Raw genomic sequence first — 57,671 nt, forward strand, 5'->3', positions numbered from 1 at the left:
GCCTTAGCGATTTTGTTCTTATATAAAAAATTATAGATAACCTAGAATAATTATTATTAAAAATATATTTTATGTTAAATTAAATTTTCTTGATATGGTAAAATGAATTTAATTAAAGATAAAAAGTTGTTTTTTATTAGATAACACATTAGGATTAGATTTAAATATAGTAATTAAAGTATTAGAATTAGGTAATGAGGTATAAAACATGGTGTCAAGAGAAGAGATAATTAGAAATTTAAATTTACAAATAAAAATTAATAGTCATATTATTGGTGTTGCAACAGGTGCTGGTGTTACGGCTAAATATGCACAAAGGGGTGGAGCTGATCTATTGCTTACTCTTAATTCAGGAAGATTTAGACAGATGGGAAGAAGCTCACTTGCAGGAATACTACCATTTGCCAATAGCAATGATATGGTAATGGAATTTGCATTAAGGGAAGTTGTTCCACTTATAAAAGATATTCCTGTTATTTTTGGATTAAATGCAACAGATCCAACAATAGATTTAGAAGAATATATAGAGAATATACAAAATAAAGGATTTTCGGGAATTAATAATTATCCGACTGTAGGAATAATTGATGGAATATTTGGAAAGGCATTGGAAGAAGAGGGATGCAGTTACAGTTTAGAAGTTGAAGCTATTAAAATTGCTCATAAAAAGAACTTATTTACTATAGCATTTGTTTTTAGTAAAGAACAAGCAAGTGATATGTTAGATGCAGGAGCAGATATTATATGTGTGCATTTAGGATTAACAGAGGGTGGAATGCTTGGAGCTAAAAAGATATTATCTTTAGAGGCAGCTAAGGAAAAGGCAAAATCAATTTTTGATTTATGTGATAAAATTAGACCAAATGTAATTAAAATGATATATGGGGGACCTATTAAAACACCAGTAGACGTTCAATATATGTATAATAATTGCAACACTATGGGATATATTGGTGGATCAGCTTTTGAAAGAATACCATCTGAAAAATATATAACTAATATAACTAGAGAATTTAAATATTCAGGTAATTTAGAAAAAGATGATTTTTTAAATAAAATGTTAGATGGAATAACAAAGCATTATGACTATGTAGAATTTGTAAAAGAATATGTATCTAAAAACTACATGAATAATATATCTTTTTTAGAATTAGCTATGGTTGCAAATATTTCTAGAACACATTTAAGTAGTCTTTTTAAAAAAGAAGTTGGATGTAGCTTCCCACAATATTTAGTTAAATTTAGAATGAATAAAGCAGCAGAAATAATAAAAAAAGAAAATATACGATTATCAGAGGTTGCAGAATTAGTTGGATATGATGATTATGCACATTTTAGTAAAATGTTTAAAAAATATATAGGAAAATCACCAAAAATATACAGGGAAAGTACATAAACACAATTTTAAAATACATAAGTACATTTACTGCAAATTAAAAAAACGTTATCATTAACTTGTAAGTTGTGATAACGTTTTTTTAAAACTAAAAATTATGAGTGGACAAGGTAAAAATTAATTTATATTATGGGGAGTTGAGGATTATGAAAACTATAGCAATTGCAGGAACTTTTGATTCAAAGGGTGTTGAATATTTATATGTAAAAAAATTAATTGAGGGTATAGGATTAAAACCATTTACTATTCATACAGGTGTATTTGAACCAAAATTTAAACCAGATGTTTCAAATCAAGAGGTGGCTAGAGCAGTTGGTGAAGATATTTACGAAATTGCAGCTAAAAAGGATAGAGCATTGGCAACAGAAATTCTTTCAAAAGGAATGGAGAAATTGGTTCCTAAATTATATGAACAAGGTAAGTTTGATGGAATTATTTCATTTGGTGGTACTGGTGGAACATCACTTATTACACCAGCTATGAGAGCTCTACCAATTGGAGTACCAAAAGTTATGGTATCAACAGTAGCTTCAGGAAATACTGAACAATATGTTGGTTCAAGTGATATAGTCATGGTACCATCAATAGTTGATGTGGCTGGTCTTAATTCAATATCAACAAAAATCTTTGCAAATGCTGTGTTTGCAATAGCTGGAATGGTGAATTTTGAAAATAAAGAGATTATAGAAAAGAAACCACTAGTAGCCGCAACAATGTTTGGTGTAACAACGCCATGTGTAAATTATGCAAGAAAATATCTTGAAGAAAGAGGATATGAAGTATTAGTATTCCATGCAACAGGAGTTGGTGGGAAATCTATGGAGCATCTAATAAAAGGTGGTTTTATCAAGGGCGTTTTGGATTTAACAACTACAGAATGGTGTGATGAACTAGTTGGAGGCGTGTTAGGTGCAGGTCACAACAGATTAGAAGCAGCTGGAAAGAATAATATACCTCAAGTTGTATCAGTAGGAGCATTAGACATGGTAAACTTTGGACCAATAGACACTGTTCCAAAGAAGTTTGAAGGTAGAAATTTCTATAAACATAACCCAACTGTTACATTAATGAGAACTACTGTTGAAGAAAATAAAATCATTGGTGAAAAGATAGCTGAAAAGTTAAATATGGCTACAGGAAATACAGCACTATTCTTACCTTTAAAAGGCGTATCAATGTTAGATGAAAAGGGACAACAATTCTATGGAGAAGAAGAAGATAAAATGCTTTTTGATACATTAAAGAATTGTATAAATAAAGATGTTGTAGAGATAGAAGAACTAAATCTTGCAATAAATGACAAAGAGTTTGGAGAAGCAGCAGCTAAAAAGCTTATAGATTTAATGAGTAAATAATATAGTTTAAAGTCTTATTACTAGAAAATAATGATATTTATAGATAACTATTAACATTATTAAAAATAGAATTTAAAAACAGTAAAATTAGGAGGAATTAATTATGAAAAGAGCAGAAATTATTAAGAAATTTAAAGAGGAAATAGCTAAAGGAAATTCTTTATTAGGAGTTGGCGCCGGTACAGGTATTACAGCTAAAAGTAGTGAAGCTGGTGGAGCAGATATGCTTATAATATATAATTCAGGAAAATATAGAATGGCAGGTCGTGGATCTTTAGCAGGATTATTATCATATGGTGATGCAAATCAAATTGTTGTAGAAATGGGAGCAGAAGTATTACCAGTTGTTAAACATACTCCAGTACTTGCAGGAGTTTGTGGTACAGATCCATTTAGAGTAATGGAAGTTTATTTAAAGCAACTTAAAGAACAAGGATTTTCAGGCGTTCAAAACTTCCCAACTGTTGGTTTAATAGATGGAGTGTTTAGACAAAATCTTGAAGAAACAGGAATGGGATATGACTTAGAAGTTGAAATGATTAGAAAAGCACATGAATTAGACATGCTTACTACTCCATATGTATTTGATCCAGAACAAGCAAAAGCAATGGCTGAAGCTGGTGCAGATATTCTAGTAGCTCATATGGGATTAACTACAAAAGGAACAATTGGAGCTAAGACTGCTTTAACACTTGATGACTGTGTTGAAAAAATAGAAGCTATTATAAAAGCTGGTAGAGCTGTTAATCCAGATATTATGGTTATTTGCCATGGAGGTCCAATTGCAGAACCTGATGATGCAGCATATGTAATTGAAAAAACAGAAGGAATAGATGGTTTCTTTGGTGCATCAAGTATTGAAAGATTTGCTGCTGAAAGAGGTATAAAAGCACAAGCAGAAGCATTTAAATCAATTAAAAAATAAATTTAAATTGAAAGTCATTCTTTACTTATAAAAGCTACTACAATATTATTATGAAAAATTAATATTGTGGTGGCTTTTATTTTTATATTATTATAGCATAGGTGTATAAACTAAATGTCTAAATTTATGCTATATTAGGATTTTAGTGGACAAATTGTAAAAACAGTGTTGACAATTTATATTATGTATCTTATAATAATCAAGCAGTCAAGTTGTAGAGACTTTATGTTTGAGAATGTTTTAAATAATAAAGTTTAAAATTTGGTTATAAGATACATATGTTAAATTATGCGTTTTTAGCTCAGCTGGATAGAGCAACGCCCTTCTAAGGCGTGGGCCAGGGGTTCGAATCCCTTAAAACGCACCATTTTGGTTCACTAGCTCAGTCGGTAGAGCACATGACTTTTAATCATGGTGTCCCGGGTTCGATTCCCGGGTGAGCCACCAAACTTAGTCTAAAGTAGAAATGTAGATTTTTACTTTGGATTTTTTTATTTTATAAGAAGATTATGAAATTAATACCTAAAAAATTATGTTAAAATGTAATAAAATAGATTATTTATATTATTAATAGAAATAATCCTTAGCATAAAAACAATATAGAGAGGCGAGATATAATGAAAAAATCAAAGATTTTGTTAACAGGTATTTTAGGTGTGGTACTTAGTTTTTCATTTGTTCCTAAAGAAGCTAATGCTGCTTGGATTAAGGATACAAATGGCTGGTGGTATTCGCAATTAAATTATGTGATAGGCTGGAAGCAAATAAATAATGCATGGTATTATTTTGATAATAATGGATACATGAAAACAGGATGGATTTATGATAATGGAACTTGGTATTATGCAGACTTAAATGGAGCAATACAAAGTGGTGTTATTGAGGTAAATGGAAAAACATATTACTTAGATAAAAGCGGAGCAATGGCCAAAGGAAATATTGTAATTAATAAAAGAACATATACTTTTGCAATGTCAGGGGAATCTATAGGGGATAAAATTCCACAAGCAACAAAGGCATTTTTATCAAATGGAGTTGAAACAGAACCTACTAAAATTAATAATGTTTATGTAGCTAGTGGAAAAGTAGTAGAGATAAATATTGATGGTAATCCTACAACTGGTTATACTTGGAATTATGAATTTAATACAGATGGTATTATAAAGGAAGAATGGAAAGATTATAAACAAGATAATGTTGATTCAGAAATTCAAGGAGCGGGTGGAACGTACACTTGGAAGTTTTCAGCTGTAAAAGAAGGGACTACGAAAGTTACTTTTAAATATTATCGTCCTTGGGAAAATGAGATATTAGAAACAAAAACTTATATTTTTACAGTAGATAAAGATCTTAATATTACAGTAGAGGAATGCAATATATAATTGATGATAAAATAAAAAATATATAGATACAGTAATTTATAATGATGTTAAATTAGAGTCTATTTTTAAAATGAAGTAATAAATGCCTAGAGAAAAATCTTTAGGCATTTTTGACTTTGTTTTAGTTACTATTGTTCTTCAGTAGAACATGTTTGCATCATAAGGATGTCCATTCCACTATTTAGAATATATCCTCCATCAACTCTAAGTATTACACCTGTAATAAATCCTGAATCAGGGCTACATAGGAATGAAACTGCTGAAGCAATATCCTTGGGCTCACCAATCTTTTTCAAAGGTGTTTCATTAACAAATTTTGTTTCTAAAGCATTTAATGCTTCTTCAGTCATAGAAGTCCTTATAATTCCAGGTTGTATTGCATTCACTGTTATTCCATATGAGCCAAGTTCTTTAGCTAATGAATAAGTAAATCCAACGAGTGCTGTTTTAGCAGTAGAATAATTAATATTTCCTGCAAAACCAAATACACCTGCAATAGATGACATATTTACGATTCTTCCATAATTATTATTTTTCATAAATTTAGCACATGCTCTTGAACAATAAAAAGCTCCGTATAAATGAGTTTTTATAAGACTATCCCAATCACTATCTGACATATTAGTGCAAAATGTAGGAGGTGTTGAAAGTCCGGCATTGTTTATGAGAATGTCAATTTTACCATGTTTAGTATATATTTCTTTAAATACACTTTCTACATTTTCTTTATTAGAAACATCCATTTTATAAGTTTCTGCATATCCGTTTAAATCTTCAATTAGTTTTTTAGTTTCATTGATATTGGCATCTCTTCTTCCAGTAATCATAACTTTAATACCACGTTTAGCAAATTCTATACATATATCACGTCCTATACCTGAACCACCGCCAGTTATAACTGCAATTTGATTTTTTATATTTTCACACATTATTGCACGTCCTTCCTTAATTATCTAACTAAATTATTGCAAATTTTATAATTAATATCTATGGGTAAAAGGGATGAAAAGTATTATGCTAAATACGACTTTTTACCTATTTTCTATGGTATAAATATAATTTGGTATATAATAATAAGGAACTTTTAAATATACATGGCATTATAACCAAATGAAGGGAATGGTGGTTTTATGATTAAGTCTCAGCTTAATAAAAAAGACTATGAAAAAATATTTGAATTTGCAACTCAAGTTCAAAATATACAAATTAATTTTAGAAGTACAATATTAATGAATCTTTCAAATATTTTTGGATATAATTATCTAACATTTTTTTTAGCAGACAAAAATGGAAGTCTTATAAATCCAATAGCTACTAACATAAATCCAATATTAACTAAAAAATATATAAACTATTACTACAGTACAGATATCTTTTATCTAGTAAAAGAATCTAATGAAATATTTCAAAAAAATGTTATATCAATAACAGATATAATGCCATATAAGCAATTTGAGAATACTGAATATTATAGGGATTTTTTGTGTTTAGATAATTTGTATTATGAAATTGCAATTCCATTAAGGATAGGAGAGAGTTTGCTAGGGGGAATAGGAGCTTTTAGACCTAAGGAATTAGGAAATTTTACATCTAAGGATATTTTGATTTTAGAAAAACTTAGTGGTATTATTTCTAATGCTCTTAATAATTATATTAAACTAAATAAAATATCGTATGAACAAGAATTTTTAAAAGACATAACATCAAAGGCACCTATAGGACTAGCTGTTTTAAATAATAGATATTCTATAATATATTCCAATAATATTGCTGAAGATTTTTGTTTAGATATATTAAATGATAGAACATGCTTAAATCCAATTCAGTATGTAATAGATAAATTATTTATGGAGGGTGAATTTAAAAAAGATAACTCTTCATCTTTTATGTATAGTACTATTAAGAACTATAATTTTAAGGTGGTTTCATCTATAGTGCCAGATGCTTTTAATGGATTGGAATCACTTATGTATATTTATATAACTAAAGAAATATTAAATGAAGATAAAACTTTTGATAAAATTATTTCAGATTATAATTTAACTAATAGAGAAGTGGAAGTTATAAATCTTGTTTCAAAAGGTTTGAGCAACAAAGAAATTTCACAAAAATTATTTATAAGCTGTCATACTGTAAAAACACATATGGAAAATATATTTAAAAAGACACAAGTTGATAATAGAACAAGCCTCATATATAAAATTAATAACATTACATTTTTAAATAAGTAATATAGTAATTAAATAAATAATAAAGATAAAACACAATAGATTTTTTGAAAGGAATCCGTATTTTTTTCACAATGAAACTTGATAGGTGTATTTATTTAAATTTGGAGGATAGCAGTATGAAAAAAACAATTTATAATATTTTATCTAATACTATATTTCACGGAAGAAATACAACTAAAATAAAAACAAGAGAAATTACATCAAGGCAGTTTCCTTATAAAATTGAAGTTATTGCTGAAAATTTACATGTACCTTGGGCTATAGCAATAAGTGATGAAGGTACTCTATATTTTACAGAGCGGTCTGGTGCAATTAGAATTATTAAAGATGGTAAACTTTCTTCGCAGCCATTAATAACATTAGATTCACCATTTATAAGTCAAGGTGAAGGGGGGCTAATGGGAATTGCTTTAGATCCCAATTATTCACAAAATCATTATATGTATGTTATGTATTCATACAATGAAGGTAATCAAATATATAATCGTGTTGTTAGATTGTTAGAAAATAATAATAGAGCATTCATCAACAAGATTCTATTAGATAAAATCCCCGGTGGAAGAATTCATAATGGAGGAAGGATAAAGATAGGTCTGGATCAAAAATTATATATTACGACAGGAGATGCAGGAAATTCTGCATTGGCACAAGATTCTAAAAGTACAGCTGGAAAAATATTAAGAATAGAATTAGATGGCACTATTCCTAAAGATAATCCAATTCTTAATTCTTCTGTCTATAGTTTAGGACATCGAAATCCACAAGGTTTAGCATGGAATTCAGAGAATGTTTTATATGAATCAGAACATGGACAATTAGCACATGATGAGATCAATATAATAGAAAAAGGTGCAAATTATGGGTGGCCTCTCGTTCAAGGAAATGAAGAGTCTAAGGAAGTTGTGACACAAAAACCATTAATACAAAGTGGAGAAAACACATGGGCACCTTCTGGAATTGCATTTGTAAATCAAGGACCATGGCAAGGAAAATTACTTGTTGCTAATTTACGTGGACAACAACTATTGGCAATCTCACTTAATGGCAAAGGAACAGTAGTAAAGAATGTAGAATCTTGGTTAAGTAATGAGTATGGACGTTTACGTGAAGTTGTTCAGGGAAAAGATGGATCAATTTATTTAACAACAAGCAATAGAGATGGAAGAGGAAATCCTGATATAACTGATGATAGAATTATTAAACTTGTTTTAAAATAAAAGAACATAAATTTATATTACTTTCCTTTTGTGTTTTAAGAAAATTAATATAGGTAAGAAGTAAAAATAGCGATTCACATATTGGTCATGTATTTAATGATGAACCAAAATAACTTGGAGGACTTAGATATTATATAAATTCTGCTTCTTTAAAATTTATTCCAAAGAATAAAGTGGAAGAAGAAGGTTATAGAGAATGGTTAAATAAAGTATAGGTTCTAATGAAATGAAAAATGCCCAGAAAGATTTTTGGGCATTTTTTATATTCTTTATAGATAATATTGAAGTATTAAATGAGTTAAATAAATCAATAAAACATCAAAATCAATAAGAATAAGATAGTAATTATTAATCTAAATCTATTATATTGACAGATTATTACAATAGATATATACTGAAATTATCAATAAATAATGAAATTTATTATCAATAAAATAAAAACTTTATTATGCTAAAAATCCAATTTACCAATAAAGCTAGACGGATATGTAATAATAGGAATTTAGATAGAAGTAGGTGATAATTATACAAGCTATTATAGAAAAGTATAATTTTTTTGATTCTGATATGAAGATATATAGAAAAACAGACTTAAAAACTATATGTAATATTAAATGTAGAGATGGATTTGGAGTTATGACATGTTATCATGTTTTTCCAGGAATAGATTTAATTTTTAATGATTTCCATTCCTATCACTGTGAAGAAGCTCATAACTTAAAGAGTGAACTAATAGAAATTAATTATTGTCATAAAGGGAGGTATGAAAGTATATTTGATGGCAATAAATATGAATATTTAAAGGAAGGAGATTTAGCATACAATATTGTTGGATCTAACTATGAATCAGGTGGATTTCCAATGGGGCATTATGAAGGTTGCTCAATATTAATAGACTATTCTATAGCAAAAAAATTTTTTTTATGCAATTATAATGATTTAAATATTGATTTAGGCAAGATGAAAAGATTAATGTTTAATAATAATTGGTATTTTATTGAAAAATCGAAACCTGAAATTGTAAATATTTTTAAAGATTTATATAATACACCATCAATTAATAAATTATATTTTTATAAATTAAAAGTTTTAGAAGTATTTTTATTTTTAAGTAAATATAGAGATGTAAAAGATCAAGAAAAATCTTATTATTATACAAAAGAACAAGTTAATTTAATTAAGGATGTTAGAAATTCAATTTTTGAATATTATAATAGAAAAATAACAGTAAAGGAATTATCAAAGATTTATAATATAAGCACAACTTTTTTGCAAAATGGATTTAAAGATATTTTAGGTAAAACAGTAGCAGAATATATTAGGGAATTTCGAATATATAAAGCTGCAAAAATGATAAAAGAGACAAATCAAAGTATTATGGAAATTGCATTATGTGTTGGCTATGATAACCCAAGTAAGTTTGCATCTGCATTTAAAAAAGTCATGGGAAGTACACCGCTTAAGTATAGAAACAATTTTTAATTCAAATGGATTATTTTAATTTTTTTGGAGTAGAGAAAGAATAGATGGATTAGTAAAATATGAATTAGTCACATTAAAGAAAATAACAACTCAAATATACCAGCATACTGACTTGTTATTTATTTTAATGTGCCTTAGCTAGAGGAATCTCTGGTTAATTCATATTTTATTTTTTTATCTAGATTTTAAAAAATTATTGATATTTTAAAGTATAAATACTACTTTAAAATTTAAGTCTTAATATTAAATTTAAATTATAGAACAATATCAGTATTTGTTTAAAATTTAGAAAATTATTAAAAGGAGAGGTGAATATGAAAGAAAAAGATGATGAAAAAATTAGTATACTTTCATTTGCAGGTAATTATAAATATTTAACAATATTAGGATGTATCCTGTCAGGAATTAGTGCAATATTAGCACTTGTGCCATATTTATATATATGGAAGGTAGTATATGAGATATTTATGGCATTGCCTAATATTAATAATGCGTCAAATATTGCATATTATGGTTGGATGGCAGTAGCTTTTTCAGTTGGAGCAATTTTAATATATTTTATAGCTCTTATGTGTACTCATTTATCAGCTTTTCGTGTGGCAAGAAATATGAGAAGTCAGGCACTTCATCATATAGTAAAATTACCACTTGGATATTTTACAGAGAATGGAAGCGGTAAGCTTCGTAGAATAATTGATGAAAGTTCAGGGCAAACAGAAACATTTTTAGCACATCAATTACCAGATTTAGTAGGTGCAATTGTAACTCCAATTGCTATGTTAGTACTTTTATTAGCGTTTGATTGGAGATTAGGTATAATTAGCTTAATTCCTATTATTATATCATTTGTATTTTTAAGTAGAATGATGGGAGATAAAAGGAAATCAGCTGTAGAAGAATATCAAAATGCATTAGAGGATATGAACAATGAAGCTGTAGAATATATAAGAGGAATTCCTGTAGTTAAGACATTTGGACAAAGTATATTTTCATTTAAGAATTTTCATGATGCAATTATGAGATATACAAAATGGACAGTAAATTATACTGTATCACTTAGAATTCCTATGTGTAATTTTACTGTGGCTATTAATGGTATTTTTGTACTTTTAATTCCAGCTGGTATCTTATTAATTGCAAGTGCAGTAGATTATAAAGCATTTTTATTAAATTTTATATTTTATATTATATTTACTCCAATTATTACAATTATGGTCAATCGTATAATGTTCATGGGAGAAGGAACTATCATGGCTAAAGATTCAGTAAAACGTGTTTGGAATATATTAAATGAAGAAACATTAAATGAAACAAAAAATCCAAGAAAACCAAAGAATTCAACTATTGAATTTAATAATGTTTCTTTTACTTATAAAGATGCAACTAAACCAGCAATTAAGAATTTATCATTTAAGATAAAGGAAGGATCAACAGTAGCATTTGTTGGACCATCAGGAGGAGGTAAAACAACAGTTGCAAGTTTGATTCCAAGATTTTGGGATGTGGATACAGGAAGCATAACAATTGGTGGTGCAGATGTAAGAAATATTAAGACAAAGGATTTAATGAATATGGTATCTTTTGTGTTTCAAGAAACAAATTTATTTAAAGAAAGCCTTTTTGAAAATATTAGATTATCAAGACCTAATGCTACAAGAGAAGAAGTATTAAAGGCTGCAAAAGCGGCACAATGTGAAGAAATATTTGAAAAATTTCCAGATGGAATGGATACAATTGTTGGAACTAAAGGAGTATATTTATCAGGAGGAGAAGCTCAACGTATTGCTTTAGCAAGAGCAATTTTAAAAGATGCTCCAATTGTACTTCTTGATGAAGCAACAGCCTTTGCAGATCCAGAGAATGAATATCAAATACAACTTGCTTTTGAAAATTTAACAAAGGGTAAAACTGTACTTATGATTGCACATAGGTTATCAACAATACAAAATTCAGATTGCATTATGGTATTAAAAGATGGAGAAGCTATAGAGAAAGGTACTCATAGTGAGTTGATTAAAAATGGTGAAACTTATGCTTCAATGTGGAAAGATTATCAAAGTTCTATTACTTGGAGAGTAGAAAACTCTTATGTTGAAAATAAGAGAGAGGAGGGAGCTTTGAATGGTTAATTATTTGAGATATAAATTTGCATTAAGTGAACAAGGGGCAAAGGATTTAATTAAAGCAAGTATTGCTTGTACTTTAACAAATATAAGTTTAATGTTTCCAATTGGAATTATATATATTCTTTTAAAGGAAATGATAGATCCTATATTAAATGGAGGAAATCCATCGTTTAATTTAGGAAAATATATAGTTCTTTCAATAGTAGTATTAATTCTTATATTTGTATTCCAATATTTTCAATATAATAAAACATTTTTTGCTTCATATACAGAAAGTGCTAATAAGAGAATATCTTTGGCGGAACAATTAAGAAAATTACCTTTATCTTTTTTTGGTAAAAAAGATTTATCAGATTTAACAACAACTATAATGGGAGATTGTGCAGGTCTTGAAACAGCTTTTTCTCACTATATTCCTGAATTAATAGGTGCTGTATTATCTGTCATTATTGCGTCGATTGGTTTGTTTGTTATGGACTGGAAATTATCAATAGCACTTTTATGGGTTATACCAGTAGCATTTATAATTGTAGTTATTGGTAAGGCACAACAAGATAAAGTAAATAATATAAATAAACAAATAAAGCTTGATTATAATGATAATATTCAAGAATGTATTGAAACAATTCGTGAACTTAAAGCTAATAATAAAAGTAATAGTTATCTAAAAGAATTAGATAAAAAACTAAAAAAATCTGAGAGTATTCAAATTAAAGCAGAACTTAATACGGCAATGTTTGTTGTTTCAGCACAGATGTTATTAAAGATTGGAATTGCAACAGTTGTACTAGTTGGAGGAATGAGTTTATTAAAAGGAGAGACGGATTTACTTACTTTTATTATGTTTTTAATTGCTGCTTCTAGAATATTTGATCCTCTTTCTTCATCACTTATTAATCTTGCAGCTATATTTAGTACATTACTTCAAATAAAGCGTATGCAAGAAATTGAAGGTCAAAAGATTCAAACAGGAATAGATAATGCCACATACAATGGATATGATATGTGCTTTGAGAATGTTGGATTTTCCTACAATGATAATGAACAAGTCTTAAATAATGTATCATTTATAGCAAAGCAAGGAGAAATTACTGCATTAGTAGGTCCAAGCGGTGGAGGTAAAAGTACTGCAGCTAAGTTAGCAGCAAGATTTTGGGATATTGATAAAGGCACAATTACTTTAGGTGGTACTGATATTTCACAGGTTGATCCTGAACATTTGCTTAAAAATTATTCTATAGTATTTCAAGATGTAGTTTTATTTAATAATACTGTTATGGAAAATATTCGTATAGGTAAAAGAAATGCTACAGATGAAGAGGTTATTAAAGCAGCTAAGGCTGCAAGATGTGAGGAATTCATATCTAAAATGCCACAAGGATATAAGACTATTATTGGTGAAAATGGTTGTACATTATCTGGAGGAGAAAGGCAAAGGTTGTCTATTGCAAGAGCATTATTAAAGGATGCTCCAGTTGTACTCCTTGATGAGGCAACAGCGTCACTTGATGTAGAAAATGAGACAAAAATCCAAGAAGCAATTAGTGAACTTGTTAAGAATAAAACAGTTCTTGTAATTGCTCATAGAATGAGGACAGTAGCAGGAGCTGATAAAATCGTTGTCTTAAGTGATGGACATGTAGCAGAAATGGGATCACCAAAAGAATTATTAAATAATGATGGAATTTATACTAACATGGTAAGACTACAAAAGAAAAGTAGTGAATGGAAGTTAATTAAGTAATTCTAATGCCAGTTCGCCCTTATACTAGAATATTAACACTTTTCTAAAATACAGTGATAAATTAAAAAGCCAATGCTTAATAATACTAAGCATTGGCTTGAAATTTCTTAAATTTATATCCAAAATACCGATACTCTGATTTTGACACCTATCTCTCGAGAGCTGGATGTTCAGATAAAAATATTAAGGCAGTTACTTAGATAGGTATTTTTTTAAAATTAAAAAAAGTCTTGTCTATTTTAAATTCATCAAGTTTTTTACCTTTTGAGCTTATTGCACATACTTTTATACAATCTGAATCTATATCTACGACTAAAAAATGATATATAGCAATAGGGGGTACTATAACTCCTTGTTTACTTTTATATTTATCACGAAGTTTTTCACCACCACCACCTGCAATTACTTGAATGATCTCTCTTTCGTAAGCAAATTTTCCGTTATTAAATGAATTATTAATTATTCTTCTAGAATAATTATGTTCATGTCCGGAGAAAACTATATCTATATCATATTTATCAATTATTTTCCAAAAATAATCTCTATATTCAGGATATAAATCAAGACAGTGACCAAGATGAGCTCCTGTAGGAAATGCCGGTGAATGTACAAAAACAAGCTTATTTTTTTTATATTCAGAGACTTTTTTTTCAAACCAGTTAAGTTGAACTTTATCAATTTTATGGGTTGATCCATAGTGAAAAGCATTAAGTACTATAATTCTAGTATCATCAAAATCTATATAATAAACTGTCTTATTATATTCATCAAGAAATTCACTAGGTTTTAAATCACTATAAATAGTACTAAAGATTTTTTCAAATCTATCATCTATAGGCTCTATATTAACTTCATGGTTACCTACTACAGGTATCAATGGTTTATCTGGATGATATTTTTCTATTAAGTTTCTTAATCTATTTAATTGAAAGGTTAGTACTTCCTCTTTACAACTTCCAGCTACAGTATCTCCACACATTACAATAAATTCAGGCTCAGGATCTAATTTGCATGTCTCGTTCATTATTTCTTTTAATACTTTTTCATTTATACCATTTTTTTTGCCTTTTGAGTCACTAAAAATTATAAATCTCATTTTTTCTCCTCTTATAATAGTAATTGATTAATTTAATGATAATTTACTTAGAGTAATTTAACCATTTAGTATAAATATTAGGTCTATTAGTTTTTACAAAATCTAAAAATTGTTTTTTATAACCAAGTTTTTGTAAGCTTCTAATAATTAAATATGGGTATATAGTTTTCTTTTTCATAGCTCTAGCAGTATCAATGAGTCTTATTTCATTTGATGATGTCAGAAAAATATGAAATAGTGCTGCATCCAATCGGGAATATCCTACCAAGTTCATAGCTTCATAAATTTCAATAATCTTATTTGAAATATTTCCAGTAAGGCAATGTGTTGATAAGTATTTATCTAACTCAATACCATCTATATATTCACGTATAATATAATCTTCACCAAATGAATAAAGTCTTGGAAAATGAGAATCTATTTGAGCCATAGCCAAAGTTTCTATTTCATCATGGCAAACTTGTTTTCTTTTAAAAACTTTTATACATTTATGTGAGTCAATTTTGTATACTTTACCTTGAGTTCCAGCGCCTAAAAATTTCAAGTGTTTTATATTGAATCCAGCATATAGTTTAATAATAATCACCTAATCATATAGTAATATAAGATTAATATATGATTAAGAATAATTTTTTGATTAATATATTTATTTTTTATTTTTCACATCAGGAAAATTATTATTTCCTTTTTAGACACGTTATGTGATAAAATATCAAGATATATAGCCATTAGAAAAACGAAGGAGGAAAAAAGAAAACTTTATGAAGAAATTTTTGAGTGAATTTAAACAATTTGCACTAAAAGGAAGTGTAATTGACTTAGCAGTTGGTGTATTAATAGGTGGTGCATTTCAAGGAATAGTAAAATCATTAACAAATGATATAATATCACCAATAATAGGGGTGTTTGCCAACAAGGATTTTAGTGATTTAACATTAGAAATTTTTAGTGTAAGTATTAAATATGGCTCTTTTATAACTGCAGTCATAAATTTTTTAATTATGGCATTTTTAATATTTTTACTTGTTAAAGGTGTAAACAAATTAAGTGATTTAGGAATAAAAAATAAAGTTGAAGAAGTAAAAGAACCTACAAATAAAGAATGTCCTTTTTGTTGTAGTGAAATTGACATAAAAGCCACTCGTTGTCCTAAATGTACATCTCAGTTAGAAGAATAAAATTTAAATTATTAATAGGATTTTATTAAAGGTACATGTATTTAATATGTGTACCTTTAATAAATTATGAAGTTAAAAATGTTATATTGATAATAGCAAGTTAAATTTTACCATGATAATATATTTATTATTTCAAGAATTGATTAGTTCTGCCCATATTGTAGGCAAGCTTTATTATTGACTTTTCTTCTTCAGACATTTTTTTATTATACATTTTTTCAAATTGAGCAAATAATCCCTTAGTATTAACGTCTTGCTTAGGCTTTGAAATTCTTTTTGTACTAATATTATTATAGGTACTAGCTTCTATTTCAGGAGTATAAAGTTTTTTAAATATTTCAGCAGTATAATAAGCATCATTAAACGCATCGTGAAAATCTTCTTTAATAGGAATATTAAAAAATTCAACAGCAGATCTTAAGCCGACTCTGGTTCCCTTGGGAGTTTTTATATATTTTGAAGCGATTTTTTGAACATCGATATATTTTTTAAAGTTATCTATTGAGCTTAAATTGTGAAATTTTATATTTTTCATAAGTTCTTTAATGTCAGAAGTTCCCCAAATACATAATGTAAATTCTTCATCACTAATAAAATTTACGAAATCATTATATACATCAGGAAAATAATTATGTAAATTTACCATTGCAGTTGTTATTTTAGTTAAGTTTTCTATATAAGGATGAATTTCTGTATGAATAGTAGGTTTAACTAATCTATTAAAGGTTGAAGTTATTTCTAAGTCATTATTAAGTTTTAGTGCTCCAATTTGGATTATTTCAAAAGTAAGTTTGGAAGCATTGGCGTCCTTTGACTGTTGTTGATTAAATTCTAAATCATATACTATATAGTTCATTATATTTACCGTCCTTTTATATCTCGTATATATTAATATTAGTATAACCACTATAAAAATAAAATCTATAAATACAAATTTATTAAATAAACTACAGGAGTGAAAGAATAAAAAAATGCTATATAAGGAGTAATATTTAATAATACTTCTTATATAGCACTAAATTGAGATTTTACATTCTATTATAGTTTTAAGCTAATAACAAAATAATATATTTAATAATCTGAGATTCTTTGTTTTAATACAATTATACAATTACTTTTTGAGCACTACTAAGAATAGGAGCTGCTGGAGTTAAATTAGTTGTTATAACGAAATCTGGTGAAGTACATACTGTTGAAGCAGTTCCACCTGATGGTGTATAAACAAGTTTTGCAGTTGCATCACTATTAACAAAATCATCAGTTACATCAGCGATGTTAGTACCTGTCTTTGCTGGTACTTCAATATAAACTGTGTTATTCTTCATGTTTTGGCTTTGAGTAAATTTAATAGTTATAACATTACCAACAATTGTAGCTACAGTTGGAGTAACTGGAGTTTGAGCTGCATCTCCAATATATACCTTTATATTTGCTTCAGGTCCAGGAACAAGGTGGCTTTCAGCAGTTATAACTATTTCATATTCTAATTCAGTAGTTTCCATACTGCCTATACCAGGAATATTAGCCATAAGGTATAAATCTTTGTTAGGAGCTTTTTCTACAGTATAGGCACTTCCAAATCCAAATAGATTACATTTTCCAAAGGTATTAAGTGTTGCTTCAGCAGTAGTAGTAGATAATTCAGTACCAGTTGCATTTAATGCTTTAATAGTTGCGATATTTTTTAATGGAGTACCTGCAGCAGCAGCAGCAGCTATAGCAGCAAGTAAAGTATCAGCATTTGTTACAGTAACAGGAATTGAAGCTTTTACTTTTTTTATTGCAGTAAGATTTCCTACTATTGTGTTGTCAAGAGCTAATGCTATACTAGTTGCTGTAGAAGTATCAGTGACTCCAGCAGTAGTTGCTGTAGTACTATCATTTATATAAATTTTAGCTGGTTTTGTAGTTGTATTATAAGATAAACCTGCAGCTAATGGATCAGTAATAGTTATTTCGTCAAATGTTGTATTTACTGGGATATTAAATATAACATCAAATTGTAATATTGAACCGGTTGAAATACGCATTTTTTATCCTCCCTATATATTAAGTTAGTTTAATTAATAATTAATTTTGTTTGAATAATTATTAATATATAATATGATTATTTATTAAATATTGATACACAATACATATAAAACAAAATTTTACTTTTTTACATAATAGTCATTGAACTTGAATGTATATTTTTGAAGTTTTGGGAATCAAAAGAAATAATTAATTTTGATGGAATATTATTATCACATTTGGGAATATTGCTTATATTAAAAAGTACATCATTATCTATTTTCTTTGCATACACTTTAAAAGGTTTATTATTTAATTTAGCAGTAACACAGGATATATCAGAAATAAAACCTATAGGTGTTGAATATTTATAAATCATATTATTTACAGGCGCACAGCCAGTATTTTCTATTTCTATCTTTCCACAATTAGAATCAGTATTTATTTGTAAAATAGCTTGATCAACAGTAATTATCAAAGGCATATTATCTTCCTCAATAAAAGGCTCATTTGATGATAGAGGAGATAAAAGATTTATATAATTACTGATAGATGAATTAATTAAATTTTTGAAGATAGCTTTAATGTAAAATACAACATCTAACTTTTCATTTGGTTGTAATTTACATAAACATACACAGTTGTCATTAAAATTGTCACAGGAATACACTTCTTTTGTATTAGAATTGACTAAAGAACCTGGGATGAATTTAAAATTGCTGTCATTTGAAAATTTCAATTTTAAAGGATAAATAGTACTATTACTTTCATTTTTAAAAATCAAATTTACTGATATTATATCATTAGTTTTGATTTTCGAAATAGGGGACAAATTATAATTATTATCATTGCTAAAATATAATTGTTTGGGACAATTTTCATAAAATGGAATATTAAATTCTACAGGTAGATACTCATCAGTGGAAGTAGAAGTAGAAGGATTAATTTTGATTTGTTTTTTTAATTTAAGCATATTTTTCTCCTTAAATTTTTAATACTTATAGTATATTCATATACAACTAATTAGGGATTTTATGAATACAAGTAAGTTGTTATTTCATAATATGAAGTAATAAGTGATTAAATAGGAAGGAATTTTATATGTATAAAGATGAAGAAAATAATATTAAAGATAAAGATATAATTAATTTAATTAATTATAAGAATAAGATAATAATAATAACTTCAGATATAAATGAAATTACTTTTACAAGTGAAGGAAATGAATGCAATGCAGGAATACTTGTTAAGAATAGAAACAGTGATTTAATAATTAAAATAAATAATGTGTATTTAAATTCTGTTAATCAAATTGCAATTGATTTCAGAGGAGGAAAAAATTGTGATTATAAAAATAAATTAGTATATTCAGGAATTAATACTATAATGAGTGAAGATAATATTGGTATTTGTATAAGTAATAATCAAACTGTTGAAATAACAGGTTGTGAAAATTGTAGATTAAATATAAATGGTGGATCAGAGATGCCAGCAATAGGAAATAACGAATGGACAGCAGGAGGGGGACATCTTATATTTTCAGGATATGGCAATATTGAAATAATAGGTGGAGCTGGATGTAAATGTTATGAGAATTTAGAACATAAAGGAAAGTGTGGTTCTTATGCTATAGGATTTTGTGAGACAAATATTAACGACACTTCAACAATAAAGATATTAGAAAATGTAAATTTAAAGGCAATAGGTGGAAATGGTCAAAGTATTTCTAGTATAGCATTAAATAAATGTAGTGGTTGTGGTGGTGCTGCAATAAGTATAGGAGATAATAGCAGCTTTGAAAAAATAGGTTTAGGTGTTTTAGAACTTATAGGAGGGGACAGTGGAGAAAGTATAGGAGAATATGCTTGTGGCAATTGTGCAAATGGTGGAGATGCTATTAAAATTAAGAGCGGATTAATTAATATTAATAGTCCAGCTATTTTAAAAGGCGGAAAAGGTGGAAGTATTAGCTCCAAGTGTAAAAATGTTATTTCTAAGGGTGGAAAAGGTGGGGATTGTATTTCAATTTCAGAAAGTGAGTTAGATGAAAAGTTAAAAAAAGTTAAAATAAAAATTGATAATTGTGTACAAGCTAAAGGCGGAGATGGTGGAAATTCTGGAGTTTATTTTAATAATGAAAATATATTAGGAAATGACGGTGGGGATGGTGGTAATTTTATAAATTCTAATGATTTCAAAGTGGAAGTTGCTATAGGTGATATTTACTTTAAGGGTGGAAAAGGTGGAAAAGGTGGAGAAGGTCAGATGAGAGGTCATAATGGAATAATAGGTAATAAATTTAAAGGTGATAATATTTATTATACTGAATTTATAAAAGAAGAAAACCATAAATTAGGTAAATATAATGAAGAGATAGATGATTTAGTTGATGAAGGTAGTAAACATTCAGATGAATCTGTAAAAGAGGAACAACAAAAATTATGTGAGGTATTAGAGCTGGTAATAGATAAACAATTTGAAGGGAATTATTTAGAAAATCATGAAGATTCAGGTGAAGAAGAAAATAAGCTTGTTAAATTAGAAAATGAAATTTTAAATGTAGAATATATGGAAGTATCAAATAAATCCAATAATATTATGATAAGAATATTTCAGCATATAGTAAATTTAATTAAGAAAAATTAAATTATATGAAGAATGGAAGATTAATAAAGAATTTTACTTGAAAGACTTGTATCCATACAATTGCAATAAATCTCTTTGAGTAATATAATTATTTTGCAGTATTTTGAAAGTAAGATATAAATTACAAGGGGAGATAATTATATGGAAAATAAGAATAAAAAGATTATGAAATTAATACAAACAGCTATACTTGCAGCATTATGTTTTGTATCATTTACATTTCTTCAAATTAAAATTCCAGTACCAGGGGGAGATGCTACTTCATTGCATATAGGAAATGCTTTTTGTGTACTTGCAGCATTACTTCTTGGCGGATGGTATGGTGGATTTGCAGGAGCTATTGGAATGACAATAGCAGATATACTTGATCCTGTATATATTTTAGGTGCACCAAAAACTTTTGTATTAAAATTTTGTATAGGTTTAATAACAGGAGTCATAGCACATAGATATGCAAAAATTGATAGTAGCAGTGATAAACAATATATATTTAAATGGAGTACAATTGCTGCAATTTGTGGTTTAGCATTTAATGTTGTATTTGATCCTATAGTTGGATATTTTTATAAACAATATATATTAGGTCAACCTCAACAAATGGCCTCTGTTTTAGCAAAACTAAGTGCAGTGACTACATTTATTAATGCAGTAGTATCTGTGGTTTTAGTTAGTTTTATATATAATGCAATAAGACCAATTTTAATAAAGTCAGGATTACTATTAAATGATTAAAGCATTAATTAATAAAAAAGTAGTAACTTATATTTATAGTACGAGTTACTACTAAATTTTATTGGCGTGTTTTAATAGAATAATAAGTATTATATAATATAATAAATTAAAGAAAGGCAGAGGTAGTTTCAACAATGAGAATATAATTTACACTTTTATTTATTAAGTATAACAAAGAACTTTTAACTAAAAAAATAGTCTATATATTAGGACTTTTTTTGTTGTACTAGCGGTTTATCACTATAATAAAGAATAGGGATGTACTTGAAGTAGATATCATTGACAATTTAGAAAAATAAAATTATAATAGTAAAAAATATATTAATAATCTGATGAAGAGGAAGAGTAATTAGATTAAGCTTCAATAAAGAGAGCTAGGGACGGTGAAATCCTAGTAAGAAGAGATTTAATGAATGGGCCTCAGAGGAATAAAGAGAAATCATAGTTAGAGAGTATCGGAATGGTGTGCTGCACCTTATAGCAGATAGAGTATGTTAGTACTTGATTTTGAGTGGTGTAATTATAAAAAATTAGGGTTTGCTTACAATTATTTTTTATTACACAATTTAGGTGGCAACACGGATATTATCTCCGTCCTATTAATTTAGGACGGAGTTTTTTTGTTTAATAAAATTAAATCAAGGAGTGAGTTTTATGAAAAAAGAAATAATTTTAACAGGAGATAGACCAACAGGAAAATTGCATATTGGACATTATGTAGGGTCTTTAATGAATAGAGTTCAGTTACAAAATTGTGGTTTGTATAATAACTATATAATGATAGCAGATCAACAAGCATTAACTGATAATGCACGAAATCCAGAAAAAATAAGGAAAAGTTTAATAGAGGTTGCATTAGATTATTTGGCAATTGGAATAGATCCATCAAAATCTACAATTTTCATTCAATCTCAAATCCCAGAGCTTAATGAATTAACTATGCATTATTTAAATTTAGTTACAGTTTCAAGGTTAGAAAGAAATCCAACAGTTAAAAGTGAAATTAAAGAAAAAGATTTTAATGTAAGTATTCCAACTGGATTTCTTATTTATCCTGTAAGTCAAGCAGCAGATATTACAGCTTTTAAGGCAGATGTTGTTCCAGTTGGAGAAGATCAACTTCCTATGATTGAGCAAACTAGGGAAATAGTAAGAAGTTTTAACTCAATTTATAAAAAGGATATATTAATAGAGCCAAGAGCAGTACTTCCAAAGGAGGGATTAGGAAGATTACCAGGAATTGATGGGAAGAATAAAATGAGTAAGTCGTTAAATAATGCAATATATCTATCAGATGAACCAGATATAATAAAAAACAAGATTATGTCTATGTATACAGATCCAAATCATATTAAGGTAGAGGATCCAGGTGAAGTAAATAATAATACTGTTTTTACATATTTAGATGCATTTTGTAATGATAAGATTAAGTTAGAAGAGATGAAAGAACATTATAAGAGAGGTGGTTTAGGTGATATAAAAGTAAAGAAGTATTTAAATGAAATACTTCAAGCAGAACTTGAACCAATAAGAAATAAAAGAAAAGAATTTAAAAGAGATATAGCATATGTATATGATGTTTTAAAAAATGGAAGTGATAATGCCAGAAATATAGCAGCAAATACTCTTTCAGAAGTTAGAGAAGCAATAGGAATAGAATACTTTAAATATTAGAGAGTTCAGATTTTAAATGAAAAATCAATAAAAAGAGTATAGACAGAATTATTTTAAAAAATCTAAATAAATATTTAATTAGGTGGCTGTATCAAATTTATTTTAATACAGCCACCTCATTATAGTATTATTCAGATAAGGATTTAATTTCTTTGTAGCTATTAAGATCTGTATAAAGTTCTCCCTTTATAGGATTACGTTTTGTTTTCTTAATCTTATAAATATAGTATACAAATACTGCTATATTTGATAATAATGCTGCTAAGCTTACGATAAATAAAGCAGTTGTGTTATGTGATGATCTAACTGCAAATTGAGATTCATCAATGAAACTAGGACATGTCATTGCAAACATGCACCACAATGCAAGTGTTTGTGCACGATGTTGTAACCAAGCACCTTTCTTTATAAAGAAAGCGGCAATTGTAGGAGCAAAAAGTAATGCTATACCACAGTACCATGCATGGTTAGGTAGGCAATTATATGTGTATGCAAAGTTCCAAATATCATATGCTATAATCCAGAACCAAAGCATATCAGGCCATAACATATCTTTGCTCTTATCCTTACTGATACAGATTCCAAACCAACCTGTAATTGTAATGATATTTAAGATACCAGCAATCCCATTCATAACATTCCAAGAACCGCTTACAGTAACCATTCCCTCAAACACTTCTTTATTAAGATGTAGTCCGTAAATTTGAAAATCACGTGCTACTGCTTCACAAATATTGATTGCTAAAATTAATGGTGGGAAACATAAAGCCCACTTTTTGCTACTAGCACCTTTTATATGTCTAATTAGAAAGAAACCAATACATCCTGCTAGTGATGAATATACTTTAGCATAATGAAACCAATCATTTACGCTTGTCCCTTTAGTAGTTTTGGGCCATACAACAAAAGTAAGAAATAACGGTAAGATAATGAAAAGCAATAGTCCACCCCATTTAAACCTACGGCCTAATTCATTAAGTACAATTAACATTAGGAATACTGTTAATAGCATAAGCCAATTCGAAAAAGGCTGTGCTTCAAAAAAAAACATAATTAATCCCCCTTAGTAAAAATACAATTGTTATAGCATTTTATAACTAATTTTGTTATTATTTACTAATATTAGTATACACATCTATATAATGCTTTATAACTAAATTTAAAATTTTTTATAATCTTAGAGTTAATGTTCATTTCTACTAATTCTTTTATTTTTGTATTTATATTTTTTACGTAAAAGGAAAAGATATAAATAAATAATTAATTTTATATGCAATTATATTTGTTTTTTTAGAAATAAAAATATCTCGAAAGGAAAAGATTTTTAATGAATAATAGAAATAGTAAGCTAACTATTAGAATAGCAGTATTATTTGAAATAATTTTAGTGATTTCTGCTGTTTTTAGTATTATATCAAAACAATGGAAGAGTTCAGCTTTGTTACTCTTAGCTATTATATGTATTATACTTCCTTTTATAATTACCAATATTGCTAATAGAAAGAATATAGTACTACCTTCTAGCTTTCAATTAGTATGGATATTATTTATTTTACTTACACTATACTTTGGAGAATTTAAGAAATTCTATATTACATTTTGGTGGTGGGATTTACTTATTCATGCTATATATGGTAGTTATTCAGTTATTATAGCATTGAATTTAATTCAAGGAATTATTACAAAGAATAAACAAACAACTAAACAACGATTTACTATTTTTAGCCTAATATTTGCATTTAGTTTTTCAATTGCTTTAGGTACTATATGGGAAGTATTTGAGTTTGTAGGAGATTATCTATTTAAAACAACTATGATAAAGGGTGGCCTTGAAGATACGTTATCAGATCTCATTGTAAAAGTTTTATCTGCCTTTATTACTTCTATAATATGTTATTATAGTGAATCGAGGAACTAAAAATAGTGAATTTTAGATCTAATATGATTGGTAATAGAGTTTTAGCTGTTAAAGGAATCATCTATTATTTTTTTAATAAACTTAAAAGCCAATGCTTAACAATAAGTATTGGCTTGAAATTTTTAATTATGATATCCAAAATATCGATACCCTAATTTTGACGAGTTCTTTCTTTGCTTATTTTAAAATTTAAGAATTTTTTTTATAGTTTTGGTAAAAATAACTTCATTGAGAACTATGCTTAAGTCATATTTAATTAAGAAGGGAGTTTTTTACTTGAAGAAAAACAATTCTTATGGATTAAGAAGGAATGTTTTAAGAGAGCTTAATCAAGGATTTTCTTGTATTCATGAAAATTTTAAGTATTTTAGAAAGTTATCCAAAGGAAGAAATAAAGTTCTTGGAGCATCTGAGTGGCTTCTTGATAATATATATTTAATTGAAAAAGAATATAAGGCAATTAAGAAGGAAATGCCTATTGATTATTTTAAGTTATTACCGTCCATGACAGAATTTATTGATAATATAGATCATAAGAGAACGCATGAAATTAATAATACATTTAAAAGTAAGAATTTTGATGAGAAAAGAGATTTTGAAAAGAAAAATTATGAAAATTATAATGAATCTGAAAATGAACTTCCCCGTATTTTTGTAGTTGCAAAGAATTATGTAAATTTAGGCGGAGATATTGATGGTGAGAGCTTTATTAAATATATTAATAAAATTCAGGAAGAAAATTTAGGTGTGGATTTAGAGTGTAATAATGTAAGTGAAAAATTGTTTAGTAAAATAGATAACAGTAGGAGTAATATAGATGGACCAAAAGAGGATATTAATATTGTAAATAAAGATATGGCTTTTACTATTGGTGAACTTTGGGCTTTTCCACTTATGCTTAAAACAGCAATAATAATAAATTTATCACAATATACTAATAATCTTGTTGATATTCAAAAGGAAATCTTACAGGGAAAAATTGTTGCTGAGAGAGTTGTAGATGCTATAAGTAACAATAAACTTAATGAGGAACTTGAAAATATTAATGCTAAAGTTAGTCCGTTATTTTTAAGAGAATTTTTTAGAATTTTAAGGGAGAATTCCATAGAGAATAAGAGTATTTATGATTTTGCAAGGCTTAAATGGGGAATAGAAGAAGATCTTAATAATTATACTACTAGGAGCAACTTAAGAGAGGAATTTTTAGAAAGATATATTGGGAACTATATAACTTCAATTAGAAAAATTGAGAATATAAGTTGGAGAAATTTCTTTGAAAATACATCTTTAGTAGAAAGGATTCTAAGAGAAGATCCTGTTAATGTTTATGGAAGCATGGATTTTGAATCTAAGGATTATTATAGGCATAAACTTGAAAGTATAGCTAGAATAACTAATAAAAATGAACTTAAAGTAGCACATAATGTATTACAACTTTCAATAAAGAACAAAAATGAGAACAAGGAATCTTATAAGTGTCATGTTGGATATTACTTAATTGATAATGGTATAAGTGAATTGGATGGATATTATAATAATGTAAATCATGCAATTTCTGAAGGTACATATTTAGCAATAAATATTTTGGGAACATTTCTTATAAGTACACTTTTTTTATTTATAAGTAGCTTGGGTGGCGTAAAGTATACTAAGGCTGAGTACCTAATTTTATTTTTAGTCAGTATAATTCCTATAAATGAAATTATAATTGGACTTATTAATTGGATTGTAAGTAAAACCGTACAGATTAGATTAGTACCTAAGATGGATTTTAGTGAAGGAATTCCAGATGATTGCAAGACAGTAGTAGTCATTCCTGCAATTGTAAATTGCAAAGAAAAGGTTAAATCTCTTATGGAAAAATTGGAAGTTGCTTATTGTGGAAATAAGGACAAAAACATTTATTTTGCATTACTTAGTGACTTTGCGGATTCAAATTTTCAGGTTGAAGAGAATGATAAGGAAATAATTAAATGTGGAATTGAATGTGCAAGAAAGTTAAATAATAAATATTCTAAAGATAATTACAAAAATAATAATGAAGCAAAATTTTTCTTTTTTAGTAGAGAGAGAATTTATAATAAAAAGCAAAATGTTTTCATGGGAAGAGAAAGAAAACGTGGAAAGCTTATGGAATTTATGGCTCTCATCAGAGGAAAAACAAATCATACTTATAATGTTCTAAGTTCAGAAATAAAAATACTTAAGGATGTTAAATATTTAATTACTTTAGATGAAGATACATTTATGCCAAGAGAAAGCACTTTTAAACTTATAGGTGCCATGAGCCATGTACTTAATGTACCCTATGTTAAGGATAATGAAGTTTTAAGAGGATATGGTGTTATGCAACCTAAGGTTAGCATAAGTTTAGAATCTAAAAATCAAACATATTTCTCAAATATTTTTGGTGGAGAAGGAGGCGTAGATGGTTATTCAGTAGCTTATTCTGATACATATCAGGATTTGTTTGGTCAAGGATCTTTTACAGGCAAGGGAATAATTAATATAGATGAATTTTATAATATACTAAATACTTCAATAAAAGATGATAGAATTTTGAGTCATGATCTTTTAGAAGGAGCTCTTGCAAGATGTGCCTTAGTTAGTCAGGTGGAATTCATAGATGGATATCCAGCTTTTTATGAGAGTAGTTGTAGAAGATTGCATAGATGGGTTAGGGGGGATTGGCAACTTATAGGTTGGTTATTTTCTAAAAAAATAAGTTCTCTTAACAAGTGGAAAATATTTGATAATTTAAGAAGAAGCCTTTTAGCACCTAATTTATTAATAGCATTGATTCTTTCTTTGACTATTTTAAATGGAAGAAGTCAGATTGCATTACTCTGCTTTTTAGCACTTATGAATTCTTTAGTGTTTACAGTTACAGATTTTGTTGTTACCCCTAAAAATAAACTTATGGGAACATTTAAAAGTTTTCAGCAAATACTTTTAATATTTACATTTATTCCGTATCAAGCATTTTTAATGATGGATGCAATAATAAGAACATTATTTAGACTATGTATATCTAAAAGAAATCTTTTAGAGTGGCAATCTTCTGATTCTGTAGAAAAAAAATATAGTAATACTTTTAAATCATATTTAAAAAGAATGTGGATTGCTCCAATAATGGGATTATTAGTATTATATTTATCTATCTATAATCCTATTGGGGTTATTGTTTATAGCGTAATTGTTGCTGCACTTTGGATAGTAAGTCCATATGTAGCTTATTGTATAAGTAGAAAAATTTCTAAAAATAAAATGATTTTAGATGATGAAGAAATTGTTTATTTAAGGAAAATATCAAGAAGAATATATGCTTACTATGAGGATTTTGTTAATGAAGAAAATAATTATTTAGCACCAGATAATTATCAAGAAAAACCTTTTAAAGGAATTGCTCATAGAACATCTCCAACTAATATAGGTATGGGGCTTGTTTCAAATGTAGTGGCTTATGACTTAGGATATATAACAATGATGGAGTTTATTGATAAAACAGAGATGATATTAAATAGCATGAAAGATCTACAAATGGTTCATGGACATTATCTAAATTGGTATGATACAAAAACTAAAGCTCCACTATGGCCAAGATATGTATCAACTGTTGATAGCGGAAATCTTTTGGGAGATTTGTGGGTGCTGAAACAAGCTATGGAGGAATTAAAGGATAAAGAAGTTATAAGAATAAATGAACTTATGTCATTAAAAGATATCTATAATATAATTGAAAAAGATGAAGCTTCAATTGAAGCTATATTTGGTTCAAATATTAGTATTGGTGAATATAAAGATGCTTTAAATAAGATATTAGCTGAAATTCAACAACTTACACAATGTGAGGAAAGTAATAGTGACAATAAAAATAAAGCTTACTTACAAGGAAAAGAGAATGAAGAAAGTAAATATTGGATAGATAAGTTTTTTGACGAGGCTAATAAAAAGCTTAAACATTATAATTACATATTTAATGGATTAGAAAAATTATATAGTAAAGAATTTTTTGAAGGAGTTCCTAGTATTAGAGACTTAATTGATAGGTGTGAAGAATATAAGAATGAATTTGGTGATAATTTTAATAATACATTTGAGGTAAAGATTGATAATTTCAAAATATATAGTAGAAAAATAGATAATATAATTAAAGATATTAATGTGATTTCAGAAAAGATGGATTTTAAATTTCTTTATGATAAAACTAGACAATTATTCTTTATTGGTTATAACGTAGAGGAAGATTCACTTGGAAATTCTTATTATGATTTATTGGCATCAGAATCAAGAATAGCATCATTTGTTGCTATAGCGAAAAATGATGTTCCTATATCTCATTGGTTTAAATTAGGTAGATCTATGACAAATGCATTTCACACTCATTCTCTTGTATCTTGGAGTGGGACTATGTTTGAATATTTTATGCCTTCTTTAATAATGAAGAATTATCCTAAAACTTTACTCAGCCAAACATATAAATCTGTAATAAAAGCCCAAAAAAGTTTTTCGAAGCAGAAGAAAACACCTTGGGGAATATCAGAATGTGCATTTTATAAATTTGATGTAGATGAAAATTATCAATATAAAGCTTTTGGAATTCCAGGCATTGGACTAAAGAGAGGTCTTGAAGATGAAATTGTAATATCACCTTACTCAACCTTGATGACATTGCCATTTTCTAAGAACAGTGGGATTAAAAATCTTAGAAAATTAGAGGAAATAGGTTGTCTTGGAATATATGGATTTATTGAAGCTATAGATTACACTAAGGCAAGAGAAGATAAATATGTTATAAAAAATCCAATGGACACTAATAATAAGGATAATTGTTTAATTGATAGTGATACAAAAAACTTAAATAATGAACAAATAGTTGATAGTGTATATAGTGATGGTATAAAGCCTAATAGAATTATGACATATATGGTACACCATTTGGGAATGTCTTTAATGGCTCTTGATAATGTACTTCTTAATGATATTTTAGTTAATAGATTTCATAGTTTGCCAGAGGTTAAGGCAACTGAGCTTTTATTAAAAGAAAAGATTCCTAATAATGTAACCTTTGAGAGAAATGAAGATTTTTCTATAAAGAATACGTATTTTGAAGGAGAAAACTTGATTCCAAGGAAATTTAAAGGAGCAAATCAAGATAATCCTGAAGTTTTATTGTTATCTAATGGCCAATATTCGTCAATGATAACTGTAGCTGGAAGTGGTTATTCTAAGAAGAATGATATGATGCTTTATAGATGGAAAGGAAACACCACAAGCGATGATAGTGGTATGTTTTTTTACATAAAAAACTTAAATTCTAATGATTATTGGAGTTCAACTTTTGAGCCATGTAAGAATCATGGAGATAAATATGTTACTGAATTTAATTTAGATAAGGCTAAGTTTAATAGAAAGGATGGAAATATCGAAACTCAAATGGAAGTTGTTGTTTCTCCGGATGAGAATTTTGAAGTTAGAAAAATTACTTTAAATAATTTAAGTGATAAGGGAAGAAGCCTTGAAATAACAAGTTATATGGAAGTGACATTGACCACATTTAGTGCAGATGCAGTACATCCAACTTTCTCTAATTTATTTGTTCAAACAGAATATGATAATAATGAAAATGTACTTATAGGAAGTAGAAGAGGTAGAGTTAAAGGAGCAAAAGTTCCTTACATATTTCATAAAGTTATAGTAAATGGAGAATTAGAAGGAAACATAAGTTATGAAACTTCTAGAATTAATTTTATAGGAAGAAATAGAGAACTTAAATTTCCCTTAGCTATGGATAATGACAAATCATTAGATAATACTGTTGGAACAGTTTTAGATCCAATAATGAGTATTAGAGCTAGGATAAGATTAGAAGGAAATTCAAAAAAAGAGATTTATTTTATAACAGGAACAACAGACTCTAGAGAATCTGCTATTGATATATGTAAACAAAATAAAGAAGTTGTTAATTTGGAGAAGATTTTTGAAGGCTATAGTATAAGAACACAACTTGAACTTAAGAATTTAGGTATAAGAAGTGCTCAAGCAAATATATTCCAAAGTTTAGCTTCATATATATTCTTTTTGCACGGTGGCAGAAAGGATAGAGAAGAATATATAAAAAATATTTCAAAGTATCAAAAAGATTTATGGTCTTATGGAATTTCAGGTGATTTACCTATTGTATTTTTAACTATTGAAAATACAGATGATATTAATCTAGTAGGTAATATGTTGAATTTACATTATTATCTTAAACTTAAAGGAGTAAAATTAGATTTAATTATATACAATAATGAAGAGATTTCTTATGATGAACCACTTCAAAAGAATATAATGCAATTAATAAGTACATCAAATGAAAGTAATTCTTTAAACACACCAGGAGGAATATTCGTTCACAATAAAGCTACTATGGATGCAAAGGTTAAAGATTTAATAATAGGAATTGCTAGGCTGTATGTTGATTCAAAGAAGGGGTCAATTTTAGAACAAATTACGAAAATTGAAGAGCTTAAAGTCAATAATAGTAATGAATTTTCAAGATATAAGGAATCTGTTGATGAAGAAAGTTATAAACGTAATTACAATAACATATTAGATGATAATCATGAAGAAAACTTTATGCCACAAGGCAAGAACAATTTGTTAGAAAAAAGACCTAACAAGGTAGAAACTAAGAATTTAGAAGAGGAAGCTAAGCCTCTAAATATCAACTATAAATTAGAGGTTGCAGATGAAGTAATACCAAATCTAGATGATAATATAACAGAATATAAAGAATATGATCATGATATAGACTTTTTAGAAAAACAGGATTTAATTCACGGATTAAAGGTAGCAGAAAAAGAAGATGGCATAGGAAAGTCCATGAATAAGGAAGACTTAAATATAGAGAAATTTGATGAAAATTTTAATATGCAAGATTTAGATTTCTTTAATGGATATGGTGGATTTAGTAAGCTTGATAATAGTTATTTGATAAAACTTTCTAACTTGAAAAATACTCCAGCACCTTGGATTAATGTCATCTCTAATGATGATTTTGGATTTCATATATCTGAGAGTGGTTCATCTTATACATGGTGTGGGAATTCTAGGGAAAATAAGATAACACCTTGGAGTAATGATTATATTAGGGATCCATTAGGAGAAGCACTCTATATTAGAGATGATTATTCTTATAATTATTTTTCCATAACACCAAAACCAGTTAGAGATTCAGGAGATTACTTCATAAAACATAGTTTTGGATATTCTGAATTTAGTCATACTGCTTATGATTTAAAAGGAAAACTAGAAGTATTTGCGCCTAAAAAAGAGAAGATAAAAATTCAGAAAGTAACTTTAGAAAATTTAAGTGAAAATGATAGAGAAATTTCTTTATTTTATTATGCAAAGCTTGTAATGGGTGTTTATGAGTATGATAGTACTAGATATGTTTCAACATATATTCATGGAGAATTTGAAGAAAATAGTAATATAAATATAGAATGTGAGGAATCTAATAGTGCTAGCTATGTATATCATAGAGGATTCATTAGAGGATTCAATCCTTACAGTGAGTATTTTGGAAAATTTAATTCTTATTTAACTATTTTAGGAGGAGAGAATTTAAGCTTTACTGGAGATAGCAAAGAATTTATAGGAATTAATGGAGAAGTTTCTTCACCAAAAGCCTTAGATAATGAGAATTTATCAAATCGATGTGGAGGAATTTATGATCCTTGTTTAGCGGCTACTACAAAGATTAAACTTAAAAAAGGTGAAAAGAAAGAGCTTTTAATTTTATTTGGTGAGGAAGAAAAAGAAAACATAGAAAAAGTTATTGAAAAATATGAAGTTAAAGGAAATGCAGATATAGAATTAGAAAAGGTTAAAGAATATTGGAAAAATTTCCTAGGAAATATACAAGTTAAAACTCCAGATAAATCTTTTAATTACCTTTTAAATGGATGGCTTTTATATCAAACTTTAAGCTGTAGATATTTAAGTAGAAGTGCATTTTATCAAAGTGGTGGAGCATATGGATTTAGAGATCAACTTCAAGATTCTATGGCACTTGGAGTTGTTGATCCAGAAATACCAAAGGCTCAAATATTACGTAGTGCTTCAAGGCAGTATGTAGAAGGAGATGTGCAACATTGGTGGCATCCAGTTGTAAATTCAGGTATAAGGACTAGATTTAGTGATGATTTATTATGGCTTCCTTATGTTACTGCTGAATATATTAATTCAACTGGAGATTATGAAATTTTACAAGAAACTGCACCTTATCTTGAAGATGAGCCTTTAAGAGATGGTGAAGATGAGAGATATACAATAGTCAACCAATCTTCAAAGGAAGGAACAATATATGAACACTGTTTAAGGGCTATAAAAAAAGCTCTAAAGTTTGGAGTACACAACATTCCATTAATGGGTAGTGGCGATTGGAACGATGGTATGAGCACTGTTGGGAATAAGGGAAAAGGAGAAAGTGTATGGCTTGGTTGGTTCTTGTACTCTATTTTAGAAAGCTTTATTAAAATTTCACAGGTTAAAGAGGATGAAGAAACTAAAGCTTATTATGAAGAACGAAAAGAATTTATAAGAGAGAATTTAGAAAAAAATGCTTGGGATGGTGGCTGGTATAGAAGAGCATATTTTGATGATGGCACTCCACTTGGAAGCCGTGAAAATCCTGAATGCCAAATTGATTCTTTAGCACAAAGCTGGGCCATAATTTCAGGTGCTACGAAAATTAAATCTAATTATAACTCTAATGAATATTATGTAGATACAGTAGAAAAACACAGTGAAAGAGCACTTGAAGCAATGGAAGCTGTTGATAAAAATCTAGTGAAAAAGGATAAAGGATTGATACTTTTATTAGCACCACCATTTAGTGATTCATATCTTGAACCAGGATATATAAAAGGGTATGTACCAGGAGTAAGAGAAAACGGAGGTCAATATACTCATGCAGCCGCTTGGGTAATATTAGCTTTGACTAAGCTTGGATTAGGTGATAAAGCTACAAAATACTACAATATGATTAATCCAATAAATCATACAAAGACGGAGCTTGAATGTAGTATCTACAAGTTAGAACCTTATGTAATGGCTGCAGATGTGTACATAAAAGAGCCCCACGGAGGAAGAGGTGGATGGAGCTGGTATACTGGAGCTTCAGGCTGGATGTATAGAGTTGGTATTGAGGATATTTTAGGTCTAAAAAGGGTTGAAGATAAAGGTTATAAGGTAAATCCATGTATACCAAAGTCATGGAACGAATTTGAAATAAAAATTCAAAATGAGAAAGAAGATTATGCTATAAAAGTAATAAGAGTTGGAAATATAGATAAAGGGAAAAACTCAAATAATTTAGTTAATTCACAAGTTACAAGTAATTCAAATCAAATTAAAGATGATAAACCTAAGATAATTATAAATGGAGAAAAGATTGATGGAAACATAATACCAAGAAATTTAGGTAAGATAGATGTATTTGTATACATATAATTTATGGAAATAAGGAAGATATAAACCATTGGCAGAACTAAGAGGAGATGTCACAAAATGATTGAATTTTAATCAAGAGTATAGTTTCTTCTTAGTTTTAGATAAAATTGTTAACAAAATAAAATTGGAATAAAATGTATCAAAAATGAGTAAAATAGTTTTATATGAAATCGTAATTAAATAAAAAATATTTAACAAGATATTTTTATAATGTATACAATGATATAGAATGGTCTATAATAATTAAAGATGATATAATAAGCTATTTTTATAATGAATTTAATGAAGACAGAAAAAGAGTAATTTAAAAAATTAATAGTATGAATTTTAATGTAGGAATTTGTATATTATAAATAATAGACTTATAAAAATATGAGATTAAAAAAATATTTGTATAATAAGTAACATATAAGGTATAATTTAGGTATATTATATAGATATGTAATAAATTTATATAGATTAAAACTTTGGCTGAGATAGTTCCAATTAAGGAACCATCTCAAGATGCAATTAATATTTTTATTTGGTTAAGATCTTTGTATAGTTTTTCTTGGGAGAGATGCACTATATAAAGGTCTTTTTGTTATATTCAAAGATATTTAAGTAGTACAATAACAATTCCAAATAAAAATATAAGAATACCAAAGAACCTTTCATTTTCTTTTGCAATAAAAATCTCAAACCAACTATTTCCTTTACGTCCTTTGACCTTCATATACATTTCCTCTCTTTCTAGTCCAATATAATCTATATAAAACTGAAATATTCTACCTTAACAATTGTTATTAAACTATGTAAGGACTATTACATAAGATTTATAGTTAAGAATACGGATATATTTCAGTAAATAGACATATAAAAGGAGAAATAAGAAAATAAAGAGGTTTTTATTTATGGGAATCTATTTTTATTTACGCAAATACATTCAAATATAATTTTTAACTTTAAGCTAACAATTATAGAATATTGATTATATTTATATTTCCCTTTAATTTGAATTTTTTGGTTTTAATTCCTCTCCCTGCTACTATTGTAACATAGTTTTATTAGGAAATATATGGTAAAATTAAAGTCTATAAAAAAATAAAATATTATGTAAATAATATTTTTAACTAAAATTTTTATTGGGGATGTATAGTTGTTATGAAATTAGATTTAATAGTTATTAGATAAGATATTTACTATGACTTAAGAGTTGTAAGAAGAAAGGAATTTGCTTACTGAGTACAATAAAGAAGTATTTCATATTCAACATGCTTTAACAGTTGAAGGTACTATGCATTATTTTTCAGAAAAATTAGGATATGTAGATGAAGCAGACTTTTGGTCTATAGTAGGGTTACTTCATGATTTGGATTTTGAAATGTATCCAGAACAACATTGTAGCAAAACTCAAGAAATTATGAGAGAATACGGTGTTGATGAGAGATTAATAAGAGCAGCAGCTAGTCATGGATACGGACTTTGCTCAGAAGAACAACCTAAACCGGAGCATCAGATGGAAAAAGTATTATTTGCAGTGGATGAACTTACAGGATTAATTGGTGCAGCTGCAAGAATTCGTTCATCTAAGAGCGTTATGGATATGGGACTTTCAAGTCTTAAGAAAAAGTTTAAGGATAAGAAGTTCGCGGCTGGATGTTCACGTGATGTAATTAAACAAGGTGCAGATATGCTTGGTTGGGAATTAGATAAATTATTTGAAGAAACAATTCTAGCTATGCGTTCTTGTGAAGAATATATTAATAATCAAATGGAAATCTATAATAATTAGTGAATACATATCTGACTTCATGGCAATTAAAAACTAAATAATTTCCAAAATTAATTCTAAGAAAAAAATAATAGAAAACCACCAAACTCTAGTATTAAATTGATTTGCAACAACAAATTTACTAGAAAAGATGGCTTATTTAAGACTTTAATCTAGTTTGTTTGATAAAAAAACAGGTCGCCTCAAAATTAAGGCGACCCTTTTTATTTTATATTAAATTACCAATTTATAGATATAAAACCATTAATAAGGTTAATTCCACCTCTTCTAGGTGAATAAGCTTTTACTTGAAGAGATATATTATCTTCATAGTTAGGACATTGGTTTTCATCTGCTGAAAATGGCATAATAAATGAATTATAAGTTGGTTTTGAATTTATACTTAATAATTGTGTTACCATTTCCTGTTTTAATCTTACAATTATATCAAAAGTTGTACCATCTTCAAGAGAAACTGTACGAACTACTTCAGTATCACCATCTCTATTTAAAGAAAGTGTGTTTTTAGGAATAATCCAATCAGCTAATGATTCTATAGCATATTTAACACCAGCTTCCCCTAATTGAATTACCAAGTTTTTTAATTGAATAACAAATGCATCTTCCATATTAATCTTTAGTTCCCCCACTAATTATAGAATTAGTAACTATTATTTATATTATATTATATGATTTTATACTTAAAGTGTTACTATTTAATAATTATGGAAAAATATTATAAAGTTAGATATAACGCTGTTTAGATAATGGATTTTAGTAAAAAAATATTTTTATGTCTACTATAAAGAAAAATTTACTTCTCTTCAATAAGGTGAGTTAGTTAATAGCATTATATATAATTTCTTTATTGCAATTATTTTATTAAAGTGCTAAAATAATTTCCAAAAGGAAACTATATTTTATTAACATTAATGAGGTGTTTATTTATGAATAAAAATTTATATAATTCTAAATTAGAAGAAGGTTTATCACGACTTCAATGTGAACTTGTTGCTGAAAGAAATAGAATAAACCCAGATAATATTTCTTGGTTTCAGTATGATTTATTGGAGTGTTTATATCAAACAAATGGAAGTCTCCCTGCAGAATTAAGTAATAGATTAGGTGTTTCACGTTCTAAAATATCTAAAGGGTTAAAAATTCTTAAAGAGATAGGCTATATAAAACAAGAGAAAAGTAATTATGATGCAAGAGAACTTTGGACAGAATTAACAGATAAAGGGTTTAATTTTTTAAAGGATACTGAGAAAGGACATGAACATTTAGCTGAAATTTCAGCATCCGCTTTAACTGAAAATGAACAAGTACTTTTTGCTGAACTATGTATTAAAGTAAGCAAAATTTTTGGAGAAAGAAGGGGATACTATGACAGAAGAAATGATTGAGATACTTCATGCAAATGAAAATAATCTTAAGGATATATCAGTAAATATTCCAAAGAAAAAAATCACCATAATCACAGGGCTATCTGGTTCAGGAAAATCTTCACTAATTTTTGACACACTAGCTGCTGAATCTCAGAGAATGCTGAATGAAACCTATTCTTCCTATATTCAACGATTGTTGCCACACTATGGCAGGCCTAATGTTGAGAAGATTAATCATCTTCCTGTGTCTATTATTATAGATCAAAAGAAAATAGGCGGAAATGTACGCTCAACAGTTGGAACAGTTACTGATATTTATACCTTGTTACGTCTTCTATTTTCGAGAATAGGAAAACCTTTTGTTGGTTATTCAATGAACTTTTCTTTCAATAATACAAATGGTATGTGTTCCTATTGTCAAGGCTTAGGAGTAGTTAAAGATATTGATATTCATAAGTTAATCAATTTTGATAAAAGTTTAAATGAAGGTGCTATTCAATTTCCTACATTTAAACCAGGCGGATGGCGATTAAGTCGTTACACCGAATCTGGTTATTTTGACATTCAAAAACCTATTAAAGACTACTCTAATTTAGAGCTTAATACGTTGCTTTATGAAGAAGAAAAAATACCTGATAACCCTACAAGCAATTGGCATAAAACAGCCAAGTATACTGGACTTATTCCCAGAATCAGAAGTTCCTTTTTAGAAAAAGAGCAAAAACAATACAAAAAAGAAATTGAACAACTTGTTGATGAAAAGATTTGCCCTCATTGTGGTGGAAAACGTCTTAATACTACGATTTTATCCTGTAAAATTAAAGGAAAATCAATTGGTGATTGTGTGGATATGCCATTAAATGAATTAAAATCTTTTATTCAAACAATCCACGAACCAAAAGTTCAGGCAGTCGCTCATGATATTCTCAAGCACTTAAGTACATTAGAAGAAGTAGGATTAGATTATCTTACACTAAACCGCACAACTAATACATTATCTGGTGGAGAGTCTCAACGTATTAAAATGTCAAAACATTTAAATAGTAGTCTTAATGATATACTATATATATTTGATGAACCTAGTATTGGATTACATCCTCATGATATTACTGGTATAAATAAGATATTCAAGGGGCTTAAAGAAAAGGGAAATACAGTTATAATCGTCGAACATGATCCTGATGTAATAAAAATAGCAGATCATATTATTGATATGGGACCAAAATCAGGAGTTCATGGTGGAAAAATTATTTTTCAAGGAACATATTCAGAAGTATTAAGCAGTTCTACTGCTACTGGTATTGCTTTATCTCAAAAACATAATATAAAAGAAACAAATAAAAATTTTACCTATTTTTATGAACTTAATAATGTAAAAATGTTTAACTTAAAAAATTTATCTGTAAAAATACCTAAAAACGCATTAACAATTGTAACAGGAGTAGCAGGTTCAGGCAAAAGTACGTTGATTACACGTCTTTTCCGTAATAAGTATCCAGATAGCATCCTTTTAGACCAAAGAAGAATTTATACATCTTCTCGTTCAATATTAGCTACATACATGGGTTTGTTTGATAAAATCCGAACTATATTTGGAAAGACAAGTGGTCAATCTCATTCATTATTTAGTTCTAATGGAGAAGGCGGGTGTCCTTTGTGTAAAGGAAAAGGAATAATTAAAACAGACCTTGCATTTATGGATGATGTGGAACAAACTTGTGAGTTATGTGATGGAAAACGTTATAAGAAAGAAGCATTGAATTATAAGTATAATGGATATACAATAAGTGATATTCTTAATCTCACAGTTGATGAGGCTTTAACAGTTTTTATTGACAAAGATATAAAAAAAATATTATATACTATCCAAGAAGTAAATCTAAGTTATATTAAACTTGGACAATCGCTTGATACACTATCAGGAGGAGAACTTCAGCGATTGAAAATAGCTTCAACACTTTTAAATGATACTGGTGAAATTTATATATTGGATGAGCCAAGCACTGGATTACACGAATCAGATATCCAAAAGTTAATAGAATTATTAACCAAATTAATTGAGCGAGGTAAAACAATCATTACATTAGAACATAATTTAAGTGTAATGTGCCATGCTGACTGGATTATTGATTTGGGGCCTTTCGGAGGCTTTAATGGTGGAGAATTGATGTATATGGGATATCCAGAAAATATTATACGATGTTCTTCATCCTTGACTGGAAAAAGATTGTTAGAATATACTCAAAGATAATATATTAATAAAATATATATTGTACCTGTAAAATAGTTACTAAAAATAGAGAAAGTATCATTCTTTTTCCTTTTTAATTGCAAAATATCTGCTTAAGATCATCTGGAACAATTTAAAGGCTACTTAATATTTAACATTATATTCATTAGCTTTATGTGAATATAATCTTCTATTATTCACATAATAAATATTGTTTAATAGATTAAATTTAAGAATGGAGTGATTTAAATGGGGATAGTAACAACAACTACAGACAATTATCAAAAATGTATTGATGAATGCAGTAGATGTACTCAAGCATGTTACGAATGTTTTGAGGCATGTATTAATGAACCAGATTTAAAAGATAGAAGAATTTGTGTAAAAATACTAATTGAATGTGCAAAGATGTGTGAAATGTCAATAGGGATTATGTCTATGAATGGAAAATTTGCAAAAGAGCACTGTAAAATGTGTGCTACAGTTTGTGATACATGTGCACAAGAATGTAGTATGTTTAAAGATGATCATTGTCAAAAATGTGCACAAGAATGTAAAACATGTGCAGATGAATGTAGAAAAATGTCTGGAATGTAATTTCTCCCAAATAGCTAGTAACTTCATTTGTTACTAGCTATTTTTATTATAATATTTATTCTACATATGTATTAAATAAGTTGTTATTTTTATCTATATTTATCATATAAGAATGAACTTTTTCGTTAATATAAGATAAATCTTGATTCGTTAAAATACTACATGTTTTAGAGTAAGACATTTCTTTTATAATATAATTTGAATCATTATATGTTTTATTGTTGGAAAGACCTATATGTGTATCATAACCATAAAAGCTTATAGTATCAAATTTATAATTAAAGCTTTTTAGAGTGTGTAAAATTAAATAAATATATTTAATATTAAGTTCAAGATCATGAGTATCTATAGTCATTAAATAGGTGAAATTTAAAGCATTATTTTTAGATGAATTTCTTTCATAAAATATTTCATAAGGTGGAATTTTGCTTTTATATTCTTTAAATAGATTAACAGATGAATCAATGCTGAATTCAATACAATCATTTCCAGGTTCTCTTTTTATACATATGTTTAATAATTTGTTTGCATATGGTTCATTTGATTTTAATGCATATTTGTTTATTTCAGATTTTATTTTAGAATTAATTTGCTTTCTAAAGTAATGCTGAAAATAGTCATCATAAATTATATTATTTTTTATTATTATAGAAAATGAACAATTATAAACAATTGACTGAGCTGATATTACTATAACATCGTCCAAAAAAGAACTAATATTAAATTTTTTATCTAATATTATAGGAATATCATAACATGATTTAATATATTCCTTGCATTGTTCAACATAGTAATTATGCATTGAACATAATTTATAATATTTTCTGATATTTTTTGGAAGTAAAAGCATAAGAATAATGAAAATATACAATATAAGTATTATATATTTAACATTAAAGTGATTAATTATAAATAAATCATCTAAAGTACTGCCAATTAAAATTCCTGCTTTCATAAAGAGAGATGTAATAAAAGTCCATCTAGCCCAGTTAAAGCCATGTTGTACACAAAGCCACAATATTACATCAAGTATGATATTAAAAATTCCAATGAGAAAAAAAGCAAAGTTATTTTTTAGTATAGGAAGTAACACATAAATTAGTACATCAATTGAAATTAAAAGAATAAATAGTGAAATAAAATAATATGTTAATTTTAGTTTATTATTAATATCTTTCATGATTGTATCTTACCTTTCATAAGTTAATCTCTTTGAATACCTCTTTGATTTTGATAATCATAAAAGCGATAAACAGTATCTTTAAAGTTGTTAACAGTTAAGTTATTAATATCTAAAGCTTCAAGAGTTTTTTCATTATACCAGCTAACTGCTGCCTCATCTATATGAGTTGTGTCACCTTTTTTGTTTATGGTATCACCACTAACGACAATTCCAAATAAGGTATGTCCAAATTTTTCGGGATAAAGGGTATATAATGATTTGTAAAGTTCTACACTTGCATTAATTGCAGCTGCTTTTAATTCATCACTATTTCTATAAAAACCAATGTTTATGTATATAGTGTAACTATTGTTTGAAAAGAGTATTCTACTTAAATAAGGGTTATCTTTTTTGCCAAAAGTTTCGGTAACACATGTACTAACATATTGGTTAATTGTAAGTTTACTATAATCGGTAGGAGTACAGTCATTTTTAGAAAACGTAAAATTATCTGAATAACTTTCAACATTTTGCTCATAAGTACCATTGTTTTTTTCTGAGTTTACACCATTATCTTTATAATTTTCAGTATTATCATTAGAAGATATATTTTCATTTTTAGATATAAATAGATTTTTAATCTTATTATTAATAAAGCTTTGATCAATAATTATGATAGGCTTTTGCAAAGTCACATATGTTGAAATACTATATGCTAATATAAAAATTAATGAAAGCATTATATTTCTTAATTTGAATTTATGTGGAGGTTTAATTTTAAATTCCATTTAATCACACCTTTCAGTAAAACCAAGTTAAATTATAACATATATGATAAAAAAATATAATTCATATATAAATTGAAACAAATAGGATATGTATACTAATAAAAAATTATGGATTTGGGCTAGATAAGTAGTCTATCTCTTTTTCTATTTTAATTTTCAAAATAGAAGATATTCATACATAAAGTACATTGTGGATACTTTATCCAAATAAGTTAAAATATATTGACATATAATATTATACGACGTATAGTATTATATATAGGGTATATTATACGTTGTATAATATATAAGAAAATATAGTATAGATATAGGAGGTAAAGGAATGGCTTTTCAATTAGGAGCAGCTTTACTTGATGCTTGTGTGTTAGCAGTTCTTTCAAGGGGAGATACTTATGGATATGTTCTTACTCAACAAGTACGATCCATAATGAATATATCAGAATCAACACTTTATCCAGTGCTCAGAAGATTACAAAAAAATGAATGTCTAACAACATATGATCAAGCTTTTCAAGGAAGAAATAGAAGATACTACAAGATAACGGAAAAAGGAAAAACTATGCTTAGTCAGTATCTTAATGAGTGGGAGCAATATAAAGAGAATGTTGATAAAGTTCTTTTAGGGGGGATATTAGGAGATGAATAAAGAAATTTTTATTCAAGAGTTAAGAAAAAAATTAAAGAGATTACCAAAGGAAGAAATAGAAAATGCAATAGGGTATTATGTAGAATACTTTGAAGATGCAGGAGTAGATAATGGTCAAGATATTTTAAAAGAATTGGATTCTCCTTCAGTTATCGCATCACAGTTGTTATCAGAGTATGCATTTAAAAATGATGAGATAACTATTACTAAACCTAAAAGAAGTATTTCTTCAATATGGTTTATTGTCTTAGCAATATTAGCTGCACCACTAGCATTACCATTAGCATTCACACTTATAATACTAGTAGTAACTATGATTATAGTTGCAGGAGCTATTATTTTTACATTTATAGTTACGACAATTGCATTGATAGTAGCAGGAGTTGTTACTAGTTTTGCAGGATTTGCAGTTATTACTCAAGGTTTTTCAACAGCCATTATGTTTATTGGAATTGGATTGGTATTAATTGGAGTGGGATTATTAGTGTTAGTGTTGAGTTCAAGATTAGTACCGAAAATATTTAAAGGAATTGCAACATTAGCTAGAAAATTATTAAATAGAGTTAAGAAATCAAATAAGAAGGAGGAGCTATAATGGTAAGAACAAAGAAGAAATTGTTAATATGTTCAATATGTATGATTGGAGTAGGATTAATCCTTGCTGTAATAGGCTTCTCAATGGGAGGAAAGTTTGGAATTATAAGGGATAAATCAGGATATAAGATTTTGGACAAAGAAGATGGAATTGTAAAAATTGAGGCGTCATCTGATTTTAAAAGTATAGAGATTAATTCAACTGTAGATAAAATAGATATAATAAAATCATATAAGTATGGAATTGAAATTGAATATAATAGCAATGAAAATGATGTTAATTATTCAATTAAAGATGGAAAGCTAGTAATACAGGGAAATAAGTCACAAGATACATTCAATAATATAAGTTTTGGTATAGGCAACACACATATACCTAGTTATATTAAGGTATATGTTCCTGATGCGGCTGATTTAGATACTATAAATGTGAAATCAAGTAATACAAAGATCACTATGGATAGTATTAATGCTAATGAAATTTCTATAAATTGTAATTATGGAGAAATAAAGTCAAATAATCTTATAGCTAATGGACTAAAAATAGCATCAAATAATTCAGATATTGATTTAGATGGAGAATTTAAAGGGGTTACTAGTATATCATCACATTATGGAGATATAAATCTTAGAACTAATATATCTAAAGAACTATATAATTATAGTACTTCATGTGATTATGGTGATATAAATATAGATGGAGATAAATTTACAAATAAGGTTGAGAAGAATGGTAATAATAATGCTCAGCATAGTATAGATATTACTAGTAATAATGGTGATATAAATGTAAATTTTAAGTAATAGATATGAAATGATTAATTTATAACAATGTATGAATATATTTTAGATGTGATAATTGAAGATAGTAAGAGAATTTAGTTTATTATATAATTTAGCTATTAGAAAAATTTTAATTTATATATAAACTAATTAAGAAATAAATATAGACGTTTAATAATTAAATAAATAGTTTATAAATATGAAAGAAAAACAATTTAAAGATATAATAAATATTTTTATGATACTTATTTATGATTTTTAACGTGTTTTATAGGAGGAAGTAATATGAAAATTGGAGTTGTAGGAACAGGTGTAATTGTAGAAACTTTTTTACAAGCAATATCAAAAGTTGATGGAGTAGAGTGTATTGCATTATGTTCAAGAAAACTAAGTAATAGGACAGATGAACTTTATAATCAGTATAATATACAATCTATATATAATGATTATAAAGAGATGCTTGAAAATAAATTAATAGATTTTATTTACATAGCATTACCTAATAGTCTTCATTATAGTTATACATTAAAGGCTTTAGAAAATAAAAAGAATGTAATTTGTGAAAAGCCATTTACATCTACTATAAAAGAGAGTGAACATTTAATAGAGGTAGCTAAAGATAATAATCTATTTTTATTTGAAGGAATTACAACAATATATTTACCTAATTTTATTGATATTAAAAATAAACTTAAAGATTTACAAGATATAAAGTTAGTTCAATGTAATTTTTCTCAATATTCAAGTAGATATGATTCTTTTATGAATGGAGAAATACCTAATGTATTTAATCCAGAATTTTCAGGGGGAGCTTTATATGATATAAATATTTATAATTTGCATTTTGTTATAGGTCTTTTTGGAAAGCCTGTAGATGTAAGATACTTAGCTAATACTGCTTATAATGGGATTGATACATCTGGCATAGTTACATTAAAATATAAAGATTTTGTGTGCGAATGTGTTGGGGCAAAAGATACTATGAGTCCAAGTTTTGTTTATATACAAGGTAGAAACGGATATTTAAAACTAGATAGTTCAACTAATGAATGTCTTTCTTTTGAAACTTGTATAGATGGTAAAGTCAGCAGTTGCAATAATCAAGAAGATTCTAATAGAATGGTATATGAGTTAAAGAATTTTAAAGAGATTTTTGATAATGATAATAAAGATATGTGTTATAAATTATTAGAGCATTCTTTAAATGTAGTTGAAACTGTAGTAAAAGCTAGAAAAGATGCAGGAATAGTATTCCCAGCAGATAATATCAACACTATTTAAAAATATAGTAGATATTAATTTTGATATAAAGATATGGTTAGATTGTACTTTTACATCATCAATAGAAAGAAGTAGTGAAGATAAAAAAGAACTATATGAAGATTATTTTATGTAGCTTCAAAGGCAACATTTTTCAATAGATAATCATAAGGGGAAGTCAGATATAATAATAAAAAATGATAAAGTGCTAGAAAATGATCCGGAAGTTTTTGTGGACTTATTAAACAACAATGAATTATTAAAAAAGATGAAATGGTTATATGAACCATCAGCATGGAAATTCAGAGAAGATGGCATTTTTGTAGAGACTGATAAAATAATAGATTTTTGACAAAGAACTCATTATGGTTTTAGAAATCATAATTCTATAGAAAAAAATTGAGGAATTAAAATAAATAGATAAAGTAGTTAGGAGAACACTTATGAAAAAATTACTATTACCACAAAGTGCAAAGGTGACACCAAAAGAAGTATTAGATGAAATTAGTAAATTTGAATATATTAATAAAAGTCCATATAGTTTAAGTTATTATAATGTACCAGGAGTTTCTTGGGATTATAAACCAGAAGGAAGTTTAAGAATATCAGATCATTGGAATTTTGTATCTCATGGAAACAAGCATTGTCTTTTAGCTGATATAGAAGAAGAAATACAAAATAACTGGATATTAGCAAAATATATAGATGGTCAATATCATATTTTAAAAGAGTTTGGGGAAAATGTTTCTGGATATAGATTTATTAAAATAAATAAAAATGAATTAGAGTTCCTTAAATATCTATATAGTAAAGGAGGTATAGTTAGTTCAAAGGAGATATATAGATTATATAGTGATAGACCTAAATTAGCCAAGGAAGGTCATACAAAGAATAAAAAATCATTATTAAAAAACATAGGTGAAGAGAGATTTAAAAAATTTAAACAAGAAAATAAAAAAACAAGAAAAGTAGTTTTTATTGAGGAAAATAATATGAATATAATTCATAAAGTATTAACTTTATATGAAAAGAGTATTGAATTTGATGAACTTTGTAAGACAGAGCAAGGAGTTAATGAATTGATTAATAAATATAAGGCTTATAAATTTAAGAGTGATGAGCTTGAATCATTTGAAGAAATATTTATTTTAGTATTAGATAATGGAATGGCTATCAATAAAAGGTAAAAAGTAGAATTAATTATTTTTTAAATAAACTTAAAAGCCAATACTTAACAACACTAAGTATTGGCTTGAAATTTTTAATTATTATATCCAAAATACCGATACTCTAATTTTGACACCTATCCCTCGATAGGTGGGTGTCCTCACAGATGTTTCAATCACCTTTAATGCCGTAAAAGGACTCACATGAAAGTACATTTCTTCATCTAAATATTGAACTCCCAAAATTTAAATGTAGGTTCAAAATAAGAGTTGACGAATATTTCAGAAAGTACAACCACAACTATTTATAAACAGTTGTTCTTTGCTATGAGATTATAATAACATATTTAAATTTTCTGTACAAGAGATATATAATTGGTAATTTAGGAATATAAAATAAAATAAAATAGCAAGTTAAAGATAGGATGTATACATTTTTTATATAAAAATATATAAAGTTATATTACAACTTGGAGACATTTAACAGAAGAAATCATATTATGAAGTAATTAGGCAGATGAAAGAAAATAACAAGTCAGATATACTAGTATACTGACTGGTTATTTTTATGGATATGCCTCAATTCTTTTGAAAGGTCGAAAATCATGTATAAATTAAGAGATAGTGATAATTATAGCTTAAATGATTATTCAAGCACTAAATGTGATAATAAATTTAAAGTCTTTGGAACAGGTACAGTAAGTTTAAAACCAGATGGAGCGGAAGTGGTAATTGGTATTATAACAGAAAATACACAATTAGAAGTAGCACAAGAAGAAAATGCTAAGATAACTCAGCAAGTTATAGATAGTATAATGGGAATGGGAGTATTGCCTAAATATATACAGACTCAAAGTTATAATATTAGACCTAATTATGATTATATTGATGGAAAACGAGTTTTTATAGGTTATCAAGTAAGTAACTATTTAAAAATTTTTGTTAGAAATATTAGTTCTGTAGGTGAAATAATTGATACTGCAGTAAAAAATGGTGCAAATACTGTAGGTGATATTAGGTTTATTGTTTGGGATCAAACAAAGCATTATTACGAAGCATTAAACTTAGCTGTTGAAGATACTCAAAATAAGGCTAGTGTTATAGCTAATAAACTTAAAGTAAAATTAAATATTATACCAATACAAATAAATGAGCAGGATAAGGGGAATATAACTCCATTAACATTAATGAATGTTAAAGCAGTAAATGGAGCTACACCTATTGAAGCTGGAGAAAATAAAGTAACTGCAGAAATTGAAGCCGTATTTATATATACTGAGTATTAATAATTATATAATAATAATGCAGTTAAGTTAGTAAAATGGAACCTATAAAATAGACACTTAAAAAAGACTATTTTGATAGGTTCTTTTTCTCTCAATTTTATTTATAACTTAATGCAAAAAATATAAATTAAAATTTATTGTCAGATTTACTTCACATAATACGAATGGTATTGTGTAAGAATAAATTTTAAGGCATACTGACGTGTTATTTTTTGAATATGCCTAAAGGAAAGGGCGGTGAATATCTATTTCTGATATTGAGTTATTAGATTTACTTAATAGTGATTTTGAAAAAGGATTAGAAGAAATTATGGATTGCTATACACCTCTTATTTATACAATAGTATCTAATAAGATTTTAGGAATATATTCTAAAGAAGACATAGAAGAATGTGTAAGTGATGTATTTATGGAAATATTTAATAATAGAAATAGAATTGATCTTAATAAAGGTTCTATTAAGGGTTTTTTAGCAACTATAGCAAAAAGAAAAGCCATAGATATGTATAGAAGAAAAGATGCTAATAAAAGTTTATTTAGTATATCTATGGATAATGTATGTTGTAGTAGTCATAGGGATGATGTTATTAATTTAGTATCTAAAAAAGAAGAGTATTCAAAATTAATAGATACAATAAAAGCTCTTGGAGAACCTGATAGTGAAATAATTATAAGAAAATATTACTTAAATCAAAGCTCAAAAGAAATTTCTAAGGATATTAATTTAAAAGTTAATGCTATTGATAAAAAGGTATCAAGGTGTATAAAAAAGTTAAAAAAGATGTTAGGAGGAATTTTGTAATTTGGAAGATAGATTATCAAATATATTAGATGGTTTAAATGTTGAGGATACTACAGTTCTTTTGGAGGAAGATATTAATTTATCTATAAACTCATTTTCTAAAAGGCGTATTATGAAATCTGTAAAGAAAAAAGTTAAAAACAAAGGAAAAAATCATAATTTTATGAATGAATTTTTAGGGGGATTTTTTATGAAAAGAAAGTTAATTTTAAGTGGAGTAATGTTATGTTCAATGGTAATAATAGGGGGTGGAGGATACGCTTATGCTAATACTCCAGTAGCATATGTAAGTCTTGATATTAATCCAAGTGTTGAATTAGGTGTAAATAGACTTGACCAAGTTGTATCTGCTGAAGGATATAATGAAGATGGTAAAAATATATTAGAAAATACAGATTTAAAAAATGATAATGTTAATGAAGCAGTGGGTACATTAATTGAAAATGCTATTGATAAAGGTTATATAACTTCTGATAATGAGGCAGTTATATCACTTACAACTGCTACAGATAATGCTACAATTTCAGAAGAACTTGAAGACTCATTAAAAGTTGCAGCAGATGAAGTTTTAGATAAAAATGAAATTCAAGCAGAAATTGCAGAAGATAATATTGCATTACAAAGAAGAGATGAAGCAAGAAAACTAGGAATAACACCAGGTAAATTAAATCTTATACAAAAACTTCAAGCATTAGATTCAAATATAAAAGTAGAAGATTATAAAAATCTTTCTGTAAAAGAAATACAAAAGAAAAATAAAGAATTAAGAAAAGTAACTAATGAAGAAAATAGTGATAAAATAAATGACGATTTAAATAACAATTATGAAAACAATATTTCTGATGAAGAAATAGAAAATAAAATTCAGCGAGAAGATTCTACTAATTATTTAGAAAAAGAAAATGTACTTAGACAAGAGAAGAAGAATAGTGATAATAACAGTAATAACAATAAAGATAAAGAGTTTAATCAAAATAAACCAGAAAAACAAGAAGAAAATAATTCTTCAAATTCAAAAAATGATAATTTAAATAAAGCAGAACAAAAAGAGAATAATAATTCTTCATTAAATTCACAAAGCAAAAATTCAAATAAAAAGTAAATAATAATCATATGCCGCACCATTATTTATACACTGCGTTTGAAAATGGTACATGGCTAAAAAATCGACGGCTTTAAAGTGACCTTGACGATTTTTTTTAAGAGTTTATATATATAAACTCTTATTTTAATGGTTAAATATAGTGTATAATATAATTAAAGAGTAATTATCTTTACATAAAATAAATTTTAATGAAAAACTTAAAATTATTTAATATGATTTTAAATTTAGGGAGTTGATATTATGTCACACAAAAAGAATACATATATACAAAGTTTATTAGGTTCCGTATTTTCAACTTTTAGTGAAGGTGAATTGAAAGAAATAACAGGAAATGAAAAAAGAAGTATAGCTATTTGCGGAAAAATAAATAATCCAGGAATAATAGAAGTTCCAGAAGGTGCAACGCTTAGAGATATATTAGAGCTTTGTGGAGGTCTTGTACACAATAGTAGTTTTAAATCTGCTCAGATAGGAATTCCTTTTGGTGGTTTTTTAAATGAAAGTAGCTTGGACAAAGAATTTGATTTTGGATTATTTTATGAAAATATTAGTAGAGCTATTATTGTTTTATCAGAAGAAGATTGTATAATCCAATATGGAAAATTTTACATAGAATATTTGCTAGCAAAAATTAAAGATGGTACTTATGAAAATTATAAAATAGTTAAAGATGAAATAACTAGAATGCTTAAGGTTTTAGACAGAATAAGTAAGGGTGTATCTGATATGCGTGATGTGTATATTTTAAGAAGTCTTGCAGATATTGTAAAAGATAAGATGAATCAAAAGCATAATATAATGGAAGAAATAGTTGAAAATTTTTATGAAGAAATAGAAGAACATATAGAAGAAAAGAAATGCTATACAGCACAATGTAATCATCTTATAAAGTTAACAATTACAAAAAAATGTATTGGATGTGGAAGCTGTAAAAGAGCTTGTCCTGTTGACTGCATAGAAGGAGAATTAAAAAAGCAACATAATATAGATTACAACAAATGTACTCATTGTGGAGCATGTATATCAGCTTGTCCTGTTGATGCTATAACAGCAGGAGATAATACAATAAAGTTTCTTAGAGATTTAGCTACACCTAATAAAATTGTAATTACTCAAATGGCACCAGCTATAAGAGTTGCAATAGGTGAAGCATTTGGATTTGAACCAGGGGAAAATGTAGAAAAGAAGATAGCAGCTGGTCTTAGAAAATTAGGAGTGAATTATGTTTTTGATACTACTTGGGGAGCTGATTTAACTATAATGGAAGAGGCCGCAGAACTTCAAGAAAGACTTGAAAAATATTTGGCAGGAGATGAAAGTGTTAAGCTTCCAATTCTTACTTCATGTTGTCCTTCATGGATTAAGTTTATAGAAAATAATTATGCAGATATGTTGGAAGTTCCTTCTTCTGCAAAATCACCGATGCAGATGTTTGCTACCATAGCAAAAGAAATATGGGCAAAGGAAAAAGGGCTTTCAAGAGAAGAAGTAACTTCAGTTGCTATTATGCCATGTGTTGCTAAAATATATGAGGCATCAAGAGTAGAATTTTCGGTAGATATGAATTACGATGTTGACTATGTAATTACTACAAAAGAACTTATAAAAATATTTGAAAATTCAGGAATAGATTTAAAAGAAATTGAAGATGAAGAAATAGATACTGTTATGGGAGAATATACTGGTGCTGGAATTATTTTTGGTAGAACTGGAGGCGTTATAGAAGCTGCCACTAGAACAGCAATTGAAAATATGACAGGAAAAAGAATTGATAATATAGAATTTGAAGGCCTTAGAGGATGGGATGGATTTAGAATTTGTGAACTTGAAGTAGGTGATCTTAAGCTTAGAATAGGGGTTGCACATGGACTTAAAGAAGCTGCAAAGATGCTAGATAAAATAAGATCAGGTGAAGAATTCTTTCATGCAATAGAAATAATGGCTTGTGTAGGTGGATGCGTAGGTGGCGGTGGTCAACCTAAAATAAGAAAAAATAAACAACAAGTTTTAGAAAAAAGGGCAGAAGGATTAAATGAGATAGATAGAAGTAAAGTGCTTAGAAGATCTAATGAAAATCCAGAAGTAATTGCTCTCTATGAGAAATATTTAGATCATCCATTAAGCCACAAGGCTCATGAATTACTTCATACAAAGTATTTTCCAAAAGTTAAAAAAAGATAATCCATAGGTAAACATAGGATGTTTATTTTAAAAATTAAATTTATAACCTAAAAAAGTTAGCAATGCAAAAAATCAACCTGTAGTTAATATGGGTTGATTTTTTTATTTTTAAATAAATCACTTATTCATATCAAGTATTTTATATAAATTTATTATACATAATATATAATGTAAAGAATAAGAAAATTAAATTTCTAAATTTTAAAAGTTTTATGAAATTATACTAGTATTTTATTTTTAAAAGTTGTAAAATAATATTAATTAAATAATAATAAATATCATTTAATATAAAATGTTGAATTTGGGAGGGCAATTTATGTATGATGTTAGTATTATAGGAGCAGGAATAGTTGGATCAGCTATTGCTAGAGAATTATCAAAATATGATTTAAAAGTGTGTCTTATAGAGAAGGAAGAGGATGTTGCAACAGGAGCTTCAAAAGCAAACAGCGGTATTGTACATGGTGGATATGTAGCTAAATATGGAACTTTAAAAGGTCAATTATGTATAAAAGGAAATAGTATGTATAGTCAGCTTGAAAAAGAACTTAATTTTGGATATAGAAAACCAGGTGCATTAGTAATAGGATTTAATGAAGAAGATGAAAAGAAAATAGAAGATTTATATGAAAATGGTTTAAAAGTTGGATGCAATGATTTAGATATAATACATGGAGATAAAATAAAAGAATTAGAACCTCATATAAATAAAGAAGTAAAAGTTGCATTATATGCTAAAAGTGTTGGAGTAGTTTCTCCTTATGAGATGACAATAGCACTTACGGAGAATGCAATAGAAAATGGAGTAGATTTAAAATTAGAAACAACAGTATTAGGTATAGAGAAAAAAGATGAAGCTTTTAAAATAAGTACTAATAATGGAATAATAGAGAGTAAGTATGTTGTAAATGCAGCGGGGCTTTATAGCGATAAAATAGCTAATATGATAGGATTAGATCAATTTAAAATATTGCCGAAAAGAGGACAGTATGTACTTTCTACAAAAGATCAAGGATATCTTGTAAATAGAGTTATCTTCCCAGTTCCTACAGAAAAGGGAAAAGGAATACTGGTTACTACAACTTATCATGGGAATTTTATGATAGGACCTGATGCTGAACAAACAGATGATAGAGAAGACATAGGAACAGATAAAGAAAGTATTGAAAACATAATAGAAACAGCAAGAAAGTCTATACCAAATTTTGATGTGAGTAAAGCTTTAACTACTTTTGCAGGGGTAAGAGCAGTTAGTAGTTCAGGCGATTTTGTCATAGGTGAAAGTAATATTAAAGGATTTATAAATGCCGCAGGCATAGATTCACCAGGGGTAACATCTTCACCAGCTATAGCAGAAAAAATAGTTGAAATTATTAAAGAATCTGGATTAAAGTTAATTAAAAATGAAAGATTTAATCCGTATAGAAAACCTATAATAATTAAAAAAGACAAAGATTTTGCTGGAAAGATAGATGATGAAGATCCAAAGAAAAATATAATATGCAGGTGTGAATGTGTGACTGAAGCAGAGATAATAGATGCAATGAATAGAGGGATTCCAATAAAATCTACAGATGCTATAAAAAGACGTACAAGAGCAGGAATGGGATTTTGCCAAGGTAATTTTTGCAGACCTAGAGTAAAAAATATAATATCAAGAGAGATGAATATTCCAGTAGAAGAAGTTACAGTAAGAGGAAAAAATGAAGGAGAACCACCTAAAAGAGTAAATATAGATATTATTAGAAACTGCGATAAGTAAAATAAAAGTAATTTGTAACAATTTTTTATACTCGTTACATAATATATAGCACAACAAATGAGGTGGATGGCAGGAAAAAGATACAGTGAATAATTGTGATACACATATATAATGTAAATGAAGTTATTTAAATAGAGGCTATTGCAAAATAATATGCAATAGCCTTTGAATTTATATTAGAATCTAAAATCACGTTTTCCTTCATTTAATTCTTCTAAATGTTTAATTACTACCTCTTTAACTTTATCACTTGGAATTCTAGTAATTTCTTTTTCTATTACTTTTTCACCATTTTTCTTAGTTTTTGAAGAAGCATAATCTTCTAAGTATTCTTTTAAAGTCATTAAAGCGTTTGGTTGACAGCAGTTAGCTATTTGCCCAGATTTAACAAGACTCATAAACCTATCTCCAGTTCTTCCTTCTCTATAACAAGCAGTACAGAAACTAGGAATGTGCCCCATCTCTAATAACCAATTAACTATTTCATCTAATTTTCTATTGTCATTTACATCGAATTGAGCAGAATTATCTTCTTCTTTTTCTTTTTCAACGTATCCACCAACGCTTGTACAAGAACCACCACTTAATTGTGAAACACCAACTTTTAAAAGTTTTTCTCTTGCTTCTTGAGATTCTCTTGTAGAAACAATAATTCCTGTATATGGTACTGCAATTCTAAGAATAGCTACTATTTTTTCTAATAATTCATCTGAAATTGCATTTGCAAAATCTTCAGGATTTATATCATCAGCAGGTCTTATTCTAGGAACACTTATAGTATGAGGGCCAACTCCTTTAGCAGCTTCTAAATGTTCAGCATGCATTAATAGACCAACAAAATCATATCTATAAAGATTTAATCCAAATAAAACACCACAACCAACATCATCAATTCCACCATCCATAGCTCTATCCATAGCTTCTGTATGATAAGCATAATCATGTTTTGGTCCAGTTGGGTGAAGTTTTTCATAAGCTTCTTTGTTATAAGTTTCTTGGAATAAAATATATGTTCCAATTCCAGCTTCTTTAAGTTTTCTATAGTTTTCAACTGTTGTAGCTGCTATATTAACATTCGCTCTTCTTATAGCACCATTTTTATGTTTTATGCTATAAATAGTTTTTATACTTTCAAGAACATATTCTATTGGATTATTAATAGGATCTTCTCCAGTTTCTAAAGCAAGTCTTTTATGTCCCATATCTTGAAGAGCAATTACTTCTCTCTTAATTTCTTCTTGAGTTAATTTCTTTCTACTTATATGTTTGTTTTGATGATGGTATGGACAATAAGTACATCCATTTACACAATAATTTGATAAATAAAGAGGTGCAAACATAACAATTCTATTTCCATAAAATTTTTGTTTTATCTCTTTAGCTAAATCATGTATTTTGGCTATTTCTTCATCTAAATCACATTCAAGTAGTACAGCAGCTTCTTTATGAGAAAGGCCTTTATATTCTTTTGCCTTTTCTAAAATTTCATTAATTAAAACTTTATTTCTCTTATTTTCTTCTGCAAACTTAAGAGTTTCTAAAATCTCTTCGTTATTAATAAATTCAGTTGCTATACTTGATTTTACATTATACATGTCAAACATCTTCTTTCCATATTAATTTTATTAAAGCTGTTCTGACAACATTAAAGTTAATAGGGATTAATTTGTTTTTGAATACATAGTTTTTACATTTATGCCTTTAAGCATACCCAATTTACCTGATAATGAACTTATAATATCATTACTAGCATCAACTACAATACTTATAATGGCAAGATTTTTTTCCTTATAAGGAAGTCCCATTCTTCCAATTATATATTTATTATAATCATGCAAGATAGTATTTACTTTTTCAGTTACAGTTGTATCTTGAACTATTATGCCTATTAAAGCAATTCTTGTATCCATAAATATCCATCCCTTCTTAAATATTAAGTAAATAACAAAATTCATAATGTGATAATGAACTTTGAATTTTTATTAATATGCATTTTAAAATTTATATAAAACAAATTTGGCACAAAAATAAAAAACTCTATGCAAAAAAGGCATAGAGATACATACTTAATTATATATTCGCCTTCTCATTTGGGTAAAACCCTCATGTATTTCAGAACATTTTTTTAATTGTTACCTTTTCTCTCAGGAATATCCTTAAAGTAAGGGTTAAATTAATTCTATCATATATTAATGTTTTTATCAAAGAATACAGTTTAGTAACTATTAATTATTTATAAACATAAATTTAAGAATAGATTAAGGAAACATGTAAATTAGCTATGTTAATATATTAGTATAATAATTTAAAATGAGAAAATTCAGGAGGATACTATGGAAAAACGTCAATATGTTTGTTCAAAATGCGGATGCAATAGATACGAAAGTGATCAATTTCAAGCAACTGGTGGAAATTTTGCTAAAATATTTGATATTCAAAATAAGAAGTTTATTACAATTTCTTGTTCTCAATGTGGCTATACAGAATTGTACAAGGCTAATACGAAGAATGGATGGAATATATTAGATTTTCTAATGAGTTAAATTTATTTATGAAAGATGAACTCAGGTAAAAAAGAGTCTATATAATAGTATAAATTCCATTATGATAGACAAATATAAAAATATATGTAATAGTAGCTAGTCTTAAATTTATAAATTAGCTACTATTTTTTTATTATTTAAAGCCTATTTTGAATTCTTTAGGGGTTACATTATACTTTTCTTTAAAACTTCTTATAAAATAAGAAATATTACTAAAACCAACTTCTAATGATATTTCAGTTATAGATAAATCAGTATTTGAAATTAAATTTGCAGCTTTTTCTAATCTATAATTTTTTATAAATTGAATGCAGGTTTTACCAGTGTACTTTTTGAAAAATCTCATAAAGTGATATTGATTGTAATGGCATATAGAAGAAAGTGTATTAATATCTATTTCTTTATTATAATTTTCTTGTATGTATTTGAGTATAATTTTAATTTTTTCAATTTTTTCTTTATTTAAATATGTATTATTTGTTTTCTTTTTTATCAAATTAAATTTAAATAGAAGAGAAAAATATCTAAAAAGCAATGATTTGATTTCTAGTTCAAAACCATAATATTTTGAATTATAAGTATCAGTAATATTTAATATTATATTTTTTAATTCATCATTAATAAGAGAATCTTTATTAATAATTACTGGAAGTTCAAATTCATTATTTATTATAGGAGTTATAAAGTTAACGGAACAATTATCAATAATATTGCTATTTAATTGTTCCATATTGAAAACAATAGAATTCCAAGTGCTAGAATGATTTTCTTCAGTACTAAAATAATGAAGAAATCCGCTATTTATTAGGATTATATCACCTTTTTTACAAGTATAAGAATCTGCATTGATTTTTAAATTAAATTGTCCAGATAAAACTAAAATTAATTCTAGTTCATTATGCCAATGTGCTGTTATTGATTTTTCAATATTACCTAAGGAAACATTATATATGCCTAGCGGTAGTAAAAAACTACCATGTTCTCTTTTTTCTCTACAATTATCTTTTATCAT

Annotated in this window: 44 protein-coding genes, 2 tRNA genes, 1 other RNA gene, 1 pseudogene and 1 other annotated feature; of the genes and pseudogenes, 33 read left to right on the plus strand and 15 right to left on the minus strand. The window is 27.3% G+C overall.

Features of this window, described 5'->3' with window-relative positions:
* Positions 1 to 208: 208 nt before the first annotated feature.
* From NG918_RS15660 to NG918_RS15685, 6 genes are all read left to right on the plus strand, one after another.
* Positions 209 to 1,396 (plus strand): phosphoenolpyruvate hydrolase family protein, encoded by a 1,188-nt coding sequence (locus NG918_RS15660; protein ID WP_252212102.1) that lies wholly within the window; start codon positions 209 to 211, stop codon positions 1,394 to 1,396.
* A gap of 146 nt (positions 1,397 to 1,542) precedes the next feature.
* Positions 1,543 to 2,751, plus strand: a complete 1,209-nt coding sequence (locus NG918_RS15665) for a Tm-1-like ATP-binding domain-containing protein (RefSeq protein WP_252212103.1) — start codon at positions 1,543 to 1,545, stop codon at positions 2,749 to 2,751.
* A 103-nt stretch (positions 2,752 to 2,854) separates the two neighbouring features.
* Positions 2,855 to 3,676 carry a phosphoenolpyruvate hydrolase family protein gene (locus tag NG918_RS15670; protein WP_252212104.1) on the plus strand — a complete coding sequence of 274 codons (822 nt, stop codon included), beginning with the start codon at positions 2,855 to 2,857 and terminating at the stop codon, positions 3,674 to 3,676.
* Positions 3,677 to 3,966: 290 nt separating this feature from the next.
* A tRNA-Arg gene (locus NG918_RS15675) sits at positions 3,967 to 4,043 on the plus strand.
* A gap of 4 nt (positions 4,044 to 4,047) precedes the next feature.
* A tRNA-Lys gene (locus tag NG918_RS15680) sits at positions 4,048 to 4,123 on the plus strand.
* Between the two features lie 170 nt (positions 4,124 to 4,293).
* Positions 4,294 to 5,058 (plus strand): protease inhibitor I42 family protein, encoded by a 765-nt coding sequence (locus NG918_RS15685; protein ID WP_252226977.1) that lies wholly within the window; start codon positions 4,294 to 4,296, stop codon positions 5,056 to 5,058.
* A gap of 128 nt (positions 5,059 to 5,186) precedes the next feature.
* Here NG918_RS15685 and NG918_RS15690 read toward each other — a convergent pair whose 3' ends face one another.
* The gene (locus NG918_RS15690; protein ID WP_252212106.1) at positions 5,187 to 5,987 is read right to left on the minus strand and encodes an SDR family NAD(P)-dependent oxidoreductase; all 801 of its coding nucleotides are present in this window, start codon (positions 5,985 to 5,987) and stop codon (positions 5,187 to 5,189) included.
* A 201-nt stretch (positions 5,988 to 6,188) separates the two neighbouring features.
* Here NG918_RS15690 and NG918_RS15695 point away from each other — a divergent pair, with 201 nt between their 5' ends.
* From NG918_RS15695 to NG918_RS15720, 6 genes and pseudogenes are all read left to right on the plus strand, one after another.
* Positions 6,189 to 7,289: a response regulator transcription factor gene (locus NG918_RS15695; RefSeq protein ID WP_252226979.1), complete on the plus strand. Its 1,101-nt coding sequence runs from the start codon at positions 6,189 to 6,191 to the stop codon at positions 7,287 to 7,289.
* A 116-nt stretch (positions 7,290 to 7,405) separates the two neighbouring features.
* Positions 7,406 to 8,506 carry a PQQ-dependent sugar dehydrogenase gene (locus NG918_RS15700; RefSeq protein WP_252226981.1) on the plus strand — a complete coding sequence of 367 codons (1,101 nt, stop codon included), beginning with the start codon at positions 7,406 to 7,408 and terminating at the stop codon, positions 8,504 to 8,506.
* A 53-nt stretch (positions 8,507 to 8,559) separates the two neighbouring features.
* Positions 8,560 to 8,721, plus strand: a pseudogene (locus NG918_RS15705) (peptide-methionine (R)-S-oxide reductase); the annotation flags it as partial.
* A 301-nt stretch (positions 8,722 to 9,022) separates the two neighbouring features.
* The gene (locus tag NG918_RS17130) at positions 9,023 to 9,988 is read left to right on the plus strand and encodes a helix-turn-helix domain-containing protein (protein ID WP_252226983.1); all 966 of its coding nucleotides are present in this window, start codon (positions 9,023 to 9,025) and stop codon (positions 9,986 to 9,988) included.
* Positions 9,989 to 10,302: 314 nt separating this feature from the next.
* Positions 10,303 to 12,117 (plus strand): ABC transporter ATP-binding protein, encoded by a 1,815-nt coding sequence (locus NG918_RS15715; RefSeq protein WP_252226984.1) that lies wholly within the window; start codon positions 10,303 to 10,305, stop codon positions 12,115 to 12,117.
* Positions 12,110 to 13,858: an ABC transporter ATP-binding protein gene (locus NG918_RS15720; protein ID WP_252212111.1), complete on the plus strand. Its 1,749-nt coding sequence runs from the start codon at positions 12,110 to 12,112 to the stop codon at positions 13,856 to 13,858. Before NG918_RS15715 ends, NG918_RS15720 begins: the two co-directional genes overlap by 8 nt.
* A 196-nt stretch (positions 13,859 to 14,054) precedes the next feature.
* On the opposite strand, the gene NG918_RS15725 is transcribed toward NG918_RS15720, so the two are convergent.
* Positions 14,055 to 14,954: a metallophosphoesterase family protein gene (locus tag NG918_RS15725; RefSeq protein WP_252226985.1), complete on the minus strand. Its 900-nt coding sequence runs from the start codon at positions 14,952 to 14,954 to the stop codon at positions 14,055 to 14,057.
* Between the two features lie 43 nt (positions 14,955 to 14,997).
* On the minus strand, positions 14,998 to 15,498 hold the full coding sequence (locus NG918_RS15730) for a hypothetical protein (RefSeq protein WP_252226986.1): 501 nt from the start codon (positions 15,496 to 15,498) through the stop codon (positions 14,998 to 15,000).
* Positions 15,499 to 15,715: 217 nt separating this feature from the next.
* Here NG918_RS15730 and mscL point away from each other — a divergent pair, with 217 nt between their 5' ends.
* Positions 15,716 to 16,132, plus strand: coding sequence for a large conductance mechanosensitive channel protein MscL (gene mscL, locus NG918_RS15735; RefSeq protein WP_252212114.1), 417 nt, complete (start codon positions 15,716 to 15,718; stop codon positions 16,130 to 16,132).
* A 127-nt stretch (positions 16,133 to 16,259) separates the two neighbouring features.
* Here the strand turns inward: mscL and NG918_RS15740 are convergent, their stop codons facing one another.
* From NG918_RS15740 to NG918_RS15750, 3 genes are all read right to left on the minus strand, one after another.
* Positions 16,260 to 16,988: a 3'-5' exonuclease gene (locus NG918_RS15740; RefSeq protein WP_252226987.1), complete on the minus strand. Its 729-nt coding sequence runs from the start codon at positions 16,986 to 16,988 to the stop codon at positions 16,260 to 16,262.
* Positions 16,989 to 17,235: 247 nt separating this feature from the next.
* On the minus strand, positions 17,236 to 18,162 hold the full coding sequence (locus tag NG918_RS15745) for a hypothetical protein (RefSeq protein WP_252212116.1): 927 nt from the start codon (positions 18,160 to 18,162) through the stop codon (positions 17,236 to 17,238).
* 128 nt (positions 18,163 to 18,290) lie between these two features.
* Positions 18,291 to 19,115: a hypothetical protein gene (locus tag NG918_RS15750; RefSeq protein WP_252226989.1), complete on the minus strand. Its 825-nt coding sequence runs from the start codon at positions 19,113 to 19,115 to the stop codon at positions 18,291 to 18,293.
* A gap of 128 nt (positions 19,116 to 19,243) precedes the next feature.
* On the opposite strand from NG918_RS15750, the gene NG918_RS15755 reads away from it, so the two are divergent.
* From NG918_RS15755 to trpS, 3 genes are all read left to right on the plus strand, one after another.
* Positions 19,244 to 20,788: a hypothetical protein gene (locus NG918_RS15755; RefSeq protein ID WP_252212118.1), complete on the plus strand. Its 1,545-nt coding sequence runs from the start codon at positions 19,244 to 19,246 to the stop codon at positions 20,786 to 20,788.
* A 141-nt stretch (positions 20,789 to 20,929) separates the two neighbouring features.
* The gene (locus NG918_RS15760; protein ID WP_252212119.1) at positions 20,930 to 21,520 is read left to right on the plus strand and encodes an ECF transporter S component; all 591 of its coding nucleotides are present in this window, start codon (positions 20,930 to 20,932) and stop codon (positions 21,518 to 21,520) included.
* 323 nt (positions 21,521 to 21,843) lie between these two features.
* Positions 21,844 to 22,122 (plus strand) — a binding site (T-box leader).
* A gap of 52 nt (positions 22,123 to 22,174) precedes the next feature.
* The gene (gene trpS / locus NG918_RS15765) at positions 22,175 to 23,194 is read left to right on the plus strand and encodes a tryptophan--tRNA ligase (protein ID WP_252212120.1); all 1,020 of its coding nucleotides are present in this window, start codon (positions 22,175 to 22,177) and stop codon (positions 23,192 to 23,194) included.
* Between the two features lie 127 nt (positions 23,195 to 23,321).
* Here trpS and NG918_RS15770 read toward each other — a convergent pair whose 3' ends face one another.
* Positions 23,322 to 24,245: a DUF5692 family protein gene (locus tag NG918_RS15770; protein WP_252226991.1), complete on the minus strand. Its 924-nt coding sequence runs from the start codon at positions 24,243 to 24,245 to the stop codon at positions 23,322 to 23,324.
* A gap of 276 nt (positions 24,246 to 24,521) precedes the next feature.
* Here NG918_RS15770 and NG918_RS15775 point away from each other — a divergent pair, with 276 nt between their 5' ends.
* A complete protein-coding gene (locus NG918_RS15775) occupies positions 24,522 to 25,112 on the plus strand; it encodes a DUF2238 domain-containing protein (RefSeq protein ID WP_252226992.1) in 591 nt (196 codons plus the stop codon).
* A gap of 276 nt (positions 25,113 to 25,388) precedes the next feature.
* Positions 25,389 to 34,613 (plus strand): glycoside hydrolase family 94 protein, encoded by a 9,225-nt coding sequence (locus tag NG918_RS15780; RefSeq protein ID WP_252226993.1) that lies wholly within the window; start codon positions 25,389 to 25,391, stop codon positions 34,611 to 34,613.
* A 589-nt stretch (positions 34,614 to 35,202) separates the two neighbouring features.
* On the opposite strand, the gene NG918_RS17035 is transcribed toward NG918_RS15780, so the two are convergent.
* Positions 35,203 to 35,328 (minus strand): hypothetical protein, encoded by a 126-nt coding sequence (locus tag NG918_RS17035; protein ID WP_286674020.1) that lies wholly within the window; start codon positions 35,326 to 35,328, stop codon positions 35,203 to 35,205.
* 498 nt (positions 35,329 to 35,826) lie between these two features.
* On the opposite strand from NG918_RS17035, the gene NG918_RS15785 reads away from it, so the two are divergent.
* Positions 35,827 to 36,387 (plus strand): hydrolase, encoded by a 561-nt coding sequence (locus NG918_RS15785; RefSeq protein WP_252226994.1) that lies wholly within the window; start codon positions 35,827 to 35,829, stop codon positions 36,385 to 36,387.
* Between the two features lie 218 nt (positions 36,388 to 36,605).
* Here the strand turns inward: NG918_RS15785 and NG918_RS15790 are convergent, their stop codons facing one another.
* Positions 36,606 to 36,995, minus strand: a complete 390-nt coding sequence (locus tag NG918_RS15790) for a hypothetical protein (RefSeq protein WP_252212125.1) — start codon at positions 36,993 to 36,995, stop codon at positions 36,606 to 36,608.
* Positions 36,996 to 37,313: 318 nt separating this feature from the next.
* Between NG918_RS15790 and NG918_RS15795 the strand changes: the two genes are divergently transcribed.
* The 3 genes from NG918_RS15795 (at position 37,314) to NG918_RS15805 (ending at position 40,581) form a co-directional block, all read left to right on the plus strand.
* The gene (locus NG918_RS15795) at positions 37,314 to 37,772 is read left to right on the plus strand and encodes a MarR family winged helix-turn-helix transcriptional regulator (RefSeq protein WP_252212126.1); all 459 of its coding nucleotides are present in this window, start codon (positions 37,314 to 37,316) and stop codon (positions 37,770 to 37,772) included.
* The gene (locus NG918_RS15800) at positions 37,753 to 40,005 is read left to right on the plus strand and encodes an ATP-binding cassette domain-containing protein (RefSeq protein ID WP_252226995.1); all 2,253 of its coding nucleotides are present in this window, start codon (positions 37,753 to 37,755) and stop codon (positions 40,003 to 40,005) included. The genes NG918_RS15795 and NG918_RS15800 overlap by 20 nt, the downstream gene beginning before the upstream one ends.
* A 228-nt stretch (positions 40,006 to 40,233) precedes the next feature.
* Positions 40,234 to 40,581, plus strand: coding sequence for a four-helix bundle copper-binding protein (locus NG918_RS15805; RefSeq protein WP_252212128.1), 348 nt, complete (start codon positions 40,234 to 40,236; stop codon positions 40,579 to 40,581).
* A gap of 55 nt (positions 40,582 to 40,636) precedes the next feature.
* On the opposite strand, the gene NG918_RS15810 is transcribed toward NG918_RS15805, so the two are convergent.
* Both NG918_RS15810 and NG918_RS15815 read right to left on the minus strand, forming a co-directional pair.
* On the minus strand, positions 40,637 to 41,761 hold the full coding sequence (locus tag NG918_RS15810; RefSeq protein WP_252226996.1) for a hypothetical protein: 1,125 nt from the start codon (positions 41,759 to 41,761) through the stop codon (positions 40,637 to 40,639).
* 23 nt (positions 41,762 to 41,784) lie between these two features.
* Positions 41,785 to 42,531 carry a hypothetical protein gene (locus tag NG918_RS15815; protein ID WP_252212130.1) on the minus strand — a complete coding sequence of 249 codons (747 nt, stop codon included), beginning with the start codon at positions 42,529 to 42,531 and terminating at the stop codon, positions 41,785 to 41,787.
* Positions 42,532 to 42,853: 322 nt separating this feature from the next.
* Between NG918_RS15815 and NG918_RS15820 the strand changes: the two genes are divergently transcribed.
* The 5 genes from NG918_RS15820 (at position 42,854) to NG918_RS15840 (ending at position 47,001) form a co-directional block, all read left to right on the plus strand.
* Entirely contained in the window at positions 42,854 to 43,177 is a 324-nt protein-coding gene (locus NG918_RS15820; RefSeq protein WP_252212131.1) for a PadR family transcriptional regulator, read from the plus strand.
* Positions 43,170 to 43,772: a DUF1700 domain-containing protein gene (locus tag NG918_RS15825; protein WP_252212132.1), complete on the plus strand. Its 603-nt coding sequence runs from the start codon at positions 43,170 to 43,172 to the stop codon at positions 43,770 to 43,772. The genes NG918_RS15820 and NG918_RS15825 overlap by 8 nt, the downstream gene beginning before the upstream one ends.
* Entirely contained in the window at positions 43,772 to 44,575 is an 804-nt protein-coding gene (locus tag NG918_RS15830) for a DUF4097 family beta strand repeat-containing protein (RefSeq protein ID WP_252226999.1), read from the plus strand. The genes NG918_RS15825 and NG918_RS15830 overlap by 1 nt, the downstream gene beginning before the upstream one ends.
* A gap of 264 nt (positions 44,576 to 44,839) precedes the next feature.
* Positions 44,840 to 45,835: a Gfo/Idh/MocA family protein gene (locus NG918_RS15835; protein ID WP_252227001.1), complete on the plus strand. Its 996-nt coding sequence runs from the start codon at positions 44,840 to 44,842 to the stop codon at positions 45,833 to 45,835.
* 422 nt (positions 45,836 to 46,257) lie between these two features.
* A complete protein-coding gene (locus NG918_RS15840; RefSeq protein ID WP_252227003.1) occupies positions 46,258 to 47,001 on the plus strand; it encodes a hypothetical protein in 744 nt (247 codons plus the stop codon).
* 80 nt (positions 47,002 to 47,081) lie between these two features.
* Here NG918_RS15840 and ssrS read toward each other — a convergent pair.
* Positions 47,082 to 47,272: non-coding RNA, 6S RNA (gene ssrS / locus NG918_RS15845), on the minus strand.
* 313 nt (positions 47,273 to 47,585) lie between these two features.
* Here ssrS and NG918_RS15850 point away from each other — a divergent pair.
* From NG918_RS15850 to NG918_RS15870, 5 genes are all read left to right on the plus strand, one after another.
* The gene (locus NG918_RS15850; protein WP_252212135.1) at positions 47,586 to 48,266 is read left to right on the plus strand and encodes an SIMPL domain-containing protein; all 681 of its coding nucleotides are present in this window, start codon (positions 47,586 to 47,588) and stop codon (positions 48,264 to 48,266) included.
* Between the two features lie 310 nt (positions 48,267 to 48,576).
* Positions 48,577 to 49,068 (plus strand): sigma-70 family RNA polymerase sigma factor, encoded by a 492-nt coding sequence (locus NG918_RS15855; protein ID WP_252227005.1) that lies wholly within the window; start codon positions 48,577 to 48,579, stop codon positions 49,066 to 49,068.
* A gap of 1 nt (position 49,069) precedes the next feature.
* The gene (locus tag NG918_RS15860; RefSeq protein WP_252227008.1) at positions 49,070 to 50,170 is read left to right on the plus strand and encodes an anti-sigma-I factor RsgI family protein; all 1,101 of its coding nucleotides are present in this window, start codon (positions 49,070 to 49,072) and stop codon (positions 50,168 to 50,170) included.
* 243 nt (positions 50,171 to 50,413) lie between these two features.
* Positions 50,414 to 52,354: a [FeFe] hydrogenase, group A gene (locus NG918_RS15865; protein ID WP_252212138.1), complete on the plus strand. Its 1,941-nt coding sequence runs from the start codon at positions 50,414 to 50,416 to the stop codon at positions 52,352 to 52,354.
* A gap of 316 nt (positions 52,355 to 52,670) precedes the next feature.
* Positions 52,671 to 54,116 carry an NAD(P)/FAD-dependent oxidoreductase gene (locus tag NG918_RS15870; RefSeq protein WP_252227010.1) on the plus strand — a complete coding sequence of 482 codons (1,446 nt, stop codon included), beginning with the start codon at positions 52,671 to 52,673 and terminating at the stop codon, positions 54,114 to 54,116.
* A 176-nt stretch (positions 54,117 to 54,292) separates the two neighbouring features.
* Here the strand turns inward: NG918_RS15870 and hydG are convergent, their stop codons facing one another.
* On the minus strand, positions 54,293 to 55,711 hold the full coding sequence (hydG, locus tag NG918_RS15875) for a [FeFe] hydrogenase H-cluster radical SAM maturase HydG (protein ID WP_252212422.1): 1,419 nt from the start codon (positions 55,709 to 55,711) through the stop codon (positions 54,293 to 54,295).
* Positions 55,712 to 55,777: 66 nt separating this feature from the next.
* The gene (locus NG918_RS15880; protein WP_252212140.1) at positions 55,778 to 56,026 is read right to left on the minus strand and encodes a TM1266 family iron-only hydrogenase system putative regulator; all 249 of its coding nucleotides are present in this window, start codon (positions 56,024 to 56,026) and stop codon (positions 55,778 to 55,780) included.
* 423 nt (positions 56,027 to 56,449) lie between these two features.
* Between NG918_RS15880 and NG918_RS15885 the strand changes: the two genes are divergently transcribed.
* Positions 56,450 to 56,659 (plus strand): zinc ribbon domain-containing protein, encoded by a 210-nt coding sequence (locus NG918_RS15885; protein WP_252212141.1) that lies wholly within the window; start codon positions 56,450 to 56,452, stop codon positions 56,657 to 56,659.
* A 133-nt stretch (positions 56,660 to 56,792) separates the two neighbouring features.
* Here NG918_RS15885 and NG918_RS15890 read toward each other — a convergent pair whose 3' ends face one another.
* Complete coding sequence (locus NG918_RS15890; protein WP_252212142.1) at positions 56,793 to 57,671, minus strand: AraC family transcriptional regulator; 879 nt, start codon at positions 57,669 to 57,671, stop codon at positions 56,793 to 56,795.

Source organism: Clostridium sp. ZBS2, from assembly GCF_023845855.1.
Lineage (GTDB): Bacteria > Bacillota > Clostridia > Clostridiales > Clostridiaceae > Clostridium > Clostridium aquiflavi.

Coding starts and splice junctions, on each gene's coding strand:
- NG918_RS15825 (WP_252212132.1), top strand. CDS start 43,170: ATGAATAAAGAAATTTTTATTCAAGAGTTAAGAAAAAAATTAAAGAGA.
- NG918_RS15690 (WP_252212106.1), bottom strand. CDS start 5,987: ATGTGTGAAAATATAAAAAATCAAATTGCAGTTATAACTGGCGGTGGT.
- NG918_RS15855 (WP_252227005.1), top strand. CDS start 48,577: ATGGATTGCTATACACCTCTTATTTATACAATAGTATCTAATAAGATT.
- NG918_RS15795 (WP_252212126.1), top strand. CDS start 37,314: ATGAATAAAAATTTATATAATTCTAAATTAGAAGAAGGTTTATCACGA.
- NG918_RS15720 (WP_252212111.1), top strand. CDS start 12,110: ATGGTTAATTATTTGAGATATAAATTTGCATTAAGTGAACAAGGGGCA.
- NG918_RS15745 (WP_252212116.1), bottom strand. CDS start 18,162: ATGCGTATTTCAACCGGTTCAATATTACAATTTGATGTTATATTTAAT.
- trpS (WP_252212120.1), top strand. CDS start 22,175: ATGAAAAAAGAAATAATTTTAACAGGAGATAGACCAACAGGAAAATTG.
- NG918_RS15890 (WP_252212142.1), bottom strand. CDS start 57,671: ATGATAAAAGATAATTGTAGAGAAAAAAGAGAACATGGTAGTTTTTTA.
- NG918_RS15740 (WP_252226987.1), bottom strand. CDS start 16,988: ATGAACTATATAGTATATGATTTAGAATTTAATCAACAACAGTCAAAG.
- NG918_RS15790 (WP_252212125.1), bottom strand. CDS start 36,995: ATGGAAGATGCATTTGTTATTCAATTAAAAAACTTGGTAATTCAATTA.
- NG918_RS15695 (WP_252226979.1), top strand. CDS start 6,189: ATGATTAAGTCTCAGCTTAATAAAAAAGACTATGAAAAAATATTTGAA.
- NG918_RS15770 (WP_252226991.1), bottom strand. CDS start 24,245: ATGTTTTTTTTTGAAGCACAGCCTTTTTCGAATTGGCTTATGCTATTA.
- NG918_RS15685 (WP_252226977.1), top strand. CDS start 4,294: ATGAAAAAATCAAAGATTTTGTTAACAGGTATTTTAGGTGTGGTACTT.
- NG918_RS17035 (WP_286674020.1), bottom strand. CDS start 35,328: ATGAAGGTCAAAGGACGTAAAGGAAATAGTTGGTTTGAGATTTTTATT.
- NG918_RS15885 (WP_252212141.1), top strand. CDS start 56,450: ATGGAAAAACGTCAATATGTTTGTTCAAAATGCGGATGCAATAGATAC.
- NG918_RS15715 (WP_252226984.1), top strand. CDS start 10,303: ATGAAAGAAAAAGATGATGAAAAAATTAGTATACTTTCATTTGCAGGT.
- NG918_RS15760 (WP_252212119.1), top strand. CDS start 20,930: ATGGAAAATAAGAATAAAAAGATTATGAAATTAATACAAACAGCTATA.
- NG918_RS15755 (WP_252212118.1), top strand. CDS start 19,244: ATGTATAAAGATGAAGAAAATAATATTAAAGATAAAGATATAATTAAT.
- mscL (WP_252212114.1), top strand. CDS start 15,716: ATGAAGAAATTTTTGAGTGAATTTAAACAATTTGCACTAAAAGGAAGT.
- NG918_RS15725 (WP_252226985.1), bottom strand. CDS start 14,954: ATGAGATTTATAATTTTTAGTGACTCAAAAGGCAAAAAAAATGGTATA.
- hydG (WP_252212422.1), bottom strand. CDS start 55,711: ATGTATAATGTAAAATCAAGTATAGCAACTGAATTTATTAATAACGAA.
- NG918_RS15775 (WP_252226992.1), top strand. CDS start 24,522: ATGAATAATAGAAATAGTAAGCTAACTATTAGAATAGCAGTATTATTT.
- NG918_RS15840 (WP_252227003.1), top strand. CDS start 46,258: ATGAAAAAATTACTATTACCACAAAGTGCAAAGGTGACACCAAAAGAA.
- NG918_RS15830 (WP_252226999.1), top strand. CDS start 43,772: ATGGTAAGAACAAAGAAGAAATTGTTAATATGTTCAATATGTATGATT.
- NG918_RS15850 (WP_252212135.1), top strand. CDS start 47,586: ATGTATAAATTAAGAGATAGTGATAATTATAGCTTAAATGATTATTCA.
- NG918_RS15865 (WP_252212138.1), top strand. CDS start 50,414: ATGTCACACAAAAAGAATACATATATACAAAGTTTATTAGGTTCCGTA.
- NG918_RS15750 (WP_252226989.1), bottom strand. CDS start 19,115: ATGCTTAAATTAAAAAAACAAATCAAAATTAATCCTTCTACTTCTACT.
- NG918_RS15870 (WP_252227010.1), top strand. CDS start 52,671: ATGTATGATGTTAGTATTATAGGAGCAGGAATAGTTGGATCAGCTATT.
- NG918_RS15805 (WP_252212128.1), top strand. CDS start 40,234: ATGGGGATAGTAACAACAACTACAGACAATTATCAAAAATGTATTGAT.
- NG918_RS15665 (WP_252212103.1), top strand. CDS start 1,543: ATGAAAACTATAGCAATTGCAGGAACTTTTGATTCAAAGGGTGTTGAA.
- NG918_RS15670 (WP_252212104.1), top strand. CDS start 2,855: ATGAAAAGAGCAGAAATTATTAAGAAATTTAAAGAGGAAATAGCTAAA.
- NG918_RS15820 (WP_252212131.1), top strand. CDS start 42,854: ATGGCTTTTCAATTAGGAGCAGCTTTACTTGATGCTTGTGTGTTAGCA.
- NG918_RS15835 (WP_252227001.1), top strand. CDS start 44,840: ATGAAAATTGGAGTTGTAGGAACAGGTGTAATTGTAGAAACTTTTTTA.
- NG918_RS15800 (WP_252226995.1), top strand. CDS start 37,753: ATGACAGAAGAAATGATTGAGATACTTCATGCAAATGAAAATAATCTT.
- NG918_RS15700 (WP_252226981.1), top strand. CDS start 7,406: ATGAAAAAAACAATTTATAATATTTTATCTAATACTATATTTCACGGA.
- NG918_RS15880 (WP_252212140.1), bottom strand. CDS start 56,026: ATGGATACAAGAATTGCTTTAATAGGCATAATAGTTCAAGATACAACT.
- NG918_RS15660 (WP_252212102.1), top strand. CDS start 209: ATGGTGTCAAGAGAAGAGATAATTAGAAATTTAAATTTACAAATAAAA.
- NG918_RS15810 (WP_252226996.1), bottom strand. CDS start 41,761: ATGAAAGATATTAATAATAAACTAAAATTAACATATTATTTTATTTCA.
- NG918_RS15815 (WP_252212130.1), bottom strand. CDS start 42,531: ATGGAATTTAAAATTAAACCTCCACATAAATTCAAATTAAGAAATATA.